Origin of the sequence: uncultured Endozoicomonas sp. (assembly GCF_947495845.1) — a bacterium.
GTDB lineage: Bacteria > Pseudomonadota > Gammaproteobacteria > Pseudomonadales > Endozoicomonadaceae > Endozoicomonas.
In genome coordinates, this window is sequence record NZ_CANMAO010000033.1 from 1 (window position 1) to 43,836 (window position 43,836).

Annotated in this window: 46 protein-coding genes, 3 pseudogenes and 1 riboswitch; of the genes and pseudogenes, 13 read left to right on the forward strand and 36 right to left on the reverse strand. The window is 48.3% G+C overall.

Features of this window, described 5'->3' with window-relative positions:
• Positions 1-226 precede the first annotated feature (226 nt).
• The 5 genes from Q1B11_RS17010 to eutP all read left to right on the forward strand — a co-directional run bounded on the left by Q1B11_RS17010 (position 227) and on the right by eutP (position 2,117).
• Positions 227-496, forward strand: coding sequence for a EutN/CcmL family microcompartment protein (locus Q1B11_RS17010; protein ID WP_067516487.1), 270 nt, complete (start codon positions 227-229; stop codon positions 494-496).
• Positions 493-756 (forward strand): hypothetical protein, encoded by a 264-nt coding sequence (locus Q1B11_RS17015; protein ID WP_067516485.1) that lies wholly within the window; start codon positions 493-495, stop codon positions 754-756. Before Q1B11_RS17010 ends, Q1B11_RS17015 begins: the two co-directional genes overlap by 4 nt.
• Positions 757-784: 28 nt before the next feature.
• Entirely contained in the window at positions 785-1,255 is a 471-nt protein-coding gene (locus Q1B11_RS17020) for a cupin domain-containing protein (RefSeq protein WP_067516483.1), read from the forward strand.
• Positions 1,256-1,320: 65 nt separating this feature from the next.
• A complete protein-coding gene (locus Q1B11_RS17025) occupies positions 1,321-1,692 on the forward strand; it encodes a BMC domain-containing protein (RefSeq protein WP_095210274.1) in 372 nt (123 codons plus the stop codon).
• Entirely contained in the window at positions 1,692-2,117 is a 426-nt protein-coding gene (gene eutP / locus Q1B11_RS17030) for a EutP/PduV family microcompartment system protein (RefSeq protein ID WP_299734621.1), read from the forward strand. Before Q1B11_RS17025 ends, eutP begins: the two co-directional genes overlap by 1 nt.
• A 49-nt stretch (positions 2,118-2,166) precedes the next feature.
• On the opposite strand, the gene Q1B11_RS17035 is transcribed toward eutP, so the two are convergent.
• The 9 genes and pseudogenes from Q1B11_RS17035 to Q1B11_RS17075 form a co-directional block, all read right to left on the reverse strand.
• The gene (locus Q1B11_RS17035) at positions 2,167-2,919 is read right to left on the reverse strand and encodes a hypothetical protein (RefSeq protein ID WP_299734623.1); all 753 of its coding nucleotides are present in this window, start codon (positions 2,917-2,919) and stop codon (positions 2,167-2,169) included.
• Between the two features lie 11 nt (positions 2,920-2,930).
• Positions 2,931-3,770, reverse strand: coding sequence for an ethanolamine utilization protein EutJ (eutJ, locus tag Q1B11_RS17040; RefSeq protein ID WP_299734625.1), 840 nt, complete (start codon positions 3,768-3,770; stop codon positions 2,931-2,933).
• 18 nt (positions 3,771-3,788) lie between these two features.
• Positions 3,789-4,496: a phosphate propanoyltransferase gene (locus tag Q1B11_RS17045; RefSeq protein ID WP_299734627.1), complete on the reverse strand. Its 708-nt coding sequence runs from the start codon at positions 4,494-4,496 to the stop codon at positions 3,789-3,791.
• Positions 4,497-4,605: 109 nt separating this feature from the next.
• On the reverse strand, positions 4,606-4,893 hold the full coding sequence (gene pduA / locus Q1B11_RS17050; RefSeq protein WP_067516473.1) for a propanediol utilization microcompartment protein PduA: 288 nt from the start codon (positions 4,891-4,893) through the stop codon (positions 4,606-4,608).
• Between the two features lie 71 nt (positions 4,894-4,964).
• Entirely contained in the window at positions 4,965-6,431 is a 1,467-nt protein-coding gene (locus Q1B11_RS17055) for an acetaldehyde dehydrogenase (acetylating) (RefSeq protein WP_299734632.1), read from the reverse strand.
• A 307-nt stretch (positions 6,432-6,738) separates the two neighbouring features.
• A pseudogene (locus Q1B11_RS17060) lies at positions 6,739-7,005 on the reverse strand (BMC domain-containing protein); the annotation flags it as partial.
• Positions 7,006-7,055: 50 nt separating this feature from the next.
• Positions 7,056-7,709 carry an ethanolamine utilization microcompartment protein EutL gene (gene eutL / locus Q1B11_RS17065; RefSeq protein WP_067516465.1) on the reverse strand — a complete coding sequence of 218 codons (654 nt, stop codon included), beginning with the start codon at positions 7,707-7,709 and terminating at the stop codon, positions 7,056-7,058.
• Positions 7,710-7,865: 156 nt separating this feature from the next.
• Positions 7,866-8,777, reverse strand: a complete 912-nt coding sequence (gene eutC, locus Q1B11_RS17070) for an ethanolamine ammonia-lyase subunit EutC (protein WP_299734636.1) — start codon at positions 8,775-8,777, stop codon at positions 7,866-7,868.
• 12 nt (positions 8,778-8,789) lie between these two features.
• Entirely contained in the window at positions 8,790-10,154 is a 1,365-nt protein-coding gene (locus Q1B11_RS17075) for an ethanolamine ammonia-lyase subunit EutB (RefSeq protein ID WP_067516460.1), read from the reverse strand.
• Between the two features lie 380 nt (positions 10,155-10,534).
• A riboswitch (cobalamin riboswitch) is annotated at positions 10,535-10,752 on the forward strand.
• 329 nt (positions 10,753-11,081) lie between these two features.
• Here Q1B11_RS17075 and Q1B11_RS17080 point away from each other — a divergent pair.
• Together Q1B11_RS17080 and cobU are read left to right on the forward strand one after the other, a co-directional pair.
• The gene (locus tag Q1B11_RS17080) at positions 11,082-12,971 is read left to right on the forward strand and encodes a TonB-dependent receptor (RefSeq protein WP_299734640.1); all 1,890 of its coding nucleotides are present in this window, start codon (positions 11,082-11,084) and stop codon (positions 12,969-12,971) included.
• A 73-nt stretch (positions 12,972-13,044) separates the two neighbouring features.
• On the forward strand, positions 13,045-13,572 hold the full coding sequence (cobU, locus tag Q1B11_RS17085; RefSeq protein ID WP_067583248.1) for a bifunctional adenosylcobinamide kinase/adenosylcobinamide-phosphate guanylyltransferase: 528 nt from the start codon (positions 13,045-13,047) through the stop codon (positions 13,570-13,572).
• On the opposite strand, the gene Q1B11_RS17090 is transcribed toward cobU, so the two are convergent.
• The gene (locus Q1B11_RS17090) at positions 13,567-13,854 is read right to left on the reverse strand and encodes a cysteine-rich small domain-containing protein (protein WP_299734645.1); all 288 of its coding nucleotides are present in this window, start codon (positions 13,852-13,854) and stop codon (positions 13,567-13,569) included. The genes cobU and Q1B11_RS17090 overlap by 6 nt on opposite strands.
• A 39-nt stretch (positions 13,855-13,893) precedes the next feature.
• Between Q1B11_RS17090 and Q1B11_RS17095 the strand changes: the two genes are divergently transcribed.
• The 3 genes from Q1B11_RS17095 to cobD all read left to right on the forward strand — a co-directional run bounded on the left by Q1B11_RS17095 (position 13,894) and on the right by cobD (position 17,069).
• Positions 13,894-14,928, forward strand: a complete 1,035-nt coding sequence (locus Q1B11_RS17095) for a cobalamin-binding protein (RefSeq protein ID WP_299734647.1) — start codon at positions 13,894-13,896, stop codon at positions 14,926-14,928.
• Between the two features lie 35 nt (positions 14,929-14,963).
• Positions 14,964-15,938 carry an adenosylcobinamide-phosphate synthase CbiB gene (gene cbiB, locus Q1B11_RS17100; protein WP_299734649.1) on the forward strand — a complete coding sequence of 325 codons (975 nt, stop codon included), beginning with the start codon at positions 14,964-14,966 and terminating at the stop codon, positions 15,936-15,938.
• A gap of 138 nt (positions 15,939-16,076) precedes the next feature.
• The gene (gene cobD / locus Q1B11_RS17105; RefSeq protein ID WP_299734651.1) at positions 16,077-17,069 is read left to right on the forward strand and encodes a threonine-phosphate decarboxylase CobD; all 993 of its coding nucleotides are present in this window, start codon (positions 16,077-16,079) and stop codon (positions 17,067-17,069) included.
• A gap of 21 nt (positions 17,070-17,090) precedes the next feature.
• Here cobD and Q1B11_RS17110 read toward each other — a convergent pair whose 3' ends face one another.
• The 10 genes from Q1B11_RS17110 to Q1B11_RS17155 form a co-directional block, all read right to left on the reverse strand.
• Positions 17,091-17,795, reverse strand: coding sequence for a diphthine--ammonia ligase (locus Q1B11_RS17110; protein ID WP_299734653.1), 705 nt, complete (start codon positions 17,793-17,795; stop codon positions 17,091-17,093).
• Positions 17,792-19,312 (reverse strand): cobyric acid synthase, encoded by a 1,521-nt coding sequence (locus Q1B11_RS17115; protein ID WP_299734655.1) that lies wholly within the window; start codon positions 19,310-19,312, stop codon positions 17,792-17,794. Before Q1B11_RS17115 ends, Q1B11_RS17110 begins: the two co-directional genes overlap by 4 nt.
• Complete coding sequence (locus Q1B11_RS17120) at positions 19,309-20,403, reverse strand: hypothetical protein (protein WP_299734657.1); 1,095 nt, start codon at positions 20,401-20,403, stop codon at positions 19,309-19,311. Before Q1B11_RS17120 ends, Q1B11_RS17115 begins: the two co-directional genes overlap by 4 nt.
• Positions 20,404-20,441: 38 nt before the next feature.
• The gene (gene cobS, locus Q1B11_RS17125) at positions 20,442-21,260 is read right to left on the reverse strand and encodes an adenosylcobinamide-GDP ribazoletransferase (protein WP_299734659.1); all 819 of its coding nucleotides are present in this window, start codon (positions 21,258-21,260) and stop codon (positions 20,442-20,444) included.
• Positions 21,257-21,889: an alpha-ribazole phosphatase family protein gene (cobC, locus tag Q1B11_RS17130; RefSeq protein WP_299734662.1), complete on the reverse strand. Its 633-nt coding sequence runs from the start codon at positions 21,887-21,889 to the stop codon at positions 21,257-21,259. Before cobC ends, cobS begins: the two co-directional genes overlap by 4 nt.
• A gap of 238 nt (positions 21,890-22,127) precedes the next feature.
• The gene (locus Q1B11_RS17135) at positions 22,128-22,907 is read right to left on the reverse strand and encodes an SDR family oxidoreductase (RefSeq protein WP_299734663.1); all 780 of its coding nucleotides are present in this window, start codon (positions 22,905-22,907) and stop codon (positions 22,128-22,130) included.
• 42 nt (positions 22,908-22,949) lie between these two features.
• Entirely contained in the window at positions 22,950-23,666 is a 717-nt protein-coding gene (locus Q1B11_RS17140; RefSeq protein ID WP_299734665.1) for a histidine phosphatase family protein, read from the reverse strand.
• 16 nt (positions 23,667-23,682) lie between these two features.
• Positions 23,683-24,759, reverse strand: coding sequence for a phosphotransferase family protein (locus Q1B11_RS17145; protein ID WP_299734667.1), 1,077 nt, complete (start codon positions 24,757-24,759; stop codon positions 23,683-23,685).
• Positions 24,756-25,577 carry an SDR family oxidoreductase gene (locus tag Q1B11_RS17150; RefSeq protein ID WP_299734670.1) on the reverse strand — a complete coding sequence of 274 codons (822 nt, stop codon included), beginning with the start codon at positions 25,575-25,577 and terminating at the stop codon, positions 24,756-24,758. The genes Q1B11_RS17145 and Q1B11_RS17150 overlap by 4 nt, the downstream gene beginning before the upstream one ends.
• A 3-nt stretch (positions 25,578-25,580) precedes the next feature.
• Positions 25,581-26,813, reverse strand: a complete 1,233-nt coding sequence (locus Q1B11_RS17155) for an acyl-CoA dehydrogenase family protein (RefSeq protein WP_299734672.1) — start codon at positions 26,811-26,813, stop codon at positions 25,581-25,583.
• A 284-nt stretch (positions 26,814-27,097) separates the two neighbouring features.
• On the opposite strand from Q1B11_RS17155, the gene Q1B11_RS17160 reads away from it, so the two are divergent.
• Both Q1B11_RS17160 and Q1B11_RS17165 read left to right on the forward strand, forming a co-directional pair.
• A complete protein-coding gene (locus Q1B11_RS17160; protein ID WP_299734674.1) occupies positions 27,098-28,045 on the forward strand; it encodes a LysR family transcriptional regulator in 948 nt (315 codons plus the stop codon).
• Between the two features lie 99 nt (positions 28,046-28,144).
• Entirely contained in the window at positions 28,145-30,385 is a 2,241-nt protein-coding gene (locus tag Q1B11_RS17165; RefSeq protein ID WP_299734676.1) for a hypothetical protein, read from the forward strand.
• A 463-nt stretch (positions 30,386-30,848) separates the two neighbouring features.
• Here the strand turns inward: Q1B11_RS17165 and Q1B11_RS17170 are convergent, their stop codons facing one another.
• From Q1B11_RS17170 to Q1B11_RS17190, 5 genes are all read right to left on the reverse strand, one after another.
• The gene (locus Q1B11_RS17170; RefSeq protein ID WP_299734678.1) at positions 30,849-31,016 is read right to left on the reverse strand and encodes a hypothetical protein; all 168 of its coding nucleotides are present in this window, start codon (positions 31,014-31,016) and stop codon (positions 30,849-30,851) included.
• 41 nt (positions 31,017-31,057) lie between these two features.
• Complete coding sequence (locus Q1B11_RS17175; RefSeq protein WP_299734680.1) at positions 31,058-31,315, reverse strand: hypothetical protein; 258 nt, start codon at positions 31,313-31,315, stop codon at positions 31,058-31,060.
• Between the two features lie 46 nt (positions 31,316-31,361).
• Entirely contained in the window at positions 31,362-32,813 is a 1,452-nt protein-coding gene (locus Q1B11_RS17180) for an O-antigen ligase family protein (protein ID WP_299734682.1), read from the reverse strand.
• A 403-nt stretch (positions 32,814-33,216) separates the two neighbouring features.
• A complete protein-coding gene (locus Q1B11_RS17185) occupies positions 33,217-33,657 on the reverse strand; it encodes a pilin (protein WP_299734684.1) in 441 nt (146 codons plus the stop codon).
• Positions 33,658-34,660: 1,003 nt separating this feature from the next.
• Positions 34,661-34,819 (reverse strand): hypothetical protein, encoded by a 159-nt coding sequence (locus Q1B11_RS17190; RefSeq protein WP_299734686.1) that lies wholly within the window; start codon positions 34,817-34,819, stop codon positions 34,661-34,663.
• Positions 34,820-34,992: 173 nt separating this feature from the next.
• On the opposite strand from Q1B11_RS17190, the gene Q1B11_RS17195 reads away from it, so the two are divergent.
• Complete coding sequence (locus tag Q1B11_RS17195; protein ID WP_299734687.1) at positions 34,993-35,556, forward strand: RimK/LysX family protein; 564 nt, start codon at positions 34,993-34,995, stop codon at positions 35,554-35,556.
• A gap of 57 nt (positions 35,557-35,613) precedes the next feature.
• Here the strand turns inward: Q1B11_RS17195 and Q1B11_RS17200 are convergent, their stop codons facing one another.
• From Q1B11_RS17200 to Q1B11_RS17250, 11 genes and pseudogenes are all read right to left on the reverse strand, one after another.
• On the reverse strand, positions 35,614-35,979 hold the full coding sequence (locus Q1B11_RS17200; RefSeq protein ID WP_299734689.1) for a VanZ family protein: 366 nt from the start codon (positions 35,977-35,979) through the stop codon (positions 35,614-35,616).
• A gap of 102 nt (positions 35,980-36,081) precedes the next feature.
• A complete protein-coding gene (locus Q1B11_RS17205; RefSeq protein WP_299734691.1) occupies positions 36,082-36,207 on the reverse strand; it encodes a hypothetical protein in 126 nt (41 codons plus the stop codon).
• On the reverse strand, positions 36,197-37,231 hold the full coding sequence (locus Q1B11_RS17210) for a type IV toxin-antitoxin system AbiEi family antitoxin (protein WP_299734693.1): 1,035 nt from the start codon (positions 37,229-37,231) through the stop codon (positions 36,197-36,199). Before Q1B11_RS17210 ends, Q1B11_RS17205 begins: the two co-directional genes overlap by 11 nt.
• A gap of 518 nt (positions 37,232-37,749) precedes the next feature.
• Complete coding sequence (locus Q1B11_RS17215; protein ID WP_299734695.1) at positions 37,750-38,055, reverse strand: hypothetical protein; 306 nt, start codon at positions 38,053-38,055, stop codon at positions 37,750-37,752.
• A gap of 18 nt (positions 38,056-38,073) precedes the next feature.
• Positions 38,074-38,406, reverse strand: coding sequence for a hypothetical protein (locus tag Q1B11_RS17220; protein WP_299734697.1), 333 nt, complete (start codon positions 38,404-38,406; stop codon positions 38,074-38,076).
• 126 nt (positions 38,407-38,532) lie between these two features.
• Positions 38,533-39,360: a UTP--glucose-1-phosphate uridylyltransferase GalU gene (gene galU / locus Q1B11_RS17225; protein ID WP_299734699.1), complete on the reverse strand. Its 828-nt coding sequence runs from the start codon at positions 39,358-39,360 to the stop codon at positions 38,533-38,535.
• Between the two features lie 178 nt (positions 39,361-39,538).
• Positions 39,539-39,985 (reverse strand): annotated as a pseudogene (locus Q1B11_RS17230) (sugar phosphate nucleotidyltransferase); the annotation flags it as partial.
• A 178-nt stretch (positions 39,986-40,163) separates the two neighbouring features.
• Positions 40,164-40,610, reverse strand: a pseudogene (locus Q1B11_RS17235) (sugar phosphate nucleotidyltransferase); the annotation flags it as partial.
• Positions 40,611-40,743: 133 nt separating this feature from the next.
• Complete coding sequence (locus Q1B11_RS17240) at positions 40,744-41,361, reverse strand: hypothetical protein (RefSeq protein ID WP_299734701.1); 618 nt, start codon at positions 41,359-41,361, stop codon at positions 40,744-40,746.
• 140 nt (positions 41,362-41,501) lie between these two features.
• The gene (locus Q1B11_RS17245) at positions 41,502-42,230 is read right to left on the reverse strand and encodes a CpsB/CapC family capsule biosynthesis tyrosine phosphatase (protein ID WP_299734703.1); all 729 of its coding nucleotides are present in this window, start codon (positions 42,228-42,230) and stop codon (positions 41,502-41,504) included.
• 124 nt (positions 42,231-42,354) lie between these two features.
• Complete coding sequence (locus Q1B11_RS17250; protein ID WP_299734705.1) at positions 42,355-43,758, reverse strand: O-antigen ligase family protein; 1,404 nt, start codon at positions 43,756-43,758, stop codon at positions 42,355-42,357.
• Positions 43,759-43,836 lie beyond the last annotated feature (78 nt).

A 43,836-nucleotide genomic window follows, 5' to 3' on the forward strand; every position in this document is an offset into this window, starting at 1 on the left:
TCGTTGGGGATGGTTGCTTTTTAGCTGATTATTCGATTGTTGTTGAACTATTGTGCTTTGGGAACTCTAAAGTCGAGACCTCTGAAAAAAGCGCCTAAAAATTGATCCAGATTAATTTTTTGATGCTGGAAAAGATGACTTTCGTCAACTGTACTTCCACTGCCATGTATTAATGTTCCATTCTAGACAGTTTTATTGACCAAGCGATTTTCCGGGAGTATGGCAAGTGCTGATTGGTAAGGTAACAGGCAACATTTGGGCCACCCGAAAACAGGATGGTCTCAACGGATTCAAACTCATGGTCGTTGAACTGATCAACGCCAGTGAGCAGGAAACCGGTCAATCTCTGGTGGCTGTTGATACCGTTGGCGCAGGTATAGGCGACGTCGTACTGATTGCCCGTGGAGGTGCTGCACGCCGGGCGATCCTGCCATCCAAAGGGCCTGTTGATGAAGCCATTGTCGGCATTGTGGATAATATGGAAGTCAACCCATGAGTCGTCTGATCACCCGCAACAACCTCAGTGAATTTGTCACTGATGGCTGCCTGATTCTTGAAAAAGGCATGCTCCTGAGCCCCGGTGCCGACGATCTGGCAAAAATCCAGGGCATTCAGGTGATTCGCAGCAACCAGCTGGAATCCACAGCCCTCCTGAAAAAGCGCATTCATCAACTGCTGATCGATGTGTTCAATGTGACTAACACACAACACATTGAACGAGTTCAGCAGGCCGTTCTGAAACATCTCGTTAAATAGTTCACCTTTCATTTTTGTGAGTAAGCTAATGAACCAGATCACCCCTGAAGCACTGGAACAGATCATCCGTAAAGTGGTTGCAGAGCAGCTGCACAAACCGGCCGCTGAGTTTGAGAAACACGCAGATGCTTCCGGCGTTGCGGTTATCAAAGCACCTACCGTGAAGTGCAAACCGTTCGACACTGGCAATCCAAACGACAAAGTGTTTATTACTGATATTTTGGACCTCAATGAAAGCCCACGTCTTGGCTGCGGCATGATGGAAATCCATCAGACCACTTTTGACTGGACTCTGGAATACGACGAAGTGGATTACATCGTTGAAGGCACCCTGAAGATCATCATCGATGGCCGTGAAGTGGTCGGTCATGCCGGCGACGTTATGTTTATCCCTAAAGGATCGACCATCAAGTTCAGCGCCCCCGACTTTGCCCGCTTTATGTTTGTTGCCTACCCAGCAAACTGGGAAGAAATCGCCCGTCAGAAGCAACAGCAGTAATTATTTTTGGTGCAGCGCTCACAGCTGCACCAACTCCTCTGATTAAAAGACAAGAGCCGTAAAACATGAACGCCAGCATTTTGGGCAACCTTCTCGAAAAGAAAGAACGTATTATTCAAGAATACGTTCCGGGGAAGCAGGTCACTCTGGCCCACCTGATCGCTAACCCGCAGGAAGACCTCGTCATCAAACTCGGCCTGGATGCGGATGAAGTCAGCGCTATCGGCATTATGACCATCACGCCAAGCGAAGGCTCCATGATCGCTGCGGACGTTGCGACCAAAGCATCCGGTGTTGATATTGGATTTCTGGATCGCTTTTCCGGCTGTTTGATCCTGACCGGAGATGTTTCCAGTGTGGAAGCCGGTCTGAATGCAGCCATTGATATGCTCAGAGACACCCTGCAATTTGCTCCGACTCAAGTAACCCGTTCGTAATGAAAAAGATGATGTTGGTCGGCACAACGACCGCAGGAAAGACGACCCTGGTTCAGGCACTGATGGGCGAGGAACTGAAGTATAAAAAAACTCAGGCCATGACCTACAACAAACAGTTTCTTGATACGCCCGGTGAATTTATTGAAAACCGTCGTTTTTATTCTGCCCTGATGTCTTCCTCCGTTGATTATCATGCCATTGCCGTACTGCACGATTGCTCAAAGCGGCAAAATTTGATTCCACCGGGCTTTGCCACCATGTTCAATAAAGAAGTGATTGGCATCATGACCAAAGTTGACAGTGAAAAAGCGAACCGGGAATTTTCAAGAAAGATGCTGACGGCTGCGAAAGTCTCAAGAATATTCGAAATCAGTTCTTATACTGGCGAAGGAATGGATGAGTTGAAGGCTTGGCTGGAAAGCTGATTCATAGGATCAAAGATTATAAAAGCCTGAATCCGTTCAGGCTTTCAAATCAGACGGCAAGAACCAGATCTTTATTCATCCGAATAAAATCTTTTGCCAGTGGTGTGACCACGGCCTTTTCCATCAGTTTGATATGACGGTATCCCTGCTCATAACAGGCGCGAAGATCTTTCTCTCCAATCACCCGTTTATCCAGCATATGGATATCATGCATTTGTAGATCACTGCACACTGACTTAACGCCAGCAACGTTCTTTTCACGGGGTGCGCCCACCTGATAAACCACTTCATTCACGGCAGCCGATTCCGTTCTTGCAAACGTTTCAGCACCCGTCAATACAGAAGACAGTTGACCAAGGTTAACCACCTTCATGCCAAACGAGCACAGTGTGGTTTCTTTATCCTGAAAGACCTGATAAAAAGCAGGCGTTGCCGTTTCACGAAAACGACGATAGGCAATGCCTTCTTCCAGAATATGAACTGTCTTACCCAACAGCAGACTGTTCACAATCACACAGCCTTCATCGCCTCTTTCCAAACCTATTGCCAATGCCGACAACAGACTGTTTGGTAAGGTGGTCAGAAGTACATGGTCAAAAGCAGCAGGATCTGCTGATGGCTGTTCAGCGCTGTACGTCAGTTGGAAGCCAGCAAGCCGTTGCTCTAACTGCACTCGATCATCACAATCGCCAACCACCAGAACAGACGGCATTGGTTTACTGATTGCCTGAGAACTTTGAAGCGCCAGTAACTGCTCCATTACTCGCTTGGCAATTAATTCCACCAGAGCATCGGTGTTCATTTTGGACATCCTTAAGTCAAAGCTTCTAATGCACTGATAGCGATACCCAGCGGCGTCACCAAAAATGGGTTATCCGGTTTCCAGGTTGTCACTCCGGTTTGCTTTTCAACGATCTGCTCAAACTCAGGTAAGCAGGTAGTACCGCCTACCAAATAGATATCCTGAACGTCGAAACCCTGAATATGGTGGCGGACAATAGAGCCCATCTTTTCAATCACCGGACGAACAATGGCCACCACATCGCGATGATTGGCAGTGATCTTCTTTTGCTCTTCCGCTTCTTCAAAGCTGGTTTTGTAGTGTCCGGCCAGAACCAGAGACAGGTGCGTACCACCTGTGGCTTCATCTGCCGTGTAAATCACCTCCCCATCTTTAAAGATAGAAAGGCCAGTGGTGCCACCGCCGATATCCACAACCGCCCCGTTCTGAATACCCAGAACCCGGTTAGCCGCAGTCGGCTCATCCAGCATATTCACCACTTCCATGCCTGCGCCTTCTACCACATAGCGGTGCGTTTTGCAGACGGATTCCGGCGTGTTGGATGGCATGGCAATCGCCGCTTTTTCCAGGGAAACCTGAAGACGCTCTTCCAGTTTACCCTTCAACTGCCGGACAATGGTCAGTGCGCCGATGTAATCAACAACCAGCCCGTCCTTCAATACCTGGGCAAACTGCATCTCAGTGGCCACCGGCTCACCATCCTGATTCAGAACCACCAGAACAATATACGCCGTACCCAGATCGACACCGACAACGAGGTTATCCGAGTCGGTAACCTTGATCGTTTTTGTCAGGCTTGTTTCAACTTTCTGGATCAGCTGACTGACATGCTCAGGATTGAATTCAGACATCGTCGTTTTCTACCTTAATCAGCCAGTGATTTCGCCTTTAGCATCAGCCGGCAGGCCAACCGCATTGGCTTCATCAAAATCAATGTGCATCGCCAGAGCAAAACTGTCTTTCACCCGAACCAGTACACGGTGGAAAGTGACAGGGCGATCAGTTTCGATCCGCACGTCCACTTCCTGCTTATCCTGAACACCCAGTCGTTGAGCGTCCGCGCTGGTCATGTGAATGTGGTTGCGGGCAATAATCACGCCGGCTTCCAGTTTCACCATACCAGCGCCCGAATACAGGAATACACCCGGGCTGCCAGCAATATCGCCAGACTCTTTCAGCGGTGCATTCACACCCAGCTGACGGGAATCGGTACGGGAGATTTCTACCTGACTGTCCGGTCTTGCCGGGCCAAGCACTGCAACGTTTTCAAACGTGCCCTTCGGGCCAATCACCGTCACGCGCTCTTCACACAGGTATTGACCCGGCTGAGACAGTTCACGTTTAGGCGTCAGTTGATGTCCAGCACCAAACAAGGCTTCCACGTCTTTTTGACACAGATGCACATGGCGAGCGGACGTTTCAACAGGGATTTCTTTTTTGCCATTGTTGTTGTCACTGTTGTTGCCGTTTTCGTTGACGGCAACACTGTCTGAAGTGCTCAGAACCATGGCAGTGCATTCAACAATCACCTGATCAACAATGTGCTTCAGGAGTTGTTCGGTTTCGAGGGTATTCACAGCGGAGTCTCACAATCAGCACAGGCGAGATTGCCAGTGTTTGAACTCGCTCCTGCACACGACAGGAGCGGTATACATCCCCGCGTTAATCAATAACGCGGGAACGAAATTACTCAGCCTTAGCTTGTGGCAGAATAACTTCAACTTCACTGTGTGGACGTGGGATAACGTGTACAGAAACCAGTTCGCCAACACGCTCAGCAGCAGCTGCGCCAGCATCGGTAGCGGCTTTAACAGCGCCAACATCACCACGAACCATGATGGTTACCAGACCACTACCAATGTTCTCTTTACCAACCAGAGTCACGTTAGCAGCTTTAACCATCGCGTCAGCAGCTTCGATAGCACCAACCAGACCTTTAGTTTCAACCATGCCCAGAGCGTTAGAGATAGCCATTGTTTCTTACTCCAAATTGTCTCCGTGGAGACGTGTTTAATACATTAAATAAAAGCGTTACCTGAAAGCACTTACAGCGCTTTCAGTCGTTCAATCACCATGCGGGTGATTGCTTCAATATCCAGTTCAGTCGCAGAAGACTGGTTGGCAGCAGCTTGAGCCAAAGAAGGGGCCTGAGGCTCACGGATGCCATAAGCGACATAGCGCTTATTGAACAAATGCAGCGGTGTTACGTTGTCGGAAGTGGCGGAACCACCCACGCTGCCACAACCCAGAGTAAACGCCGGTGGCAGACCAGTAGTCGCACCAACCGCACCATGCGTGGAAGGCGTGTTCACTACCAGACGGGAAACCGGCTTCTTCAGAGCAAAATCACGAACCAGATCATCGTTCTGGGTGTGAATCGCCAGAGAGTGACCAGCACCTTCGTAATTCAGCAGCTCAAGACAAAGCTCACAGGCTTCGTGAGCATCTGTCGTACGATAGAAGCCCAGCAATGGAGACAGCTTCTCCCAGGAGAATGGATACCGCTTACCAACGCACTCACGACCCTGTTCTGCAACCAGAACACGGGTGTCTGCAGGAATTTCCAGTCCGCCCATACGAGCGATTTCAACCGCAGGCTTACCAACGATCTTGGCGTTCAGGCCGCCTTTTGGCCCCATGATGACGCGCTCGATCTTGGCGGTTTCCACTTCATTCAGGAAGTAGCAACCCTGAGCGATCATCTCTGCTTTAACCTGATCGGCAATCACATGTTCAGTCACCACGTGCTGCTCAGAAGCACAGACCGTTCCATTGTCGAAGGTCTTGCTCATCAGAACGTACGACACAGCCTTTTTAATATCAGCAGTGCGTTCAATAAATGCTGGCACGTTGCCTGGTCCAACACCCAGAGCAGGGTTGCCAGAACTGTAAGCAGCCTTCACCATGGCAGAACCGCCAGTGGCCAGAATGATGCCAGTGCCGCTGTTCTTCATCAGCTCGCTGGTGCCTTCCAGGGTCGGCTGACTCATGACATTGATCAGATCCGCTGGGGCGCCCAGGCTCTGCAGCGTTTCACGCAGAACACGTACCGTCTCGGAAATGCACTTCAGCGCAGAAGGATGCGGGCTGATGATGACGGCATTACCGGCTTTGATAGAAATTATCGACTTATAAATTGCTGTCGATGTTGGGTTAGTAGACGGCACCAGACCGGCAACTACACCGTAAGGTACAGCCACTTCCTGAATTTTCTTGACAGGATCTTCGGAAATAAAACCGATGGTTCTCATGGAACGAATCGATTCAGCCAGATGCTTACTGGCAATCAGGTTCTTGGTAATTTTGTCCTGAACCTTACCAAAACCCGTCTCTTCTACGGCCATTTCTGCCAGACGAGTCGCATTGGCTTCACCGGTGCGAGCCATGGCTTCTACCAGTGCATCCACCTGTGCCTGACTGTAATCAGCCAGCACTTTCTGGGCAGCAGACGCCCGGCGGATTAAATTTCTTACTTCCTGAATGGAAGAAAGGTCTTTATCAAGAAGTTCCAATTTACTTCACCCTCTGGTGATATTCGATCATGGCCTGAATCAACGTGGCTTTGTTGGCAAACTTGATTTCCTGCTTGCTCAACGAAAAGCCCGGCAGTTGTCGTGCCATATTTCTCAATTTCACTGTCTTATGTGCCTTCAGCTCATCTGCGGTCATGACACCTTCTAGTGTTTCCACTGGTGCTTCCACAGACAAAGCGTTGCTGTCAGCAGCATCCTTAACGGCGAGTGTCGTCTCTTCCGCAACGTCAGGCTGGGTTTCCACAACCGGTGCCGCTTCTTCAACCACTTGCTCAACGTGACAACCCAGCAGCACATCCAGTTCAGCAACAGGTCGTGCAATCACATGGGAAGAAATCACCTTGCCTACACGATCAGCTGCCATAGTGCCGGCTTCCACAGCCGCCTTAACAGCGCCCACGTCACCGCGGACAATGACGGTGACAAGACCGCCACCGACGTTTTGTTTAGCGACCAGGCTGACATTGGCGGTTTTCACACAGACATCTGCCGCTTCCACCGCCGCGAGGTAGCCAAACGTTTCAATAAAACCCGCCGCCTCTTGTGTTCTCATTGTCAGCCTCTCCATTCTTTACTCAGTAAGAGCAAATCTTTAAATACCAATCAAAAATGCTTTGGGTTATCCGCAACAAACTTCACCGCATCGGCAAAAGCGTCACATGCCGCTTTACAGGCAGACTGGCTACCGGTCAGCAAGGCACCGCCAAAGTTGGTCTCTGATGGAGGCTCAAACAGTTGACACAGTTTCACGTCCGCCGCTTTCATTGCTGCGTCCAGTGCGTACATGGCTTCCAGTGGTGGAGCAATCAGGTACGCCAGGGCTTCGCCTTCTTCAATTTCAGCCATGCCGGACAGGAAAGAACCGGTACGGGAGATGCACTGAGCGAAGTAAGCAATACTGTCGTCTTCGTTCGCACTGTAGAAAGAGAATTCGTTTTCGATGTAATCGATAGCCACGTTCAAGCCGCTGCGAACTTCCGCAGGGCTTGGGCCAGCGATCATACCGATCACTTCACCAGCCAGTTTGCTGTTGGCATTGGCTGCGCCGCCGTAGAAGCTCTTGCCCATAACCACAGAGACTTCAGCGTTTTTGCACGCTTCGTCCAGGGCACAGAAAGTCACGTCATCGGCATCAGCAGTCAGGATACCCAGACTCTTCCAGCCTTTTGGCATACCCAGCTTTTCCGCCATTTTGGCGTCAACATTGGGGATCATTTTCACGGCCAGTACGCTGGCACCCAGGCGATCACCTTTCATTGTTCTACTCCTTTCAACCCTTCGTCTTTGAAGATGCAGGGGTGTTGACTGCGCTCACTCACCTCAGTCACTTGGTTAACCCAAGCTCCTAAGGCTTCGTTCACTTGTCGCCTACCTGCATCTCCAAATACTTTGGGTTATATCTATATCCAAAGATCAGAAACGGAAACCAACACCGCTGCACTTCTGCTCAAACATCTTCTTAACGATGTTGGAGATGTGCGCACCGGCTTCAGCAGCAGGTGTTCCGCGACGATGGATATTAGAAACCACGGTACGACCCGCTTCCGGCATACCCACCTTGCCTTCATAAGTGATGTAGGCACCCATGGACTCACCAGTAGCCAGTCCTGGACGTTCACCCACCAGCATCACAGTGACTTTGCTGCTGGTCAGTTCAGTCAGGTGGTCCATAGCGCCCACACGACCAAACTTGATGAATACGGTGTCGCCTACACTCAGGCCGTAACCTTCCAGACCCTGTTTCAGAGCTGGCAGGATGTTCTTCAGGTTGGCGGTAATCGCACTGGAAGACAGGCCATCAGCAATCACGATCTGAACGTCCGCACCTTTGCGGCATTCAGATTGAATTTTTGCGGCACCTTCTTCATTGATAGTACGACCCAGGTCAGGACGAGTGACGTACATATCTTTGTCTTCACACTTGGAAGACACGGCAATCAGGCCAGCTTCAGCAACCAGCGCTTCATCCACTTCGTTGAATACGGAGTCGATTGCAACAGCATGGTCTGCACGGAAACGCAGCATCGTTTCAGTCTTGTAACGAGGACCGGCACGACCAATACCCAGACGCGCTGGCGTCTTGGCCTTGAGCTTCATGTACTCAGCCTTGTTCTCCGCATTTTCAATAGCGAAGAAGTCAGACATTTCGATAGCCGTAATGTCGTACAGTTCGCTGTCGTCTATTTGCGCGGCGCTATTCGCCGAAGCGCTTTCAACCTTACCAGCAACCGCCTGAGCAACCTGTTCAGCCTTACCGGCGTCAGACAGATCGATTTCCTTCAGGACTTTGCCAATCAGGTCTTTCAAATCATTTTCAGAAATCATGGTGAGCCCTCATTACTTCAGGAAAATAGAAGCATCGCCTGCCTTGGCAGTCAGACGACCATTTTCCATAATGCCCATACGCTCACACCAGGCTTCGAATTCCGGGATTGGGCGCTTGTTAAACAGCTCACGCATGGTGGCTACATCGTGATAACCGCTGGTCTGATACATCAGCATGATGTCGTCACCGGCAGGAATACCCATGAAATAGGTACAGCCAGCTGCTGTCAGCAGTGTCATCAGAGCTTCGTTATCGTTCTGATCGGTCTTCATATGGTTGGTGTAGCAAACGTCCACGCCCATTGGCAGGCCGTGCATCTTACCCATGAAGTGATCTTCCAGACCGGCACGGATTACCTGCTTACCGTCGTACAGATATTCAGGACCGATAAAGCCAACAACAGTGTTCACCAGGAACGGGTTGTAACGGCGGGCAAAGCCGTAGCAACGGGCTTCCATGGTCACCTGGTCGGCACCGTGGTGTGCATCGGAAGACAGTTCAGAACCCTGACCGGTTTCGAAGTACATCACGTTAGGACCAGTACAGGTGCCCTGCTTGAGCATCATGTCCTGGGCTTCTGCCAGATTGCCAGCGGTGAAACCAAACGCTTCGTTACCCTTCTGGGAACCAGCGATGGACTGGAAAATCATATCTGCTGGTGCACCGCGTTCTACGGCTTCCATCTGAGACAGCACGTGAGCCAGCACGCAGTTCTGGGTTGGGATTTCAAACTTCTGCTTGATCTCCTCGAACTGATGCAGACAGCGATAAATACTGTCTGTGGTGTCGTCTACCGGGTTCAGACCAATGACCGCGTCACCCATACCGTAGGAAAGACCTTCCAGGGTAGAGATGCGGATACCATCCACGTTATCGGTGGTGTGGTTAGGCTGCAGACGAGCTGCCAGCGTACCCGGTTGACCGATGGTGGTGTTACACGTCGCCAGCACAACAATTTTGCTGGCCGCGTAGATCAGGTCACCGTTGGTCATGATCTTGGCAACCGCCGCGATCATTTCAGACGTCAAGCCACGGCTGATACGACGAATCTCGGAACTCTGGGCTTCATAAGACAACAGCCACTCACGCAGCTCGCCTACCGTCCAGTTCTTGATTTCGCTGTAAATGCGCTCGTTAACATCGTCCTGAATAATTCGGGTAACTTCGTCTTCCTCGTAAGGAACGACCGGGTTATTCCGAAGATCAGACAACAGCATGCGGGAAAGAACATCTTTCGCCGCGACCATCTCTGTAATTGATTCGGCGGCAATGCCCGCCAGTACGTCGCCAGAACGCTTTTCGTTGGCCTTGGCGAGCACTTCTTTAATGCTGGAGAAGGTATAAACCTTTCCGAACAGTTTCGTTTTAAGAAGCATGAGGAGCCTGCGCCTCGCTCGAATGAAAAAATGTATGAATTTGCGCGGCTAGACTAACCAAATGAGCACGACATCGGTTTGATATGTGTCAGAGAGCACCATTTAATAAAAATTGACGCAGATCAAAAAAAACAAACCATGATTATCAAATTCATGCAGAGATTGACCAGAAATGATCAAAATCAATTATGTGGAGCGGATTCTGATGGAAAACCCACAAAAAATTATGACCCTGATCAAACTATTGACCTTTTTAAAAAAATGAAAAATCGTATTCGAATTGAGTTACTACCGGACAAAATCAGGAATTGCACAAACGAATGTATAACTACCTAAATCGAATCGGAAAAACACACTGTTTATTAGCTTCTTTTTCATTAAAACTTTTGTTAACTGAAGGTAAACAGACCGTAAGATACAATACGACTGTTGATGAATAGATCATTTGGGAATTGGGTTTAAAACCCTGCTGTACCCGCAACTGTGATGGACGAGTTCTGATCAAAAGCCACTGGCAATACTGACATAGTATTCTGGGAAGGCGATCAGCAATAAAGACTCCAGAGCCAGGATACCTGCCTTAGTTAAGCAACCTATAAGTAGTTAACCAAATGAAATCATAATTTCTGACTGAATGGACAGTCACTCTGCTGCGTTACAACTCCAGTCACATAGCTACCACCCACAGGGCGTAAAAGCTATGCTCCCTGCGTTGTGCCTTGCATAGTAACCATCCATTCAGCCAGAAATATTCGTTTTCAAATGGTCAACTACTTAGAAACAACCTCTGTTGTTTTAACCGGGCGGGTTACCTGGCGGTTGAGAGAATCTTCTGATTTCCTCTCTAAAGACATTTGTCTTACAACATGATCACTCATCGTTGTAGCTACCCACCCAGTTTCTAATTCGATTTTTTCGAGAGAACTGATGAAATACTTTTCTTTTTCTCCTGTGCTGACTTCTCTGGCACTGGTGATTTGCAGCACAACGGCTCTGGCTAAAGAACCAAAAGCTTACACAATGGATCGAGTGGTGGTTTCTGCAACCCGAACCGCACAGTCTGTTGATGAAACACTGGCGCCGGTTTCTGTGATTACCCGCGAAGATATTGAGCGTAGTCAGGCTTCTTCTGTGCCGGAGTTGTTGCGGACTGTTCCTGGGGTTCAGTTAACTTCCAATGGTGGACGTGGCGCTTCAGTATCAATGATGATTCGAGGCGCCAGTAGTGAGCAAACTCTAGTTCTAATTGATGGGCAAAGAATCAATGGGGCTACGAATGGTACTCCAGAATTGCAATACCTAGACCCAAGTCAAATTGACCGTATTGAAATTGTTCGCGGGCCAGCTAGCAGTCTATATGGTGCCGATGCCATTGGTGGTGTTGTAAATATTTTCACCAGAAAAGGAGAAGGTAAACCACATATTTCCGTCCGAACCGCTATTGGAACTGATAACACTAAAGAACTTGGCTTCAACGCTGGCGGAAAGTCTGGAAACACTCGATTCAATATCGGAGTTAGTACTTCTGAAACTGATGGCTATAACTTCACGAATGATGATTATTCTAGTGCCAGCCACCCTGCCAGCAAGGACGATGACGGTTATCGCAACACAGCATTTTCAAGCAATGTTTCACACCAGTTTTCTAATGGCGTTGAAGTCGGCATTAGTCTTTCTCATGTTGAGGGAAGACAGGAATATGATGGAACATACGACGCATATAACAAATTCGAGAATAGTACCATTAATGTATTTGCACAGAAGGACATCAATGATATTTGGTTCAGCCGAATAGACGCGGGCTATGTTCGAAACAACAGCAATCATTTAGGAGATGACACTCCTTCAGAGATCGAAACAAAACGCACTTCTTTACTTTGGCAAAATGATATTAGCTGGCAGAACAATCAACTTTTAACGACCGGCGTAGATTATTATCATGATACAGTGGGTGGATCAGGCGAATTCATCGATCCACACACTGGAAAGCACGTAGATTCTCGCTACAACTCTGCCTTATTTGTACAAAACCAATCACAGTTTGAAAACAGTGACCTGCAAATAGCACTACGCCAAGATGAGAATGAAGCCTACGGCTCTAATACAACAGGCAACATCGCTTATGGATATTACTTATTCAGTGATATCAGGTTAGTAAGTTCCTACGCGATTGCATTCAGGGCACCAACCTTTAACAATCTTTACTACCCAAAGAACGACTATGGCTACCACGGCAATCCTGATCTAAAACCAGAACACTCTCAAAATTACGAGTTAGCGCTGAAAGGAAATCAGTCTATTGGTAGATGGGAGATCGCTATTTTCCAAAACAGCATCGAAGATATGATAGCGACAGGAGATGATCCAAAAAACCCAAAGCAGACAATGCCCGTAAATGTTGACAAAGCTCGTATACGAGGCTTGGAAGCCAGCATCAATAGCGTTGTAATGGAATGGAATATTAACTCAACATTAACTCTATTAGACCCACGAAATCGAAAAACTGACACATATCTTGCCCGCCGAGCAAAACAAAACATTACTCTGAGTGCTGACCGTCAATTTGGAAGTTGGTCTACTGGAGCTACTGTTTATGCTCAGGGAAGGAGTTACAACAAGGATTCCAAGGGGATTAACTCTGAACCCTTGTCAGGTTTTGCAACCATCGATTTTCGCTTAGCAAAACAACTTAACAAAGAGTTCAAATCTCAACTGATATTATCGAACCTGTTGGACAAAGAATATTCAACAACAAAAGGCTACAATGCCCCACCACGCGCAGGTATTGTCAGCCTGACCTGGACTCCTGAGTTCTAATACATACCTACTAAAAACCAACACTGTGTGGCAACCAAACCACACGGTGTACCCTAACTTTTGGAATACCCCCGTGATAGAGCTAATTCTTGGTGGTGCCCGCTCCGGCAAAAGCAAGCTTGCAGAAAAGAAAGCGGCTGAATCCGGTCTTGAGGTTATCTATATCGCCACAGCCACCGTACACGACGGTGAAATGGCTGATCGTGTAGAGCACCATCGGGCACAACGCCCTGATCATTGGGCTGTTATCGAAGAACCGCTATTGCTGGCAAAAACCCTGAAAGAACAGGCAAACGACAACCGATGCTTATTGGTGGATTGCCTGACATTATGGATGACTAATTTGCTCTGCCATGAAAACCCTGATGTATTTCATGAACAACGAGCAGAGCTTCTGTCATGCCTTAAAGCGCTGAAAGGCCAGGTGATTTTCGTATCCAACGAAGTGGGCATGGGTATTGTCCCCATGGGTGAACTGACTCGTAAGTTCTGCGATGAAACCGGCCGACTGCATCAGAATCTGGCTGAGCAAGCTGATCGTGTTGTGCTCACCGTCGCCGGTTTACCCCACGTATTGAAAGATGAAACAGCCGCTTTATGATTCCACCGCAACAAACTGAAGCCGGACTGCCTCATTCCGCTCTTTCAGTTTTTGCATGATGCGGTCATAGCCTTTAGGGGCATGGGGAATCGTACAATCTGTGCAAATTTTAATGCCGGATTTGAAGGTATTCTTACCTCCACAGTCGTCCATTAGATAGAGCGGGCAAAAGCACATCAGGCAATTAAAGTGTTCCGGTTTTGGGGCTTTATGACACGGGAAATATTCACATTCCGTATTTCTGAAAAACCGGGAACCATTGTTAACAGGATCGCTTTTCATAGGATCGCTTTCAGCTGGAGTGGCATGATGGAAAAATGCATGGAAACAAGAACAGCCAATGTATCAGTTTTACCGGTACGCTCCAATGAATCCCACCTGAGAGATACCGTACTGAAAACCGTACAAACATCCATAAATCGACTGGTCCGATTCAGCTTATTGTGCCTGACGATCAGTGCCTTTTCCGCTAGCGCCCTGGCATCTATTCAGATCACCGATGACAGCGGCAAAGAAATCACACTGCCCAATATTGCGCAGAAAATCATCAGCCTTGCACCGCACATTACCGAGCTGCTTTATGAAAGCGGTGCCGGCGACCAGGTGATTGGTGTCGTCAAATACAGCGATTACCCTGAAGCCGCAAAAACCAAAACCAATGTGGGCAGTTACAACAACATCAATATTGAAAAGATTATTGCATTGCAGCCCGATCTGATAGTTGCCTACAGCGGTGGCAACCCACCCATGCAGCTGAAACAACTGGAAGACTTGGGTATTCCTGTTTATCACTCCAACCCTGAGACCATTCCTGACATTATTCAGAACATCCGCAATCTTGGAAGGATGACGGGTCATAGCAAGGCCGCAAATCAACATGCCGACCAATTACAGCAACATTACCAAACACTGTCGGAAACCTATGCTCACCTTGAACCTGTGAGCATCTTTATTCAGATATGGCACGAGCCACTGTTAACCGTCGACAATGGTCATATTATTGGTGAAGTGGTCGAGCTTTGCGGTGGTAAAAATGTGTTCCCCAGCATGGTGTCCCGCTTTGCTAATGTCTCTCTGGAGTCGGTCATCGCTCAGAACCCACAATCCATTATGCTTCGTGGTGGTCACGGAACTGCAAAGCCTGTGGATGTTTCTGCCGCTGGCTGGTCTTCCCTTCAGGCAAGCCAGAATCAACAAATTATTACCATTGATGAAGACCTGCTTTATCGCGCCTCTGGTCGCCTGATTGCAGGCACCGAAGATCTGTGCAAGAAACTGGACAACGTTCGACATTTTTATGCCGCTAACAAAGTGGATGAATTCTTTGCCTCAAAACCAACTCCACTAACCCCTTGAGCCCGCCCCTTGATAGCCCCCTTGAGAGTAACCTCGTGATAGAACTGGCATTGTCTTCCGCTGTTCAGCTGACATTGGCATTATTGATGGATCACTGGCTGGGAGAACCCAACCACTGGCATCCACTGTCCGCTTTTGGTCGTATGGCTCGATGGATAGAAAGAGCAGTTTATCCTGATCAACCAGAGCGCTCTCTATCATCATTTTTGTGTGGTTTACTGGCACTGGCTCTGACGGTGATACCAACGACTATTGCAGTTTATTTTCTCATTCAGATACCGGGTTTCGGCTGGATACTGGAAGTCGTTCTACTGTATCTGGTCATTGGTCGATTCAGTTTGATTCAGCACGCGGGCTATGTTTCCAGTGCCTTAAAGAGTGATGACCTGACCGAAGCAAGAATAAAAGTAGGCTGGATCGTGAGCCGCCACACCGACCAACTGACACCAGCGGAAATTATCCGCGCCACCATTGAATCCGTCTTGGAGAATGGGAACGACGCTGTCTTCGGTGCCATATTCTGGTTTCTTGTGGCAGGCGCTCCGGGTGCCGTGTTGTATCGCATGGCCAACACGCTGGATGCCATGTGGGGCTACAAAAACACCAAATACCTTTACTTTGGTCGCGCAGCTGCCCGACTTGATGATCTTCTCAACCTGATTCCGGGTCAATTATGCGCCCTTACCTACGCCCTGTTTGGTCATACCCGACAAGCCATTCGATGCTGGAGCTCTCAGGCTCCTGCCTATAAAAGCTTTAATGGCGGCTCTGTGATGGCTTCCGGCGCTGCCAGCCTGGGAATAACCCTTGGCGGCAAGGCAACCTACCATGGCCAGGAGGTTTCCGGCGTTCAGCTGGGCTGTGGACAAGAACCCGAGTTAAACGACATTAATCGTTCCACAGCACTGGTCACCAAAGGCACCATACTCTGGGCACTTATTACCCTGCTCTCTACTGCCTGCTATTATACCAATTCTGCTTTTAAATTATGGGCTGCGCAGCCATTTTGACCGACTGGATCTGCGTTGAAGTTCCTCGCCATAGCTACGGCTATGACTCGTCTCTTCGCCTTGCCCAATCGCCCAAAATAACTTGCTCACTCCATAATTTAAAAGCGACATTGGTATTACATCTAACGGACATAGTTTATGTTAAATCACGGAGGAAAACTCAGGGCTGCATCGGTGCGGTATCAGATACCACTGTCAGACTGGGTCGATTTATCCACAGGGGTTAACCCACAGTGCTACCCGATACCAGAGATTCCATTAGTCAGCTGGAATCGTTTGCCTGAAGACGACGATGGATTAATTGAAGCCGCCGCTAGCTATTATGGCTGCAACTCAATTTTACCCGTTGCGGGATCTCAAGCCGCCATACAAAGTCTGCCAGTTATTCGCCGTCAGTTATTTCCAGACAGCAACACCATTGCCATTCCAGCCATTGGTTATCGAGAACACTTCCACGCCTGGAGTCAGCAAGGCTATGAAATACTGACTTATGAGGATGAACCCACGGAAGCGCAGTTGCATCAGGCAGATGTTGTATTAATCATCAATCCTAACAATCCAACGGGTCATTTGATTGATCCGAAAAAACTATTGAGCTGGCACGATCAGCTGTCTAAACGACAGGCATGGCTGGTTATCGATGAAGCCTTTATGGACTGCTCTCCAGAACACAGCCTGACCGATAAGGTACCTTGTTCAGGGCTGATACTATTAAGGTCTATTGGAAAGTTTTTTGGCCTTGCGGGAATACGTTTAGGCTTTGTACTCGCTGAAAAGAGCGTGTTGACGTGTCTGCAGGAGCATCTTGGCCCATGGACAATAAACGGTCCAAGTCGTTTTATTGCCCAACAAGCTCTGAAAGATGATATCTGGCAACAACAGAATATGACCCGCTTGAAGACATCCGGTAACCGGCTATTGAAATTACTACAGGAACATTTTTCTAAGGTTTATGGAACACCCATGTTTGCTACCGTTTTCACAGATCGTGCATGTGTTTTACATGAATCACTCTGCAAGAAAGGTATCTTCACCAGACTTTTAGATGATGAAAGCGGTATTCGATTTGGTCTTCCCAGAAACACTGACGACTGGCATCGTCTGGCTTCTGGATTACAACGTACCTGTTAAAGTCTGTGGTTATCAGCCAGTCTACTCACTGAGGGTAATCTGAATCATTGAGTGCCCCCAGTTGTCCTGTCGGATAGCACCAGTTTTCACCTTTAGCGGAGTTGCAAAGCAGGAACCATCCACCACCAAACTGTGAAATTCCCCATCTTCTGCGGTCGGGCAAATACCCAGCGCTTGAATTTCATCCGCCAACTCTGGGGTCATAATCTGACCAAGGTACTTCGTGTCCATTTTGTCGTGCTTCACACTGACAATCATGCTTTTGAAGCCCGCTGATAGAACATCATCCAGCAACTGTCGTCGAGTGTAATGCCACAGCGGAAATCGGGGAATAGTATTGGCTTCGTCCGTGACTCGATCCAGCCACACTTTGTGCGCGTCAAGATCAATATCCCCAAACACGACACTGGTAATTCCAAATTTCTCCTGTGCTTCACCGATCACATCTTTCATGTGCTGTTCGTAGTGCCCTCGGGGTACCGAACGAAACAGAACAGTCACACCCAACGCATTAGCCTGTGCCTCAATAATCTCACGGTGCAAACCATGGGAGCCGGTATGTGTGCCGTCTTCATCCAACATGGTGTAAAGCGCAGCGGGATGACCACCTTGCTGCTGTGCCAACCAGAAAGCGTAGCAGGCATCTTTACCACCACTCCAGGAGGTAATAAACGCTTCGCCAGTTTCGGGAAAGGTTGCGTTATCGGATAATGGCTGACTACTCATTGGGCAACACACTCCGGTCCAAACATGATTGAGATGATCTGATCCATATCCAACGACGCCTCAAGAGCACTGGCAATCCGCTCAATGCCCTCTTCTCGAACGGCATCATAATCTGGCACTTCGACGTTTTTTAAACCAGCCCATTCTAGGATGGCACGGCAAGCTTCGGAATGATCAAAAATACCATGAAGGTAACTGCCAAATATCTGTCCATCGTCTGACATCACACCATCATCGTGGGAATCCAGCTGGATTAACGGCTTTTCAAGGGCAGGACCTACGGTGGTGCCCGCATGAATTTCATAACCGGTGACGTTGGCTTTCGCCTGCCCGGGCAACTGCATCACACCTTTAACCCGTCGCAGCTGTTTTTCTTTTTCAATGGTCGTTTCCAGATCCAGCAAACCAAACCCATTGCTGGAACCTGGCTCACCTTCAATGCCATCCGGATCATGCACAAACTGTCCCAGCATCTGGTAGCCACCACAAATACCCATGACTTTGCCACCAAAGCGGATATGTCTGAACAGATCTTCATCCCAGCCATTCTCGCGCATAAATGCCAGATCGGAGCGGGTGCTTTTGCTACCGGGAAGAATGATTAAGTCAGCAGGCGGAAGTCGTTTACCTTTGTAGACAAAGGTAATATCCACCGCCGGATTCAAACGCAGCGCATCAAAATCCGTGTGGTTGCTCATACGACTGAAGACGGGCACTACAACTTTTAGTGTATTGCCTGATAATGAGTTGCCTGATTCGGTATTCAGCTGCTGAACGGCCACCGCATCTTCTGCTTCCAGATGAAGGCCATGCAGGTAAGGAATCACGCCCAGAACGGGTTTGCCGGTTTTCTCTTCCAGCCAGTCAAGGCCGGATTCCAGCAATTTAATATCCCCCCGGAAGCGGTTGATAATAAAACCTTTCACCCGCGCCTGTTCAGACTCAGACAATAGCGCCAGTGTTCCATAAAGATGGGCAAATACACCACCACGGTCAATATCCGCCACAATCACCACAGGGCAATCCGCTTCTTCCGCAAAGCCCATGTTGGCAATATCCCGATCCCGCAGATTAATTTCTGCCGGACTACCCGCACCTTCGACCACGACAGCTTCATAAGCACTTAACAGACGTTGATAAGATGCCTGAACTGCTGCCATCACTTTGGGTTTGTAATCGTGATAGGTTCTGGCATCCATATCCGTCAACGCTTTACCATTCACAATAACCTGGGCACCAATATCGGTATTGGGTTTAAGCAACACCGGGTTCATATCCGAATGAGGCTCAAGACCACAGGCCTGTGCCTGAACGGCTTGCGCACGACCAATCTCGCCATTATCCACAGTGACTGCACTGTTAAGGGCCATATTTTGCGGCTTGAATGGTGCGACTTCTATTCCACGATTCCGCAATGCACGACAGAGGCCTGCACAGATAACACTTTTACCGGCATCCGATGTCGTACCCTGAACCATAATGGCTCTTGGCCCAGCGGACGATTTGTAATCACTCATAAAGCTTTATTTCCAGAAACGTCAAAAAGTGAGAAATGCTCGTCAACAAACTCATCGATGACGGCAATAATCTGTTCAGAAGAAAAACCGAGATATTCTGCAAGATAAAGACAGCCACCAAGGCCACAGCCCTCGACCACCAACCCCTGTTCATAGAGTTCGACACAAGGGTGACGGGACGCTGAAAAATTAACGACAGGTGTCCTTATCTCAATATTGTCTTTGATAAACGTCAGCAGTAATTGGCCCTGACCGGTATCGGTATACACCCAGCGGGTAGTGACCTGTTGAAAACGTTGTCGATATTGAGCGAGTCGCAGCGGGTTTTGATGACAGTGCATTAACCATGGGGCAACAAACATCAACCCACCCGCTAACCAGACAGGGTTTGCATGATCCTGCGTCATCAAACCCTGGAGCAATCCACTCACTGTTTTTTGAAAGCTGTCATGCCAGCCAGACTGGCATAGCAGTGATTCTGTTGAAGGCGTTATGCCACTGCCCAATACTTCACGGCGCCGTTGATTAATAACCTGACGTTTATACTCCAATTTATGGGAGGCTTTGGTGCTGCCAGATACGGGTACCTCTTCGCCCATCAGTAAACTGAACCACAATGATGAAAATAACGTACTGCCCACGCCACACTCACCAATCAGACTGATGTTATTGCCATTAGCTTCCTGCTGCAGATTGTGGAGCATAACGTCATTAACAAGAGCCTCAATCTCATCGCAATCACAGTGCCACTGCTGAACACTGTCCAGCTGATGTAACGATGGCGGCAAGTCTGGTGTCACCGGCAGGTCGATATTGTAGACCCGCATATGTACTTCATAACCATTGCGACACAACAGCTGTAAAAGACTGTGGACTAATAGCGCAGGCGTGATTGCATTATTGGTCAGCAAGGGTTGGGGGATAATACCCGGCAGTGGCGTAATATCCCTGCCAGTCACAATCATTTCGGTGTTGTTGGCTGGGGTATATCCCATCAAACCCAAACCGGCACCCGCATCACTCAAATTATGAAGCTCGGGCAAATCAGCGACAGCATTGATCATGCTGAAGTATATGGCAGGTTTATTCATCACGATTTACAACAAAGTCTAAGAACGCAATCAGATTGTTAAACTAACAAAGCGGAAGTGACCAACAACACCATTTCCGTTACTTCAATAACACCGCCGGCCACATCACCGGTAAAGCCACCCAGCCTCTCGATGCTCTGACGACGAAGCCACCACCAGACAACAGCGGTTATCAATGCAGGAAAGATGAGAAAGAAACCGGATATTAGTACAGCTGCAGTCAGGCCAGTAAACAGAAAAATCCAGCATTCCGACTTTTTGGAGTAATCACTGAAAGCCTGACCCAGACCTTTAGGCCTTACATAGTCGGTTGTCATAAACAAAGCCATACCGGCACATCGACTGAGTATGGGGATCGACAGCAAAACCCACCAGGAAGACGACAAAACCAGTCCAACGACGGCAACCATCTTTAACAACAACAAAACCACCAATACTAAAACAGCCATGGGGCCGCAGGTGGGGTCTTTCATGATTTCAAGAGTACGCTCTTTATTACCCAGCCCACCAACCCAGGCATCCGCACAATCACCGACACCATCTAAATGAAGGCCGCCCGTGATCAGCGTCATTATGGCAAACACCAGCGCGCCAATCAGCCCAAGATGAATCATGGAGACAGCACCATGCCAGTATAAAAGTGCACTGTGCAGCATCAGACCAAAGCATACAGAGGTTATGCCAACCGCCAACCCCACAAGAGGAAAATACAGCAGCGCTCGCCCCATATCTTCATCATAAATGTCCTTCAGGTGCCAAGTTGGCAAGCGGGTAAAAAATCCCATAGCCAGCGCAATCGCCTTACCATGGGATAACCAGACACCCGCTGTTTTCTGGTTGTTTGTATCCATATTCATTGTGAACACTGACCATTAAGAAACATAAGGCGGGGCCACTGACCGCCCTGCTCATCGTGATAAACTTCGATACGGGAAATACTGCCGTAGGGAATGTGCAATCTGGACATCGCCAGATTCTGACTGGGATCCATGCCAAGAATAATAGACAGTAATTGCCTTATAACACCGGAGTGACTGATAAGAAGAATGTGTTCACCCGCACGATCCAGCAATAAACTTTTCCAGGCTTGAGAAACTCGCTGATGAAAGGACGACATAGTTTCACCCTCTGGCGGGGTAAACTGCCATGGATCTCTCCAGAAATCAGACAATAATTCGGGGCTGTGCTTATGAATCCAGTCATAGGGCTTACCATCCCATTGACCGAAGAACATTTCCTGCCAGCCCGTATCGATTTTCAAAGGCAGGGAATGCTGCACTGCATAAGTTTCAGCAAATAACCGACAACGCTTCAATGGAGACGTGATTATAGTGTCATATTTTACGGAACCTTCAGTCGACTGCTTCAGCTGCTGCCAACCATTATCTGACAGACTTACATCATAGTGCCCGTTAAGACAGCCATCGTTCTCCGGCTCACCATGGCGTAATAAATCGACCACTGTAGTCTTTGCTGATTCAAACACTGAATACCCTGAGAACTCTAATTTGAAACCTATTGTTTCTCTGAATAGGCATTTCAAGTCAATAAGGGAAATTGCATCAGCCATTTGCGATAGCTGGCTTTTTTGGGCATCTGAAGTCGATGGCAGACGACAATAAGTACCTACAGACTGGCGAGATGTCGGCAATTCTTACAGAATTACCGACCTACTGCGTTTTGCGACATTTCCGGCAACCATTTCAGATTGCCACCTCTTCTGATCAAACCGTCAAATACCCACCATCCACATTAATACAGGCACCCGTCGTGTAACTGGACGCATCGGACACCAGATACAAAATAGTGCCTGCCATCTCATCCGGATCGGCACTGCGATTCATGGGAATATGGGTCAGCGCCTGCTTCATAATGGCTGGATTGCCTGTCAGGGCAGACGCAAATTTCGTTTCTGTAAGCCCTGGTAACAAGGCATTCACCCGAATACTCAGGCCAGCGCACTCTTTGGCAAAGGCTTTGGTCATGGAGATCACAGCCGCTTTGGTTACGGAATAAATACCCTGCATATGCCCGGGAGTCACGCCATTGACGGAAGCAACATTAACAATATTGCCACCGCCTTGCTCACGCATGATTTTTCCCGCTTCGGCAGACATAAAGAAGTAACCACGAATATTTACGTCGACGGTCTTTTGAAACGCCGCTAGATCCGTATCCAGAATATGACCGAAGTAAGGGTTAGCTGCCGCGTTGTTGACCAGAATATCCAGCCGACCATGTTTGCTTTTGATCGCATCAAACAGTGCAGTGATCTGCTCCATCTCGCCTATGTGGCAAGGGATCGCTTCTGCCAAACCGCCACTGTCACGAATGGAACTGCAGACGGCTTCACAACCATCCAGCTTACGACTGGAAACAATAACGTGGGCGCCACGATCAGCCAGTAATCGGGCAATGGATTCGCCTATGCCTCGGCTGGCACCCGTAACCAGAGCGATTTTTCCGGTCAGATCAAACAGGTCTTTTGTATTTTTATCAGACATTGTCGTTCTCTTTATTGTTATTCTTTCGATTTATTCTTTCGATTAAATTCGGGTCAACAACTGCTTTTCACCTTTTGCTTCAAGGTGTGAGTAATTATTAAAGCTGTGCAGGCTCAACTTGTCGTTACGGGCAGACAGAACCGTAATGGATGCATTATGCACCTGCCGATTAATTCGGAATAGCTCACTGCTCGGACAATTCAACAGTTGCAGCACAATGGCAGAGATCACCCCGCCAGAGCTCACCAACAGAGCGGAATCATTGTCTTCCAATTTATTGGCTGTTTCCCGCACCGTTGCCAGCGTGCGGCTTTTAAAGTGATCCCAGGACTCCTGATACTCATCGTCGTACTCACCAGAAGTCCAGCGATCCAGAGCCGAGCGATACAGATTAAAAAAAGTATGCGACGGGTTTTCCATACGACTGATCGCTCTATCCAGACTTGCCCGGTCGGAATACTCTGAACTTGCCGTCAGAATCAGATCATCTGTGCTCAGTTCATTCAAATCAGGAAGAACAAGGCTCTCAGTTCTGGCTGGATTACCTTCAGAAACACCCATGCCAGCAACAATACCCGACAATGTCTGTTTCTGGCGCAACAACGTGCCACAGCCCAACACTGAGAAATCCTTTCTAAGTGAGCCTGACAGCCATTCACCCGTTAACCTTGCCTGACGTTCACCCACTGAAGAAAGACAGTCATAGTCGTGTTGACCAAAAGACGCCTGCCCATGTCGGATCAAATAAATGTTGGCCATAGTATTGTCTTTGTTATTAGAGTCCAGACTCACCCATCAACCGCAAACAGCGCTGCTCAAGATACGTAATCGCCATCGGGAACATAGCAAACCGCTGGTCTTTCGTTTGCCCGTGATGAAAACGGTAGTAAATCTGCTGCATAATCACCGCCAGCCGGAACAAGCCATAGACTTCGTAGAAATCAAACGACGTCAGTTCAATACCATTCTGTTCGCAGTACCAATCCACCACTTCCTTTCTGGTCAGCATACCGGGAATATCCGTTGGTTGCCGACGGAACATCTGCATCTGCGGTTCATCACCTGCCTCAATCCAGTAAGCAAGGCTGTTTCCGAGATCCATCAATGGATCACCCAGGGTGCACATTTCCCAATCCAGCACGCCAATCACTTCCATGGGGTTATCCGGATTCAACACCACATTATCAAACCGAAAGTCGTTATGGATTAAACAGCTACCAATATCTTCCGGCTGCCGATCATCCAGCCAATCCATTACGGTTTCAAAGTCCGGAACATTGTCGGTTTTTGCCTTACGAAAACGGCCACTCCAACCTTCAATCTGCCGGCGTACATAACCTGTACCTTTACCTAACGAGGTCAGCCCGGCTTTCTCAATATCCACATTATGCAGCTCACTGAACTTCTGCAGCACATTCATGCACAACTGCAAGCCATCCTGCTCACTGAGCTTCAAGTCTTTAGGCAAGTCCGTCCGGGGAATAATGCCTTCCAGTCGCTCCATTAAATAGAAGTCACACCCCAACACATCTTGATCTTCGCAAAAAGCAATCATGGCTGGTACAGGGTAATGACCCTGAAGTGCCGACATCACTCGGAATTCCCGGCTCATATCATGGGCAGAGGCAATCTTTGCACCAAACGGCGGCCGTCTTAGAATCCACTCCTGATCCCCCATAGACACCAAATACGTCAAGTTAGAAGCACCACCAGGAAACTGACGTATAGCCAACTCGCCCTGCAGTTCAGGAAATAGATTCTGCAAATAGGTATTCAGCACCTGTTTATCCAGCTCTTCACCGGGGCGAATGTCTTTGGGTTGATCGACCATCGTTGTACTTCCCTGGCTCATACTTCAACTCCCTGCTTTCGTAGATTCTTTTTATAACCACGACTCACCAGCCCTTTGAATAATGAAGGGAAGTGACGCTTCAGCCGCCAAAGCCAACGACCTTCTTTATGGGGAAGAACGTAGAATGTCTTATTTTGTACTGCTTTGAAGATATCCTCGGCAACATCGTCGGCCGTCACACTGGAGCTGGACAACAACTTATCCACCACCTTTTTCATATGAGCATCACCAGAACGGAATGACTCCCCAAGATTGGTTTGAAAAAAGGCCGGACACACGACAGAGGTATTAACACCAAAAGGTTCCAGCTCAACCCTCAGGGTTTCAGAAAGGCCAACAACCGCACTCTTGGTCGCGTTATAGCTGGACATCATGGGCGCATTCACTAATCCGGCAAGAGAAGCAATATTGACTATGTGCCCTGCTTTTTGCTGTTTAAACACCGGCGTGATCGACTTGCAACCCCGGGCAACGCCCAGCAGGTTGATATCAATCACCCACTGCCAATCTTCTATGGAGGTAGTTTCTATGCGACCACCAGAAGCAACCCCCGCGTTATTGACCAGAACATCAATATGCCCCCAGCGCTGAACGGCACTGGTAATCATTCCATCGACATCGGCATCACTTCGTACGTCACAATGCTGGTAATAAGCATCAACACCCAGAGACTTCAATGTCTCAACGGTTCGATCGCCCCGTTCCTGATTAATATCCGCCACGCACACCGCGTAACCCGCCCGGGCAAAACGTTTGCAAGTCGCTTCTCCCAGGCCACTGGCTCCACCGGTCACAACAATGGTTTTCAATGAAGCCATGGTTTAGCCCTTCTTATTATTCAAATGACGATACTTCATCAGCTCAAACTTGGCGATAAGACCACGATGCACTTCATCAGGCCCATCCGCAAGACGCAATACCCGCGCCATCGCCAGCATCCGAGTGAGCGGGAAGTCATCAGAAAGACCACCGCCGCCGTGCATTTGAATCGCTGCATCCACCACCTGCTGAGCAACGTTGGGTGCCACCACTTTAATCTGAGAGACTTCGCTCATGGCGCCAGAGATGCCTTTGGTATCCATCAGCCAGGCAGCCTTATGAGTTAACAGTCGTGCCTGTTCAATACCAATACGTGCGTTGGCGATGACATCCGGATTACCATTTAACTTAACCAGTGGTTTGCCAAACGCCGTCCGTTCCAACCCCCGCTCACAAAGCAGTTTCAGTGCCTTTTCAGCAGAACCAATTAAGCGCATGCAATGATGAATACGCCCCGGACCAAGACGTCCCTGGGCAATTTCAAAACCTCTTCCTGGCCCACCGATAAAAGCAGACAACGGAAGCCTTACATTAGTAAACGACACTTCACCATGACCAAACGGCGCATCATAGTCGCCCATCACACTGAGCATGCGCTCAATGTTAATTCCCGGGGTATCCAGCGGTACCAAAACCATGGCATGACGACTGTGGCGATCGGCTTCCGGATTCGAAATCCCCATAAAAATAACAAACTTACAATTCGGATGACCAATGCCGCTGCTCCACCACTTGCGACCATTCAAGACAATTTCATCACCTTCAACAATACACGTGGCTTCCATATTCGTTGCATCACTGGATGCCACGTCTGGTTCCGTCATACAAAAAGCAGAACGAATCTCTCCGGCCAGCAACGGTTTTAACCACTGTTCTTTTTGTGCTTCACTGCCGTATTTCCAGAGTACTTCTGAGTTGCCGGTATCCGGCGCATTACAGTTGAACACTTCCGGAGCCATTAAGCTCCAGCCAGTGGCTTCTGCCAGCGGTGCATATTCTGCATTGGTTAGCCCGGCGCCCCACTCATCACAGGGCAAAAATAAATTCCACAATCCTTCACTGCGCGCCTGTCGTTTTAAATCTTCAACCATCTCTGGTTGTTGCCAGTCTTTATGATCTGCGGATGAGGATAGTGCCCGGTAGTATTCATCTTCCGCCGGCAGTACTTTGTCGTTCATAAACGCGGTTATGCGCTTAAGGTAATCCTGCCCCTTGGCGGAATTGGAAAAATCCATGGTTGCTCTCTTATTTGTTATTGTTGTTCTTAGGATTGCTCCTGAAATAACTTCCACGATTCAATTAACGTTACCCGTTACCCGTTGTCCGTTGTCCGTTGTCCGTTGTCCGAAAAAGCTTAGCCACTCGCGCTTTTACGGACTACGGACAACGGTTAACGGACCACGTAAATTAAAATGTGGATCATATTTCGGGACAGTTCCTTATTAGTCGTTGCTCACCATCCTGAGGCAGATGATAATCACGATCAAATGAATAGTTTTGATTAGTAACTATAAATATTATGCATATATCAAAGCTCGATCTGAATTTACTGAGGGTGCTTGAAGCCATCGCTTCAGTAGGCTCTATTACGGGTGCGGCAAAAAAACTGAACCTCACCCAGCCGGCGGTCAGTCATGCACTCAACCGGCTTAGGGAACAGCTTGAAGACCCGCTATTTCTTCGCGAAGGCCGAGGGCTGCAACCTTCCCCTTATACCCGGGAAATCCTGCCGCAACTGCGCGTGGTGCTTGGCGATCTGGAACGTGTTCTGGCGCCCGGACAGCACTTCAACCCATTAAAAAGTCAACAGTCGTTTACCCTGGCCATTCACAGGGCAATGGAATCCGTGGTGTTACCGCCACTGATGAAATCATTACAACAACAAGCGCCTGAAGTATCCATCCAGAGTGTGAAACTTAGTCGATACACGATTGAACAGGAGTTACGATCAGGCGCTGTCGATCTGGCGGTGGACGTGTTACTCCCGGTGGGCGAACAGATCGAATACACACTGTTGCAGAAAACCCCCATGGTGGTGGTCACGCGCAAAGACCATTCACGGATTACCGAGAATTTGACCATGGATGGTTATTTGCAGGAAAAACACATATTAGTGTCGTCTCGCAGAGAAGGGCTCGGCTATGAGGATCAACAGTTAGCCAGTCTGGAAAAAAGGCGCACTATCGCGCTCAGGCTGAGGGACTATCAGGTGGCCTGCCAGGTGGTGTCCAGTTCAGATCTGCTGCTCACACTGCCTCAGAACTATGCACGACAATTATCTTCTGATTTGGGATTGCAGATATTGCCATTACCTTATGAGCTACCATCCGTCAGTGCCTACCTTTACTGGTGCAATTTCCGCAGAACCTCACCAGCCCTGCTCTGGCTCAGAGAGACGCTGCTGCATTTACAGGCAGGCTTGACCGCTTCAAACAGACGGCACCAAGCGGTGACTAATCCATATTAATAAAGGAACTTTCCCTGATCACAATAGTCCAAGATTCTTACAGTTCTCACTACTCATTGGGTTGATGAGCCTGACGTACATAAGAATGGGGGCTGTAGTATGATTGTTGAGAAATCCGCTCACTCGACATTACCCCTTGTTGCAACGCAAGGAGACCGCACCCTGCGTGCATGGAGATCCATTCCTGCTGACCTAAATATACTCAAGAAGGTGCCAGCTCTACCCCATTCACCGGCAGAGTCTTTTGTTCATGCGCGTTCCGTTTCACTTAACGATGACCAGGCGTTTTCTCCTTCGACATACTTTGATGTAGCGTCTAAGACTTTTACCTCTCAGGCACCAACTAACACCACTAAGGATTATGAAAGATTAATCTTTGGGCCAGGCAACTCTGTCACAAGCCCCGATATCGATAAATCTGACCATTTTCAAGATGCAGCATTTATGAATTACCGCATCTTGTATGAGCGTCGTAAAATATCTGACGTCGATCTTCATACACTCCAGTCAAGAACACCGTGCCCAAAATCATGCACGCCGTATATGCAGCGATCAGAACTGTGCCTGCAATGTGAAAATACACAGGTGGAATGCCCTGGCTGCCTGACGCAAAAACCGGCTATTTCCTTTTTCTGGAGCAACACTTCTTTCAAGTGCGTTGAGTGCGTAACGCCAGAGCACGATCAATTTGGCACCAGAAATCTCCCACCACCAACCGTCAACAAAGAAAAAGTGTTGCAGGGGAATGCCTGTGCTTACGACAGCCAACAATCGTATTTACGTCAGGCGTTAAGACACGCATGCCCATTCATTGATGAGCCATTGGCAGCCAAACTGGCAAGCTTAAGTACAACGGAATTCAGCAGATTTACAAATCTATCAGACAAAGCGTTAGCTGAACTATCCAAGACTGACCAAAATACCGAACACAATAAGGGTGCCCTTTGTGAGCAACTTTTAACTCTGGAAAAAGACATTGCCTACGCTTTCAATTATGGCAACGACTATCCAAACCCAGACCAAGCGCCCATAGACCACCTTGCAGACAATATTGAGCAGCTTTGTGAAAAAGGCCACATCCCTATCAAGAGTACCTTTTGCGAAGGATTGTGCATGTTACTCATTCAGGCTCACCTGTCAGATCCCGAAAATGGCTTCACTCACTTTGCAAGAAACCTAGGCCTGCTGAGTCACCCCTGGTATCAGCATTTTCGCTATGAACCTGACAGTAATCTTGGCGTTGAGATAAACAAGAGTTTCTCTCAATACAAAGCGTTTCTAATCAGTGAACAGCAGAAAAACAAATCTGGTGGCCTCGCTGATATGGATGACCTGAAAAAAGCTAACCCTCGTGCTTACCATTTTATGGAAGCCAGAGCTTTTCTGGATGCACTATTATTCTTTCATCGTCGTATACCTGTCGACCGACAAGGCATCGATCACATTCCAAAAATTAAACGGCTCTCGGCTAAAAACTGGTATGAACAGTGCTTCTCTCTCATGCCCCCGATGAACTGTCATGCTGATGATGTGGCGAGTGATAGCAACTCTTTAATCGAGCCTTTAATCGAACCTCCAATCACACAAATACTCTTGCACACATTCAAGAGTACACCGCCCGATATTCTCCGCATCCTTGATCTCATTGCTGCATGCCCCGGTATATACACCATGGTCAGTAGCGGCGTCTCTGCGGAAATGAGATATACCGACAGCTACCTATCTCTGGAAGCTCAAAACACAAACACAGCATCTAAAACGGAAAGGCAGACAACTTTCCAAGTAAGACACGTAACCGCCATATGGTCTGACGCAAAAAAAATCACCCTCTTTGACAGCTGTACACCAAACTACTTCACTCAGTGCGCCACTGAAGACAGGCGTCATCTCATAGAACAGATTATGTGGAGTACTTATGGGGACAAATTAATATCTCCAGACTGTTTTCTACATGCCTGGGAGAAAAATGACAAAGGGCAGATGCATAAAAGGCAGAAGCAGCTTATCACTCAAATCAGTCACCAGCTGTATTCAAAGCTCGAAACAACGTTAAATGTAGTAATGGACGCTTTAAAAAATATGCCCAATACAGAGCTTAATCTGGCCATCCATTCTACAGCGCTAAATGCAATACCACGGTTACCAACAATAATAGAAAAGGTTTTCTGGAAGACGCTGAATGGTGATAGCTGGGAGGTGGTCAATAACACTGCGCTAGAAGACTGGCTCTGTATTTTTCATGATCAGAACCAAACGATGAAAGGTCACCTGAATAACTTTTATCACTCTCAAATCGAAGAAATGATTAAAGACATACATAGCCGGAATCAGGAGTCTTGATTCTCCGTAAACCGGTGAAAGGGTGAAAGGGTGAAAGGGTGAAAGGGTGAAAGGGTGAAAGGGTGAAAGGGTGAAAGGGTGAAAGGGTGACCTTGCCACCAGTTTTAAGGTGGGATTGAGTTGCCGTCCCTGGCGGCAGAAATTATACGTCAATGGATACATATAAAGCCACCGGAAATCATTCCTCATCCTTGGCTCATGCCTTGTCAGTGTGCACAAAACTGACAATACTTTCTGGCAAGCCGTTTGCTATCAAGAAGCCTATGAGGGTGTCGCAAAGCTCTCAACCAACTCGTTCCCATGCTCCAGAGGGTGTCACAAAACTCCAAACATCTCGTTCCCATGCTTTTATGCCCTTTGGGTATTGCGTGGGAATGCATACCCTTGAATTTTCAAATGGTTAGAAATATGGATTCCCACGCACAGCATGGGAACCAGGGCTGGAGGGTTTCACGACAACCTCTTATGAGCGCTGGGTATCTTCTTTCTCGATCATCTCTGCCAAAATGGCCTGATTCTGCACCACCATGATTTCACGGTAATCGCAGGCCAGCTGGAAGGCATCGTCGCCCCAGCGCACCCATGAGAAATCTTTGAACCGGCTTTTTGCCTTGCCCTGGGTATAGTCCATCCAATTGACTCGCCAGCCAACCTGTTGATGCTGGCCTTCTCTTAATAAATAGCCAGTGACGAGACGCCGGGCACTTTGGATTTATTGCTTTTATGGGCATTGGTGTGGGTTTTGCGGCGACCGAGGCGCACAGAGGTTGGCAGGCTGCGTTCGTGTTCGATGGCTGCCCGCAGGGCGGCTTCGTAGGAACCGTATTGAGCAACGGTAAAATAGACGGCACTGCCATGCTTTCCGCCAAGCCAGACTTTTACGTGGGCGGTTTCGTAGTTGATGCTGATTCGGTCGGGGAGTTTTTCCATTAATGCCTCCGGGATATAAATATCAACCACCCAAAATAAAACCGGACTATTTATATGCTTCCAGCCTTTCTCTCATTTCGGCCAATAACTTACGGTCATCGAGACTCAACAAAGACTTCCACTTCATGGCAGTATCCATAAGAGCGACCACCTCATCTATATCCCCCTTGGTCAACCAGTAATCAAACATACTTTGAATGGCGTGGATATTGCCAGGGTTTAACTTAAGTGCTTGTTGATAATATTCCTCTGGAGTTTTTTCTTCATCGCTGTGCGTATCCAAGCCAAGCGCAATAGCCTGCTCTATAAGAAACCCCTGGCGCCAGTAATAGTCAGAATCGTAAGGGTAGTCCTGCATCAGGCTCTTACCTATGCGAAAACTCACCTCAAACATAGCCTGCCGCTGTCTTTCCGGTGCTGACGATAGGCCGAAAAACAACTGATTAAACAGCAGCATATTAGCCGCCTGATTATCTGGATCCACTGTCAGAATGTTCTGAGCAAATTCTGGTGATTCATTCCAGGCTTCAGGTATCGGGAAATGCCCAACATGCAACAAAGCCTTACGAGAAACTGCAAGTACGCTCAGAGAGAGCACCATAATCATCATGATACACGGCACAATAAAGGTCAGCTTACGATAATGAAGAGCAGGAACTTTTAGATAACCTAGCTGGCGGGCAAGCAATACTGTACGAGCTAACACCACACCAACAATAATCTGAATACTTAATACATAGAAAACATAATTCAGAATCGCATGGGCAGAGAGCGCCATGGCAATGGCAATATAAGACAGCAGTTCTTTATATTCTGCTCGCTGCCGCTCAATCACTTCGTTTTTTTCGAAGAAAACTTTGAAACCCAGCCAGCCATAAAACATAACATAAGCCAGTAACAATCCGAGCAATAGTGGGCCACCCTCCAGCAACAGCTGTAGGTAATCATTGTGGGCAAATACACCAGAACTACCATACTCGTATCGTACAGCGGGATATAGGTTAGCAAACGTGCCAAGACCATACCCCATTAAAGGCATACTCTTAATCAGCTCCCAGGTTGCACCCCAGATATAGGTTCTGGAATTCAGGTGAGACAGATCATCCAATCCACGCACCAAGCTTCCATCGCCAAACCATACAGGCAACAACGCCACCAAAGCAAAAGCAAATAATGATAGAAGCCCCACTGTGACCAGTGTTTTTCTGGAATACAACGGCTTAAACATTGAAAGCACTATAATACCTCCAAAGGCTCCCAACCAAGCTGCGGTACCGCTTCTGGAGTTACTGGCAAAAAAAGCAATCAAAATCAGGAAGAGAACACTGTTTATTATAATTAGCCGGCCTTTAGTTTGAGCGTCTGCCATGGATAGTAATAGAAAAAATGCCAGATATTGGGTAATGGCGTAAACATTGGCATCCAGCATCTGTCCATCAATTCGGCTCAGAGTAACAGAGAAGTGCCAGATCCCCAGTAAACTGGTTAACAAAATCATGGTGATAATGGCCAAGCGGTATTGTGGCCAATGAGACTGGTATTCGGTGCTGGTAAAAAGCCAGAATGAGGCAGAGCCTATCAAGAACCCGGCTATGATTAGCAGGCTCCATTCGGTATTGATGGAAGAGTAATAATTGGTTAGTAAGAGTAAAGAGAAGCCAACAAGGGGTAACACTGAAAGTTTGTTGCTGTTATTTATGGTGAAGCACAGTAGAGCTATCGACAAAGTTGAGATAACCAGTAGGTCGATTGTATTACCGTTATAAAAAAGGGAAGACAGCAGAGCAAGGCTGAACAAAAACAAGCGAATAGAACACTTCATAGGGTATATTAGCTATTAATTCGCTTTTATTGGCAAAATAAACCTAAATTCCCACGCTAAGCGTGGGAACGAGATAAAATTAATTACAAATAGATGGCAACAAATCTGAAGGGACGGTAGTTCCTGTCGCTCCATTCTGAACACAATTGAACTGACCACTGCTGCTAAAAGTAAAAGCTAAGGTAGCACCTGTAATTCTATCACTAACCGACCCAGCACCCTTAAAGGTTGCCATATAAGATCCTGCAATACTGCCATTATCGGCAATAGAAGCTACGTAGGTTCCTGAGTCTGTAATATTATCAAGGATTGCGGATGAGTTGATAGTTGGAAAAGTTCCTGTAACTGAATAATGCTCCAACACAGGGCTTTTCAGCCCCCCAAGCAATGAAACAGCCTCAGACACCTGTGAACGCGCAATATAATTCTGATACTGCGGAATAGCCACAGCCGCCAAAATACCAATGATCGCTACAACGATCATCAATTCAATCAGCGTAAAACCTTGTTGTTTTTTCATTATTTTGTCCCCCCGGGAACATCAGTATAAAGATAATTTGTATGCTTTTTATTGCAGGGCATACACCCTTTAACCACCCGACCCTGGGTACTGCTGTCTCATCCTGAGACGTATATTCCACTAACCGCTTTTGGTTATCATCTATGCAGCCCCGCAGAATACGAAAAAAGTACCATAGTTTGATGTGGCTCACAATATCGAAACTTGCTACTTGCCACTAAAGATTCGCATCGGTAGGCTGGCTTGTTGATTTTCAGATCAGATAGTGATCGGTATCGCGACTAAACGACATATATCGTTAATATGTCAGCGGCGATGACAGTACATTTTTTCTTGCTGATGCGTTGTGACTCCCGTCAACATTTTCAACATTGCGAATGTGCGGCAGGTTGTCCAGCTTGGTCATGTCGTCGCAAAGCACGGCGGCTTAGCAATACATCCCGCAAGATAACCCATGACTGATTTGCTCTTTTCGTTACGATACGGCGACAGCTTTTGTCCACAAACGAAGGCTGCCGCCGGCACTATCCTCCCCGGGAGGGTGTCGGCACCTTTCTCTTCTTTTTGTGCCTTGCTTTGCCATTTTTATTGGCTGCCTATTCCAGATTCACCCTCGCATCTTGAGCCTATTTATAGCGTGATACTGTGAAATAATATTATGACACTCTGTAATTGGGCGTCGATGTGGTAGCCATCAAATCCGTTGAAATGAATAAAGGTATTCTGAACACCTCCGTTAGTCTTTATGTCTGGCTCTATCATCCGTGGGCAGTGCACTAATACCAATTCTGCTTTTAAATTATGGGCTGCGCAGCCATTTTGGGTGACTGGATCAGCGTTGAAGTTCCTCGCCATAGCTACGGCTATGACTCGTCTCTTCGCCTTGCCCAGTCACCCAAAATAACTTGCTCACTCCACAATTTAAAAGCGCCATTGGTATAAGTCGGATAATCACCGCCCTGACGAGCGACAAATTTCCCACAGATTCTGCCAGAGCATCGGTTTAAGCACTCCAACCCGCTCCGCTTTTTGACGGTTTTCTGGAAGCCATCCGATGAACATTGGCAACTGTCGCACCCGTTCGACCTCCAGTCAGCCCACCATCACAACCATCAAACCACCACATACAGTGAGTAAATAGATTTCGGGATGTAATATCCATGCCATTCTCTAAATAGGGTGTCGAGCAAGTTATTTTGGACTGCTGGACAAGACGGAATGACGAGTAATAGCAGCGCTATTGCGAGGAATTCCAACGAAGCACCAGCGGTTCAAAATAGCTGCGCAGAACCTGTTTAGAGAATGGCATGGGTATAAATCTTCATGGAGGAAGATATGTTGTATTCTCCGAAGCTGCGCCATGGAATGGCGGCGGCTGGTTTAACACTGCTATTGGCGTACCCGCCATTTTCTCAGCCAAGCTCATCACCCCATGATCAACAATGCCGGGTTGGCGATCGTTACCTGTTCGGCTACCTGGAAACGGTGACCGGCATCGATAACCAGTTCGATACTCAACTCACCGCACTGGTTGACTCTGGCTCCACCACTTCATCGATGGATGCCCGGGATATCACCGTTCGCAGAATGCCTAACGGGACTGACTGGGTACGTTTCACGCTGCTGACGGATCGAGATGGACAGGGTAAAGAAGTCACTTTGGTTAAACCCATTGAACGGTTTATCAACGTCATCACTCACTCCGGCCCACCGGACCGCCGCCCGGTGATTGAAGCCACGATTGAGTTGAACAATATCAACGTCACCACGGAATTCAGCCTGACCTCCCGGGCACAGTTTCCGCAAAGCATTCTACTGGGGAGAAATACACTGGATGAATTAGCGGTGATCGATACTTCCCGGAACTTCCTGTTGGATCAATGCCTGGTGTCTCGATAACCCGATTTCAGAGATGGCGAAGCGTTTCAAGTTCTGTTGATGCTGTGGAGGCACGACTTAACCCGTGCCCTCCATCATGCACCAACCAAGGTAGATCATTATTCCTGCTCCGTTAGCCAGAAGATCACCAAAGCTGAAATAGCGATGTTTGGTGAAACCCTGGCAAACTTCAATGCCAATCCCAAGCACAAACAGGCTAACCGGTTTCCACCAGACGATATTGGCGGAGGGCCATGCCAAATCCAGCAGGGCAAATAACACCATAAAGGTGATGGCGTGTTTCACCTTGTCGTTGATAAACCGACTCGGATCGTAACGATGGGGAATTAATGCCATAAACAGAGCAAAGGCAATAGCAACCAAGAGCAGGCAAATTCTTGCCAGATCGGGTAGTGCTTGTAGGTCGGCGAATACTGTTTCCATACATTCCTTTTTTGACGCCTACCGCTGCCTGCTCCCCGTCCCCGTAAAAGCAAAAGCGTCTGGCTTTTTCGGGAAGCGGAAAACGGGCGGCGGGCAGCGTTCTCAATGATCCCGTGCCATGGCTCCAACCACCAGCATTTCCATACCCAAAGCATCAGTCTGCCGCCGAAGCTCCGTGTAAAGCTGAACCATACCTGCGGCTATTTTTCCCGTTAGATCAATGGGCATATTTATCATAAAGTCGTTCTGCCACTTCCAGGTTTCTCGGTTCAGCGGTCGCAATTAACTCCGCCATGGCAACCATTGGATGAACAAAGGCTCTCTCAGGCTGCAGCCACTCAGTCCAAAAGGGCTGGTAAAGGTCAACCTTCCTCTGTATATACTCACCAGGTTTCGGTTTTCGCAACCTCAGTGCCCACATAACCTCCTTCATCGCATCTTTGGTCACATAAACAGTCACATCTTTAGGGTTAATGTATTGGGTGTAATGCTCTGCTGCGACTTCTCCACCCCACCAGCCACCAAAGTCTTTCAAATCGATGGATTCACGGGTAAGAGCCATATCGGTGGTAAAGGTACCAATATGCTGCTTACGCTGCAGTAATGGAAATGCCTCGATCCACTTATCCATTAATCCACGCCGGTCAAGAATGGTTCTACCGCTTCCTTTACTGGCATTCATAAACCCCTGCCCGACCAGGTCGTCCAATACGTGCCCAATAGCACCCAGAGAAACACCCGCCTGCTCCGCTATGGTGCGATAAGGTTGATTAAGCAGCGCCGGGTTCTCCAACAGCGCAAAGATGACTTTTAGCCCGGCAAACTTGAATGCCTTACCTGGCCTTTCGCTGCTGCCAGTGACTTCAGGCTTAAGCCCCTGCACATAAACAAACAGCGAAGGCTGATTGATATAGGCATTACCCACCGTATCCAGAAACTGGACTCCGGCCTCTCTGAGGGTATTTGCTGTTTTGGACGTAATATACTGCGCGACCAGAAGGCTGCGCTGAGGGTCTGGCATCTGTTTCAGGCGATGAATCACGGCTCCGGTATTACCCTGAATCACCCGAGACTTCAGTCCGACATCCAACGTAATACCGGTTGGCAATCGTACTGTGGCGTCCACCTCTGGGGGCATTTTATCCCTTGTAGAGGTCACAATAGACAGCTCCTGCGTTGTCAGCTGCTGGTAAGCCGCTATCGCCTGCTCCAGCACCCAGGCCTCCTGAGCAACATTGTCTTTAGCCGCCATGGTTACGCCGCTCCTTATCTTGACCATGTTCATAATATTAGCACGTTCACAAAACATGAACACTTTAAAATAATGAACAGATATTTTAAGCTGATCTAAAGGCCGACTTAGAGTCATTTTTGGTTTATCTGTTCATAATTACAACACGTTCAAAATAAATGAACAGATAAATATTATGAACAAAAGAGCGACCTGTGAGACACATACCAGGCCAGTAACAGAGAACTTCCCTCCACGCACCTTTTCAGCACAGCCAACGGATAGCTATGACCAAAAGGTTACCTTGATGGAAAAGGAGGCGATTCTTGTCAGTGAATATGTAAAACAGCTGGAAATAAAAGCGGGCTATGAGCAGGAGCAAGCCCGAGAGGTAGCCTGGAAGGCTTGGTACAAAATACCCCGAGGCTGTGATGATTGGCGCTCAGATGATCAAATGGTGGAGTGCATCAATCATAGAATGAGTGCCAGAAGGGCGTTTGATCAGCGGTGGGCGGTGGGCGGTGGGCGGTGGGCAAGATTTAAAAAGGCTCCTTCAAATCATTATCCAAGAACATCAGGGCATCTTGATCTTCACTTTCTTCAGTGAGCAACAACCCATCGTCCGGCTGCATATATTCCCAGAGTTCATTCTGGTGCAGCCAGATTGGGTCGGCACTGCGAATCAGGGCTTCCCTCTGCTCATATTCTTCAACAGACTCCTGTCGTTTTATTCGTTTTTGCTTACCGTTAATAAAAATCCATTGGTACTTCTTCTGGCGTTCTGCCTTGGCGGCCTTGCGGATTCTTTTCTGTTCAGGCGTTAATTTCTTCTTTGCCTTGGGCAATGGCACAACCTCCGATCTCTATAACAGGGCAGGCTCAGAAAGTGATAAGCGTTCCTTCTCCAGTACCTTAATACGCCGCTTCATCTTACGAATTTCACGGTCAATGTCATCTTGTCGTTTTTTGAGTCGTTGCTGATTGACGTAGTCTTCCCCAAATAACTCCAGTACAAAGGCTTCAATTTCAAATCTGACGACCTTGTAGTAAGGATTGCCATGGACATACGCAATTTGATAATTGAGTTTCCCCGCTTTTATTGCCTGAATGATATCCTGTTCAGGCAGAGCAAACTCTTTAGCGGCATTTTTGTGGCTCAGGGTAGCGCCTGGTGCAGTCCATTGGATATCCGGCATCGGTTCAAACCTTAATAAAGCGAACACAACTATAGTTGATGCCTACGGTTACGTATTTACGTTTCCCGCTGCCCGTAAAAGCAAAAGCGTCTGGCTTTTTCGGGAAGCGGAAAACGGGCAGCGTTCTTAATGCCCGTAAAGCTTATCGTAACAGTAGTTGGTCGCCTCGATAAAACCTTCAATGCTGCCGCAATCGAACCGTCTTCCCTTGAATTTGTAAGCCAGCACACAACCTTGTTGTGCCTGCGTTAACAACGCATCTGTGATTTGGATCTCACCGCCCTTGCCCGGTTCCGTATTTCTGATCACATTGAAAATATCCGGGGTTAGAATGTAGCGACCAATGATCGCTAGGTTGCTGGGAGCATCTTCTCTGGCGGGTTTCTCCACCATGTTTTCCACACGGATAAGGTCATCCGAAATGGTCTGCCCGGCAATCACGCCGTATTTGTTCACTTCACTTTCCGGCACTTCCATCACGGCCACAATAGAGCAGCGAAACTGTTTATAGAGCTGCGCCATCTGTGCCAACACGCCGGGGCCATCGGGATTAATGCACAGGTCATCGGCCAGTACCACGCCAAAAGGTTGGTCGCCAATCAACGATTCGCCGCTGAGAATGGCATGGCCTAACCCTTTCATCTCCCGCTGACGAGTGTAGGAGAATGAACATTCGTTAATCAGCTGTCGTATATTGGTGAGCAGCGACTCTTTATCGGTACCGGCGATCTGATGCTCCAACTCGTAGTTGGCATCAAAATGATCTTCCAGGGCGCGCTTGCCCCGACCAGTCACCATGCAGATATCCTGCATCCCCGCTTGCAGGGCTTCTTCCACCCCGTATTCAATCAGCGGTTTGGACACCACCGGCATCATCTCTTTGGGCATGCTTTTGGTGGCAGGGAGGAAGCGAGTGCCGTAACCGGCAGCGGGGAAAAGACATTTTTTTAGCATGTGTTGTACTTGAGTGGTGGGTAGATTTTTTTCTGAACCACAATACCCTGAAGGGCACAAGAGGCACAAAGGCACAAAGAAAAGCTTTTTGTCTTTTCCTTCGTGTCTTTGTGTCTTTGTGGTTCCAATGCTTTTAAGGCAGCGGATATTGCTTCTCAATCCACCGCACCCGATGGGGATAAAGCTTCGCCATCTGTGCCAACACGCCGGGGCCATCGGGATTAATGCATAGATCATCGGCCAGCACCACGCCAAAGGGTTGGTCGCCAATCAACGATTCACCGCTGAGAATGGCATGGCCTAAGCCTTTCATCTCCCGCTGACGAGTGTAGGAGAACGAACACTCGTTAATCAACTGTCGTATATTTGTGAGCAGCGATTCTTTATCGGTACCGGCGATCTGATGCTCCAACTCGTAGTTGGCATCAAAATGATCTTCCAGGGCACGTTTGCCCCGACCAGTCACCATGCAGATATCCTGCATCCCCGCTTGCAGGGCTTCTTCCACCCCGTATTCAATCAGCGGTTTAGACACCACCGGCATCATCTCTTTGGGCATACTTTTGGTGGCAGGGAGAAAGCGAGTGCCGTAACCGGCAGCGGGGAAAAGACATTTTTTTAGCATGTGTTGTACTTGAGTGGTGGGTAGATTTTTTTCTGAACCACAATACCCTGAAGGGCACAAGAGGCACAAAGACAGAAAGAAAAGCTTTTTGTCTTTTCCTTCGTGTCTTTGTGTCTTTGTGGTTCCAATGCTTTTAAGGCAGCGGATATTGCTTCTCAATCCACCGCACCCGATGGGGATAAAGCTGCGCCATCTGTGCCAACACGCCGGGGCCATCGGGATTAATGCACAGATCATCGGCCAGCACCACGCCAAAGGGTTGGTCGCCAATCAACGATTCACCGCTGAGAATGGCATGGCCTAAGCCTTTCATCTCCCGTTGGCGGGTGTAGGAGAACGAACACTCGTTAATCAACTGTCGTATATTGGTGAGCAGCGATTCTTTATCGGTACCGGCGATCTGATGCTCCAACTCGTAGTTGGCATCAAAATGATCTTCCAGGGCGCGTTTACCCCGACCAGTCACCATGCAGATATCCTGCATCCCCGCTTGCAGGGCTTCTTCCACCCCGTATTCAATCAGCGGTTTGGAGACCACCGGCATCATCTCTTTGGGCATGCTTTTGGTGGCAGGGAGGAAGCGAGTGCCGTAACCGGCAGCGGGGAAAAGACATTTTTTTAGCATGTGTTGTACTTGAGTGGTGGGTAGATTTTTTTCTGAACCACAATACCCTGAAGGGCACAAGAGGCACAAAGACAGAAAGAAAAGCTTTTTGTCTTTTCCTTCGTGTCTTTGTGTCTTTGTGGTTCCAATGCTTTTAAGGCAGCGGATATTGCTTCTCAATCCACCGCACCCGATGGGGATAAAGCTTCGCCAACCGCTGCTGGCTGTTATCCAACGTCAGCTGAAGCGGTTCGCTTAACCATCCGCGATAATACCTGCCGAGAATAGTGGCGTTTTCCATCACCGCCTGTTCCCAGGGGCCGAGTTGATCGGCACGGAACAGCGCCGCCTCAAACTGCTTATCTATCAACGAACGTTGGGAGCGCGCCTGTGCATAACTGCTCCAGCTGTAAGGCCAGGCGGGGCGTTGCAGAATGGATTGCTGCCATGCGGCCAGCTCCATGGGTTCTTCGGTTTCAGAGATTGCCCAACCTTTCTGTACTCCCCAATTCAGAACCCTGGCTCGCATCTCCATTAACTCTGGTGAGTTTGGCATTTTGTCCAGAGCGTTATCAGCACCGGCCAAGGTGATCAGCCACTGTTGTTTATCCACAGCAAAGCCAGGATCATCTTTTGTTTCTGCTGCCCAGAAATCCAGAAAGTCCACAGTCTGTGAACGCCAGATCTCCGACTGAATCAGATTCCATCCGGTATTCAATGCAACTGCCAGTAAGATCATGCAGGGCAGTGTTATCAGCCATTTCTTGTACACCGTGCTTGCTTCCCTTTAAAAGCTTTTCACCACAAAGGCACAAAGACACCAAGGAAAAGCGTTTGTTTGTAAAAGCTTTACTCTTACTTATCTTTTGCTTTTCTTTGTGTCTTTGTGCCTTTGTGGTTCAAAAAAATCCATCACCCCGCAAAGAGCGAAAACGTCAAAAGATCCGGATTGGTCAACGTCAACCGATCCCGTACATCTTTCCCATACCAACCATCCAGCACATCAGCAGCTGCTTTCATAGCCGGTGGTCGTCGTTTAGCGTGATGAGCATCGGATGCCACAAACTGCACCAACTCATGGTCGAGTAACCAGCGAGCCGTGGTCTGAGCTTTTTCACCAAAGAATCCGGGGATGCAACCGGCAGTCACCTGCAGCAATGCGCCGCGCTCCACCAATGGCAGAACCCGGTCCGGGTAGGCCATCAATTCTTTATTCCGCTCCGGGTGAGCAATCACTGCTCGAATCTTCTGTTTCTCAAGCCACTCCAACATATGTTCTATGCCCATGGGGATATTCTGGTGCGGCATCTCCAGCAATAAACAATCGTAACCCTCCCACTGGCCAATCATGGGAATGCGTTTATTGCGCAGCTGGAACATCATCTCATCGCTGAAGCGCACTTCTGCGGCCATGGCCAACTGCACACCGATTTCTGCGTCACTGGCCTGCTTAACCAAATCATCAAACGCCGGTTTAATGGTAGTGATGTCGTTATCGTAACGACCGGGGTGCATATGAGGCGTACAGACCAACCGCTGAATACCATCAGCTTCTGCCTGCCACAGCAACTCCAAGGCCTGTTCCAGAGTATCGGGGCCATCGTCGATGGCGGGGATAATATGGTTATGAATATCTATCATTTTTTAAAAGCTTTTCACCACAAAGGCACAAAGACACAAAGAAAAGCAAAAGACGGGTAAGGGCAACGCTCTTACAAACGCTTTTCCTTCGTGCCTTTGTGTCTTTGTGGTTCAAAAATAATCTTTATTGTCGCACCTTACCCACAGGTGTCGGCATATAACGGGCCAGAAGAGCCAACGCCATCATCACCACAAAATACACCGCATTAGAAGGAATCTGCAGATTAAAATCCACCGATGAGTGAATCATAATCGCCAGCATTCCCATAAAGGCGGTAAAGCCCATGCCGATCATCAACCGGCTGCGGCGCAGGCGCATGGCTTGAATGGCATGCCAGGCAGCGGTGAGCACCATCAGTGCCAGAATCACATAAGCCGGAATACCAAACTCCAACGGAAACTGCAGAAAATCAATATGGGCCAGGTCGTAAAAGCCCCGCCAACTGCCATCATGATAAGCAGGTAATGTCGTGTAGTACGAGCCGCCACCGGAACCGGTCAAACCATAATCACCAATAGCGTCCAGCGTGACGGTTGCCACATTGGGTCGGGTTTCCCGTTCTATGGCGGTTTGCTCAAGGCGTTCCACCACTTCTTCCAAACCGAACCACTGGCTAACGATCGCAGTATCAATCACCAGCAAACTGACAAACAGCACAATCATGCCCCGGCTTAACTGTTTACGACAGATAACGTACAAAAAACCGGTCATCATCAAACTGGAGAAAAACGCCGTATTACCCATACGCGAACGGGAAAGCACCAAACCAATCACCATAATCGCCAGCCCGGTTCGCAGAATGACTTTGTTGCTCATCAGCGTTTTCAGAGTGCGATGCAGCCATTCCCGCCAGTTTTCCGAAGGGCGATCATTGAGCTGGGCGATCAACAACCCCATACCCACCGCCAACGTCATCTCCATACACCCGGCAAAACTGTTGCGGTTCACAAAGGTACCGGTGGCCACGCCGAAATAGGAAGTCTTATCCCGAAACAGCAGTGTTTCCAAACCCGACAGCGTACTCAACGAACCAAACACCGCCTGAAAAATACCGGAAATCACCAGCACCCAGGCAAAGGTTCGCAACTTCTCCGGCTTATCGATCAGCAGCAGACAGAGGCAAAACAATAAATAGTAAGCCAGCGTCAGCAATGCTGTAATCAATGTGGAAAAGGGATCAATAGAGAGGGAAATCAACTCCGGCAGGGGCAAACCCAATGCCAGATAGGCCTGAGAATGAATATCCCAGGCAAGGGGAGAAAGTGCCTTAACCCAATCCGCAGGCAACGGCAGTTGTTGTATAAACAACCAGCTGGTCACCAGAATAAAACCAACGTGAAACCAGCGGGCTTTCTGAAAGGCCAACGTCACCGGCAGCCGATTCAGGCCATAACCCAGCAACCAGAACAACGCCAGCCCATAGGCCAGCATCATCAAAATACCCATCGCCCACTCGGGTTTGCTGCCTTCGGGTAATGGCAGCCAGAACATCACCGCCAACAGCGGCCAAAACAATATTTTTTTCATTTTTTTGGCTCTTCAGGGATATCTGTGGGTAAAAAATGAACTGATTTAATGAAAAAAAGCACCAGCGATCAATTTCTG

What these genes read in the sequence shown, in the direction of transcription:
- Q1B11_RS17110 (WP_299734653.1), bottom strand. Translation starts at nt 17,795, where the DNA reads ATGAGTAGTCAGCCATTATCCGATAACGCAACCTTTCCCGAAACTGGC.
- Q1B11_RS17095 (WP_299734647.1), top strand. Translation starts at nt 13,894, where the DNA reads ATGGAAACAAGAACAGCCAATGTATCAGTTTTACCGGTACGCTCCAAT.
- Q1B11_RS17175 (WP_299734680.1), bottom strand. Translation starts at nt 31,315, where the DNA reads ATGGAAAAACTCCCCGACCGAATCAGCATCAACTACGAAACCGCCCAC.
- Q1B11_RS17180 (WP_299734682.1), bottom strand. Translation starts at nt 32,813, where the DNA reads ATGATTTTGTTAACCAGTTTACTGGGGATCTGGCACTTCTCTGTTACT.
- eutP (WP_299734621.1), top strand. Translation starts at nt 1,692, where the DNA reads ATGAAAAAGATGATGTTGGTCGGCACAACGACCGCAGGAAAGACGACC.
- eutC (WP_299734636.1), bottom strand. Translation starts at nt 8,777, where the DNA reads ATGATTTCTGAAAATGATTTGAAAGACCTGATTGGCAAAGTCCTGAAG.
- Q1B11_RS17155 (WP_299734672.1), bottom strand. Translation starts at nt 26,813, where the DNA reads ATGGATTTTTCCAATTCCGCCAAGGGGCAGGATTACCTTAAGCGCATA.
- Q1B11_RS17090 (WP_299734645.1), bottom strand. Translation starts at nt 13,854, where the DNA reads ATGAAAAGCGATCCTGTTAACAATGGTTCCCGGTTTTTCAGAAATACG.
- Q1B11_RS17025 (WP_095210274.1), top strand. Translation starts at nt 1,321, where the DNA reads ATGAACGCCAGCATTTTGGGCAACCTTCTCGAAAAGAAAGAACGTATT.
- Q1B11_RS17145 (WP_299734667.1), bottom strand. Translation starts at nt 24,759, where the DNA reads ATGAGCCAGGGAAGTACAACGATGGTCGATCAACCCAAAGACATTCGC.
- Q1B11_RS17120 (WP_299734657.1), bottom strand. Translation starts at nt 20,403, where the DNA reads ATGAATAAACCTGCCATATACTTCAGCATGATCAATGCTGTCGCTGAT.
- Q1B11_RS17035 (WP_299734623.1), bottom strand. Translation starts at nt 2,919, where the DNA reads ATGAACACCGATGCTCTGGTGGAATTAATTGCCAAGCGAGTAATGGAG.
- Q1B11_RS17190 (WP_299734686.1), bottom strand. Translation starts at nt 34,819, where the DNA reads ATGGATATTACATCCCGAAATCTATTTACTCACTGTATGTGGTGGTTT.
- Q1B11_RS17250 (WP_299734705.1), bottom strand. Translation starts at nt 43,758, where the DNA reads ATGAAAAAAATATTGTTTTGGCCGCTGTTGGCGGTGATGTTCTGGCTG.
- galU (WP_299734699.1), bottom strand. Translation starts at nt 39,360, where the DNA reads ATGCTAAAAAAATGTCTTTTCCCCGCTGCCGGTTACGGCACTCGCTTC.
- Q1B11_RS17200 (WP_299734689.1), bottom strand. Translation starts at nt 35,979, where the DNA reads ATGGAAACAGTATTCGCCGACCTACAAGCACTACCCGATCTGGCAAGA.
- Q1B11_RS17115 (WP_299734655.1), bottom strand. Translation starts at nt 19,312, where the DNA reads ATGAGTGATTACAAATCGTCCGCTGGGCCAAGAGCCATTATGGTTCAG.
- eutL (WP_067516465.1), bottom strand. Translation starts at nt 7,709, where the DNA reads ATGAAAGGTGATCGCCTGGGTGCCAGCGTACTGGCCGTGAAAATGATC.
- Q1B11_RS17135 (WP_299734663.1), bottom strand. Translation starts at nt 22,907, where the DNA reads ATGTCTGATAAAAATACAAAAGACCTGTTTGATCTGACCGGAAAAATC.
- eutJ (WP_299734625.1), bottom strand. Translation starts at nt 3,770, where the DNA reads ATGTCTGAATTCAATCCTGAGCATGTCAGTCAGCTGATCCAGAAAGTT.
- Q1B11_RS17185 (WP_299734684.1), bottom strand. Translation starts at nt 33,657, where the DNA reads ATGAAAAAACAACAAGGTTTTACGCTGATTGAATTGATGATCGTTGTA.
- cobD (WP_299734651.1), top strand. Translation starts at nt 16,077, where the DNA reads ATGTTAAATCACGGAGGAAAACTCAGGGCTGCATCGGTGCGGTATCAG.
- Q1B11_RS17020 (WP_067516483.1), top strand. Translation starts at nt 785, where the DNA reads ATGAACCAGATCACCCCTGAAGCACTGGAACAGATCATCCGTAAAGTG.
- Q1B11_RS17140 (WP_299734665.1), bottom strand. Translation starts at nt 23,666, where the DNA reads ATGGCCAACATTTATTTGATCCGACATGGGCAGGCGTCTTTTGGTCAA.
- Q1B11_RS17160 (WP_299734674.1), top strand. Translation starts at nt 27,098, where the DNA reads ATGCATATATCAAAGCTCGATCTGAATTTACTGAGGGTGCTTGAAGCC.
- Q1B11_RS17195 (WP_299734687.1), top strand. Translation starts at nt 34,993, where the DNA reads ATGTTGTATTCTCCGAAGCTGCGCCATGGAATGGCGGCGGCTGGTTTA.
- Q1B11_RS17015 (WP_067516485.1), top strand. Translation starts at nt 493, where the DNA reads ATGAGTCGTCTGATCACCCGCAACAACCTCAGTGAATTTGTCACTGAT.
- Q1B11_RS17205 (WP_299734691.1), bottom strand. Translation starts at nt 36,207, where the DNA reads ATGCCCATTGATCTAACGGGAAAAATAGCCGCAGGTATGGTTCAGCTT.
- Q1B11_RS17245 (WP_299734703.1), bottom strand. Translation starts at nt 42,230, where the DNA reads ATGATAGATATTCATAACCATATTATCCCCGCCATCGACGATGGCCCC.
- Q1B11_RS17210 (WP_299734693.1), bottom strand. Translation starts at nt 37,231, where the DNA reads ATGGCGGCTAAAGACAATGTTGCTCAGGAGGCCTGGGTGCTGGAGCAG.
- Q1B11_RS17170 (WP_299734678.1), bottom strand. Translation starts at nt 31,016, where the DNA reads ATGGACTATACCCAGGGCAAGGCAAAAAGCCGGTTCAAAGATTTCTCA.
- cobS (WP_299734659.1), bottom strand. Translation starts at nt 21,260, where the DNA reads ATGAATATGGATACAAACAACCAGAAAACAGCGGGTGTCTGGTTATCC.
- Q1B11_RS17075 (WP_067516460.1), bottom strand. Translation starts at nt 10,154, where the DNA reads ATGCTTCTTAAAACGAAACTGTTCGGAAAGGTTTATACCTTCTCCAGC.
- Q1B11_RS17150 (WP_299734670.1), bottom strand. Translation starts at nt 25,577, where the DNA reads ATGGCTTCATTGAAAACCATTGTTGTGACCGGTGGAGCCAGTGGCCTG.
- Q1B11_RS17220 (WP_299734697.1), bottom strand. Translation starts at nt 38,406, where the DNA reads ATGCCGGATATCCAATGGACTGCACCAGGCGCTACCCTGAGCCACAAA.
- pduA (WP_067516473.1), bottom strand. Translation starts at nt 4,893, where the DNA reads ATGGCTATCTCTAACGCTCTGGGCATGGTTGAAACTAAAGGTCTGGTT.
- Q1B11_RS17165 (WP_299734676.1), top strand. Translation starts at nt 28,145, where the DNA reads ATGATTGTTGAGAAATCCGCTCACTCGACATTACCCCTTGTTGCAACG.
- Q1B11_RS17080 (WP_299734640.1), top strand. Translation starts at nt 11,082, where the DNA reads ATGAAATACTTTTCTTTTTCTCCTGTGCTGACTTCTCTGGCACTGGTG.